At 44.4% G+C, this 45142-nt stretch carries 34 protein-coding genes and 1 pseudogene; 17 read left to right on the top strand and 18 right to left on the bottom strand.

Translation table 11 applies throughout. The annotated features are described in order from the left end of the window. The 10 genes from traF to AB6E51_RS20720 all read left to right on the top strand — a co-directional run. Window positions 1-681: type-F conjugative transfer system pilin assembly protein TraF (gene traF, locus AB6E51_RS20765; RefSeq protein WP_372140103.1), on the top strand; the 681-nt coding region annotated here is incomplete at its 5' end. Window positions 682-765: 84 nt separating this feature from the next. Next, window positions 766-1182: a type-F conjugative transfer system pilin assembly thiol-disulfide isomerase TrbB gene (trbB, locus tag AB6E51_RS20760; protein ID WP_016768055.1), complete on the top strand. Its 417-nt coding sequence runs from the start codon at window positions 766-768 to the stop codon at window positions 1180-1182. Then, on the top strand, window positions 1179-2585 hold the full coding sequence (locus tag AB6E51_RS20755; RefSeq protein ID WP_016790720.1) for a conjugal transfer protein TraH: 1407 nt from the start codon (window positions 1179-1181) through the stop codon (window positions 2583-2585). Before trbB ends, AB6E51_RS20755 begins: the two co-directional genes overlap by 4 nt. Window position 2586: 1 nt before the next feature. Continuing rightward, complete coding sequence (locus AB6E51_RS20750) at window positions 2587-5382, top strand: conjugal transfer protein TraG N-terminal domain-containing protein (protein ID WP_102530543.1); 2796 nt, start codon at window positions 2587-2589, stop codon at window positions 5380-5382. 78 nt (window positions 5383-5460) lie between these two features. Then, entirely contained in the window at window positions 5461-6015 is a 555-nt protein-coding gene (locus tag AB6E51_RS20745; protein WP_372140101.1) for a hypothetical protein, read from the top strand. A gap of 586 nt (window positions 6016-6601) precedes the next feature. After that, window positions 6602-7333: a hypothetical protein gene (locus AB6E51_RS20740; RefSeq protein WP_371708578.1), complete on the top strand. Its 732-nt coding sequence runs from the start codon at window positions 6602-6604 to the stop codon at window positions 7331-7333. Further along, window positions 7330-7902: a hypothetical protein gene (locus AB6E51_RS20735; RefSeq protein WP_371708579.1), complete on the top strand. Its 573-nt coding sequence runs from the start codon at window positions 7330-7332 to the stop codon at window positions 7900-7902. The genes AB6E51_RS20740 and AB6E51_RS20735 overlap by 4 nt, the downstream gene beginning before the upstream one ends. A gap of 17 nt (window positions 7903-7919) precedes the next feature. Next, window positions 7920-8993 carry an MBL fold metallo-hydrolase gene (locus AB6E51_RS20730; RefSeq protein WP_371708581.1) on the top strand — a complete coding sequence of 358 codons (1074 nt, stop codon included), beginning with the start codon at window positions 7920-7922 and terminating at the stop codon, window positions 8991-8993. A 245-nt stretch (window positions 8994-9238) separates the two neighbouring features. Beyond that, window positions 9239-9409, top strand: a complete 171-nt coding sequence (locus AB6E51_RS20725) for a YodC family protein (RefSeq protein ID WP_371708586.1) — start codon at window positions 9239-9241, stop codon at window positions 9407-9409. A gap of 4 nt (window positions 9410-9413) precedes the next feature. Then, on the top strand, window positions 9414-9680 hold the full coding sequence (locus AB6E51_RS20720; protein ID WP_371708587.1) for a DUF6953 family protein: 267 nt from the start codon (window positions 9414-9416) through the stop codon (window positions 9678-9680). Between the two features lie 40 nt (window positions 9681-9720). Here AB6E51_RS20720 and AB6E51_RS20715 read toward each other — a convergent pair. From AB6E51_RS20715 to AB6E51_RS20705, 3 genes and pseudogenes are all read right to left on the bottom strand, one after another. Further along, a pseudogene (locus AB6E51_RS20715) lies at window positions 9721-9797 on the bottom strand (regulator); the annotation flags it as partial. A 493-nt stretch (window positions 9798-10290) separates the two neighbouring features. Continuing rightward, window positions 10291-10698, bottom strand: a complete 408-nt coding sequence (locus tag AB6E51_RS20710; protein WP_372140099.1) for an H-NS family nucleoid-associated regulatory protein — start codon at window positions 10696-10698, stop codon at window positions 10291-10293. Window positions 10699-10877: 179 nt separating this feature from the next. Continuing rightward, window positions 10878-11474 (bottom strand): DUF2913 family protein, encoded by a 597-nt coding sequence (locus AB6E51_RS20705; RefSeq protein ID WP_280620587.1) that lies wholly within the window; start codon window positions 11472-11474, stop codon window positions 10878-10880. A gap of 149 nt (window positions 11475-11623) precedes the next feature. Between AB6E51_RS20705 and traD the strand changes: the two genes are divergently transcribed. Together traD and traI are read left to right on the top strand one after the other, a co-directional pair. Next, window positions 11624-13711, top strand: coding sequence for a type IV conjugative transfer system coupling protein TraD (gene traD, locus AB6E51_RS20700; RefSeq protein WP_102466532.1), 2088 nt, complete (start codon window positions 11624-11626; stop codon window positions 13709-13711). A 575-nt stretch (window positions 13712-14286) separates the two neighbouring features. Further along, on the top strand, window positions 14287-20064 hold the full coding sequence (traI, locus tag AB6E51_RS20695) for a conjugative transfer relaxase/helicase TraI (RefSeq protein WP_372140096.1): 5778 nt from the start codon (window positions 14287-14289) through the stop codon (window positions 20062-20064). An 18-nt stretch (window positions 20065-20082) separates the two neighbouring features. On the opposite strand, the gene AB6E51_RS20690 is transcribed toward traI, so the two are convergent. From AB6E51_RS20690 to AB6E51_RS20625, 14 genes are all read right to left on the bottom strand, one after another. Continuing rightward, a complete protein-coding gene (locus AB6E51_RS20690; protein ID WP_017085512.1) occupies window positions 20083-20442 on the bottom strand; it encodes a hypothetical protein in 360 nt (119 codons plus the stop codon). A 589-nt stretch (window positions 20443-21031) separates the two neighbouring features. Continuing rightward, window positions 21032-21475: a lytic transglycosylase domain-containing protein gene (locus AB6E51_RS20685; protein WP_029203027.1), complete on the bottom strand. Its 444-nt coding sequence runs from the start codon at window positions 21473-21475 to the stop codon at window positions 21032-21034. Between the two features lie 55 nt (window positions 21476-21530). Next, window positions 21531-21866, bottom strand: coding sequence for a hypothetical protein (locus AB6E51_RS20680; protein ID WP_016766862.1), 336 nt, complete (start codon window positions 21864-21866; stop codon window positions 21531-21533). 78 nt (window positions 21867-21944) lie between these two features. Continuing rightward, window positions 21945-22331, bottom strand: coding sequence for a hypothetical protein (locus AB6E51_RS20675; protein WP_016799661.1), 387 nt, complete (start codon window positions 22329-22331; stop codon window positions 21945-21947). 40 nt (window positions 22332-22371) lie between these two features. Next, window positions 22372-22755, bottom strand: coding sequence for a hypothetical protein (locus AB6E51_RS20670; protein WP_016799662.1), 384 nt, complete (start codon window positions 22753-22755; stop codon window positions 22372-22374). Between the two features lie 701 nt (window positions 22756-23456). Beyond that, window positions 23457-25154, bottom strand: a complete 1698-nt coding sequence (locus AB6E51_RS20665; protein ID WP_372140094.1) for a DUF3560 domain-containing protein — start codon at window positions 25152-25154, stop codon at window positions 23457-23459. A 721-nt stretch (window positions 25155-25875) separates the two neighbouring features. Beyond that, window positions 25876-26172 (bottom strand): hypothetical protein, encoded by a 297-nt coding sequence (locus tag AB6E51_RS20660; protein WP_016799663.1) that lies wholly within the window; start codon window positions 26170-26172, stop codon window positions 25876-25878. A 103-nt stretch (window positions 26173-26275) separates the two neighbouring features. Further along, window positions 26276-26761, bottom strand: a complete 486-nt coding sequence (radC, locus tag AB6E51_RS20655) for a DNA repair protein RadC (protein WP_016799664.1) — start codon at window positions 26759-26761, stop codon at window positions 26276-26278. Window positions 26762-26812: 51 nt separating this feature from the next. Continuing rightward, the gene (locus tag AB6E51_RS20650) at window positions 26813-27244 is read right to left on the bottom strand and encodes a hypothetical protein (RefSeq protein WP_017085169.1); all 432 of its coding nucleotides are present in this window, start codon (window positions 27242-27244) and stop codon (window positions 26813-26815) included. A 767-nt stretch (window positions 27245-28011) separates the two neighbouring features. Then, window positions 28012-29088, bottom strand: a complete 1077-nt coding sequence (locus AB6E51_RS20645; protein WP_016799666.1) for a ParB family protein — start codon at window positions 29086-29088, stop codon at window positions 28012-28014. Beyond that, window positions 29088-30287: a ParA family protein gene (locus tag AB6E51_RS20640; protein ID WP_076678497.1), complete on the bottom strand. Its 1200-nt coding sequence runs from the start codon at window positions 30285-30287 to the stop codon at window positions 29088-29090. The genes AB6E51_RS20645 and AB6E51_RS20640 overlap by 1 nt, the downstream gene beginning before the upstream one ends. A 375-nt stretch (window positions 30288-30662) precedes the next feature. After that, the gene (locus AB6E51_RS20635) at window positions 30663-31709 is read right to left on the bottom strand and encodes a replication initiation protein (protein ID WP_016799668.1); all 1047 of its coding nucleotides are present in this window, start codon (window positions 31707-31709) and stop codon (window positions 30663-30665) included. Window positions 31710-32123: 414 nt separating this feature from the next. Next, window positions 32124-32276: a DUF4113 domain-containing protein gene (locus tag AB6E51_RS20630; RefSeq protein WP_240697755.1), complete on the bottom strand. Its 153-nt coding sequence runs from the start codon at window positions 32274-32276 to the stop codon at window positions 32124-32126. 858 nt (window positions 32277-33134) lie between these two features. Further along, window positions 33135-34175 carry an IS110 family transposase gene (locus AB6E51_RS20625; protein WP_102333785.1) on the bottom strand — a complete coding sequence of 347 codons (1041 nt, stop codon included), beginning with the start codon at window positions 34173-34175 and terminating at the stop codon, window positions 33135-33137. Between the two features lie 308 nt (window positions 34176-34483). On the opposite strand from AB6E51_RS20625, the gene ltrA reads away from it, so the two are divergent. From ltrA to AB6E51_RS20605, 4 genes are all read left to right on the top strand, one after another. Continuing rightward, the gene (gene ltrA, locus AB6E51_RS20620; RefSeq protein ID WP_372140091.1) at window positions 34484-35956 is read left to right on the top strand and encodes a group II intron reverse transcriptase/maturase; all 1473 of its coding nucleotides are present in this window, start codon (window positions 34484-34486) and stop codon (window positions 35954-35956) included. A gap of 624 nt (window positions 35957-36580) precedes the next feature. Then, window positions 36581-36985, top strand: a complete 405-nt coding sequence (locus tag AB6E51_RS20615; RefSeq protein WP_017103705.1) for a DUF6088 family protein — start codon at window positions 36581-36583, stop codon at window positions 36983-36985. A 2-nt stretch (window positions 36986-36987) separates the two neighbouring features. Further along, on the top strand, window positions 36988-37923 hold the full coding sequence (locus tag AB6E51_RS20610; RefSeq protein ID WP_170960250.1) for a nucleotidyl transferase AbiEii/AbiGii toxin family protein: 936 nt from the start codon (window positions 36988-36990) through the stop codon (window positions 37921-37923). Window positions 37924-38387: 464 nt separating this feature from the next. Continuing rightward, on the top strand, window positions 38388-42653 hold the full coding sequence (locus tag AB6E51_RS20605; protein WP_372140089.1) for a hypothetical protein: 4266 nt from the start codon (window positions 38388-38390) through the stop codon (window positions 42651-42653). Between the two features lie 114 nt (window positions 42654-42767). On the opposite strand, the gene AB6E51_RS20600 is transcribed toward AB6E51_RS20605, so the two are convergent. Further along, window positions 42768-43016, bottom strand: coding sequence for a hypothetical protein (locus tag AB6E51_RS20600; RefSeq protein WP_372140087.1), 249 nt, complete (start codon window positions 43014-43016; stop codon window positions 42768-42770). Between the two features lie 50 nt (window positions 43017-43066). Here AB6E51_RS20600 and AB6E51_RS20595 point away from each other — a divergent pair. Next, window positions 43067-44616, top strand: a protein-coding gene (locus tag AB6E51_RS20595; RefSeq protein WP_372140085.1) for an IS3 family transposase whose coding sequence is annotated in 2 segments (ribosomal slippage) — window positions 43067-43535 and window positions 43535-44616 — 1551 coding nt in all. Because the reading frame shifts where the segments join, the coding sequence is not laid out codon by codon here. Window positions 44617-45142 lie beyond the last annotated feature (526 nt).

Below are 45142 nucleotides of genomic sequence, written 5' to 3'. Positions count from 1 at the left end.
TGGTATAACGAGCCCCATGCGGCCCCAACCTTAACCCCGCCGCCCCCAAAACCCCTTGAGCCCAATACCACCACGAGGATCATGAGCGCTACCGAACAGATGGACTGGTTTCATGAGACGTACAAGGAAGCGCTCAACGACGCCACCATCCATTCGAAAGACGAGGACAAGCTCAAGACGGTCATGCAACTTCACCAATACATTGGTGAGCGCACCAGTGAAACGGGCATGACGTTCAAAAAGGTATTACTCCAACACCCTGAGCTCTCTTACCTCAAAGATCGCCCGGCTGAATTTGCGGCGCGCGGCACCTATCACAAGCTCGAACGGGAGAAGAAAATCGACGCCGTGGCGCACATGCGCGACGAAGGTTGGGGTTTTTTCTTTGTGTATGACGGCCAAGACACTCTCAGTCAGCAATTGGCCCCGTCGCTGCAAGCCTTTTCCGATACGCATGGGATTGAGATTTTAGGATTATCGCGTGATAAGACCTTTGTCACCGGCATTCGAGATAACCGCAATAACGACAACAAAGTCGAGGTGCCTTATGCGCCTGCCCTGATTTTAGTCAACCCCAATACGGGTGAGATGAAGCCGCTTGCTTACGGGTTTATTTCACAAACCGCGTTGTTGGGCCGTTTCTACAACGTCGCCAATGACTATCAAACGCCCGATTTTTAGCGCGCCGAGTCTTGCCGCTTCAAATCTCTCCCCTGCTTTGCGCCTTCACGTCCTTAAATGACGGTAAACCAAGAGAACATCATCATGTTGATACGCACCCTTACTTTACTCTTTTTGCTGCTTTCGCCTTTCGCTACGGTGCAGGCTGCGCCCAATGACGATTACGCGATGGTGTTCTTCTTTCGCAGTGATTGCCCTTATTGCCACCGTTTTGCACCGAAACTCAAACGAGTGACCCATCGGCAACAACTGCAGACGTACGCCTTTTCGCTGGATGGCCAAGCCGTTCCTCATTACCCCGTCCCTATTCCGGCGACGCCCGCGGTGAGTCAGATGTTTTTTGACAATCCCCGCAACATCACGGTACCCGCGACGTTTTTGATAAACGTCAATTCTCAGAAGTTTGTGCGCGTGTCTATTGGCGATGTGTCGGAGGTGCAGTTAGAAACCAGCATTCGCCACATTTTAAGCGATGCCGACACCTTAGAGGCCATACGATGATCCGACCTCACCACACCCCACCAGGGCGAGCCCGTCTTATCGCTTTGATGCTCAGCGGGTTACTCACTGGCGCTTCCTACGCCGGCGGCGTCAATTCGTCGTTAGACGGTTTTTTTAATGGTCTCGGTTACAACGCCAATGTCACCCATCCCAATGCTTTCAAAGGCCAAGCCGCGAATTATTACAATGGCGGCTCTTTGTATGCTCGCACCCCCATAAAAAGTGCGCAGCTCATGAGCGTGCACTTGCCCGAGGTCTCAATGGGTTGTGGCGGGATTGACGCCTTCATGGGGGGATTTTCTCATATCAACGCCGACGGTCTCGTGCAATTTGGCAAAGCGGTGGTGCAAAACGCGGCGCCGTTTGCGGTCGACCTGGCGCTTCAAGTCTGGGCGCCGCAAATCAAACAAATTCGTGACAACCTGCAAAACATTGCCGATAAGTTTCTCAATCAGTCGATCAACTCTTGTGAAGCGGCGCAGGCGGGGGTCAGTGGATTGGCCGCCACCTTTGGCGGTCCGGCGGCGAAAAAGCACGTCTGCGCCACCATCGGCACCAAAGGCAACGTGTTTGATGATTGGGTCGGCGCGCAAGTGGAGTGTGGTGTGGGCGGTCAGTCGAACGCACAGGTCGCACGCGCTCGCGCGGATGGCAGCGCTGGGTTGGAAGACATCGCCAAGACCAGTCACAACATCGTTTGGTCAGCGGCGCTTAAAAATGGCTGGTTAGCCGGAGATAAAGCGCTGGCTGAATTTTTGATGAGCCTGTCAGGGACGTATATTTATGACGCAAACGGTCGCCCCAAATACTACGCCTCCTTGTTAGCGGACAACAATAACTTAGTGGACGCGATGCTCAAAGGGGGGAAGATTGAGTATTACAAGTGTGATAACACCGATGAGAAAGCCTGTTTGTCTCCGCAGAAAAAAGAGCTGACTTTAGCGCAAGACAAAGGGCTCGAAGTGCGTATTCGTCAAACGTTAGAAGCCTTATACATCAGTGTCGCCAATGATACGGGGCTCACCGACAATCAAAAAAGCTTTTTGGAGTACACCGACACGCCGGTGCTGGCGGTGTTCATCGGCTCAGTCAGAAGCAACCGTTACCCGAACTTTTCGGCGTACGCGCGCGTCATCTCGGTTGAGTTGCTGACCCGCTACCTCAGAAACATGCTGACGGTGGTGACCACGTCACTGAACCACACGCAAGTGGACAGCAAGGACATCGCTTTAATCATGTCAGACATCGACCGCGCTCGCGACTTCACCAATGGACTCTCAGACAAAGCGAAACGTGTGATATTGACCCAAGAGCAATTGACGCAGGCGTATAAAGAGAGCGACTCGGAAGCGATGAGCAAAATCAACAAACAATTGCTGCAGAACCTGTCCTTTGGAGGCTAATGTGACACTCGAATATTACACTTACACCCAAGGCGCGGCGATACAAAAGGCGCTCAATGCCATCGCCACTTTTTTTGTCAGCCAATCGTTCGCCTCAATGATGTCCATCTCTTTGATGATAGGCGCCGCGATGACCTACGCGTACTTTGTGGCGACACGTAACCCCAAACACATCTACATTTGGGCCATTGTGTTCGCCCTGGTGCCTTCGATGTTGATAAAACAAACCGTCACCATGCAAGTCATCGATAAGACCGAGCCAACGGCGGGGTATTCGGTGGCCAACGTGCCCTATCTCATTGCCCTGCCGACGTGGTTCTTTTCGACCATGATGGTCGGTACAGCCGACGCCATCGAGTCCATTTTTACCACCACCGACGATGAGCGTTACGGTCGCACCGGCATGATGTTTGGGTCCGAGTTGTATCAGCTGTCGCGTCAAAGTGATTTAAAAGACGTGGCGCTGCGCCGTTTATGGAATGACTTTTTCCAAAACTGCATTATTGGCGACATCCAAATCAATAAAAAGTACACCTGGAACGCACTCATGAACGCGCCGGACACGTTTGCTTTCTTAGATACCAAAAACATGAGCCCACTGCGCGGTGTGATACTCAACGACCTCAACCAAACCTTTAAAACCTGCGAAGAGGTGTACCCTGACATCAAGGCCCAATTCACCACCTCCGCGGCGATTGAGCTCGATTTGATTGCGACCTACCTGCACGGCGACAAAGCGTCGACCTATAAGGCGCACGTAAAAAATGCGATGTCGAACAGTTATCAGAAATTCATTGGTATCAGCAACAACGCGGTCGATGTCCTCAAGCACAACATGGCGATGAACGCGATGCGTTACAGCATCAACACCCTCGACCCGTCCGCCAGTGCGATGAATTACGCGTACACCTCGAACAAAATGCAGCAAACCTCGATGTGGGCGACCCTTGGCATGCAGGCCAGAGAGTTTATCCCGATGTTGCACACGATGCTCTTTACCCTGTTTAGCTGTTTAGGGTTCATGGTCGCGGCGGCGGCGCTCATTCCGGCGCTCACCAAGATGGTTCTGACCAACTACATCAAGACGTTCGCCTACCTCGCCACTTGGCCAGCCCTGTTTGCGATACTCAATGCGATCATGACGTGGACACTTGAGTCGCACTCAAGCGCGACCGCGAACCCAATGCGAGGACTCTCATTATCGAACAGCAATGCGATTGATGAGCTGCACATGCGCTACGGCTACATGGCCGGATTTTTGATGATGACCATTCCAGTGCTTGCGGGGAAAATATTGCAAGGGGGCGTGGCCGCGGCGCAAGCCATGAACTACCAACTGGCGGGGATGATCAACAGCACCAACGCCCGCGTCTCTGCGGCGTCTTCCACCGGTAACATGGACTTTGGTAATCTGCAAATGCAAAACCACAGCCTCAATAACACCTCAGCCAACAAGTTTGATGACAACATGCTGCTAAGAACCGGGATGAACACCGCTCAGCAACGGGATGGGTCAAGCATCACGAGCTTACAAAATGAAGATGGCCGCAGGCTGTATAACGCGCAGGAAGCGGAATCCAAACCCTTATGGCAAGCGCAAGCCTCGAACATGCTGCAAAACAGCGTCAACGACCAATATTCGGACGCAAAAACCGCGCAGACGCAGAATATGAACAGTTTCAACGATAGCTTCTCGAAAGGCTTCCAGCAAAGTGACCGCTGGAACGACAACTGGAGCAAAAACCGCTCTTATGGCGACGGTCAAACGATGTCGACCGAAGGGCAAATCAGTCAGTCGCATTCGAAAATGGACTCGGCGATTCAGAGTGTGTCTGAGACCATGGGCTGGACGCATGATCAAGCGCAGGCGTATGTGGCGGCGAAAAATGCCGGCGTTGAAGTGGGCACCCCGAAATTCTTTGGGACAAGCGCCAAAGCCGGTGCCAGTTGGAGTGAGGAGGATAGAGAGTCATTCAGTCACATGAACGCAGAGCAGAAACAAGCCCTAGCCCAAGCGACTTCGCAATACAGTGAAGGGGCGACGGAGATGCAGCGCGCAGGCCGCACACTCGATGCGAAAGAAAATCGCAGTGAAGCTGAGCAATACGCGCACGACTTTGCGATCAATGCGCAGCGCACTCAACAAACCGCGGCCGCGGTCAATGAATCGAACGCACAGGTCGACAGCCTAAGCCACATGCAATCGAGACTGAAAAACGACACGGTGAATTTCAGTGCCAGTGCCATCACCGGTTTCCAGCAATATTTAGAAGAAAATAGTCCTAAAGAAGTGGGCCGCTTGATGAACGCCAGTCAGCCGGAAGACATGCAAGATGTGAGAGAGTGGTTTGATAAATACACGCACAGCGCTGGTTTCCAGGAGCAATACGGCGTCAACACCTCAAAAACGTCACTCAATGAGCTCAAATCTTTGTATCAACCCAAGGACTTAGGGCAAACGCCAACGCTCCAACCAGAGCAAGCCGCCTTAATGAACACGGGCGCTGAACAATCGTTAGCCAAAACACAGGAGGTGGCCGCCGATATGTTTAAGGTCAATGAGAGTGGCGAGTTGTTTGTCGACAGCACCTACCATAACGTGAAAGGGAATGCTTTACTCTACGCGGGACATTTGCAAAATGAGGTGCAGACGGTCCCAACGCCGACCGTCGAAGGCAATCATGGAGTGCAAAAGAAAGTCGAGGCGGAAGTTGATACCACCCCCATTAAATCGACTGAAGTGGCCAATTATCCCGCTGCGGGCTATCCTCTCATGCCGCCTAAAGATAATGGTTAAAAACACAGCGCTGTATATTTAAACACATAGTAAATTGTGTTAATATGGTGCCTATATTGGTGAGGGTTGGAGTAATGTATGAAATGGATAATAGGCGGTTTAATCAGTGTGTTGGTGAGCCTACCGGCTATGGCGCAACCTTGGCACAAAAGCCCCGCGTTAGAGCAGCTTATCGTGAAACTGAACACCAGATACCAATCGGATGATCTACATTCATTAGATATAAAATTAATGGATCAGGTCGACAACTTGTCCTATTTCATCCGCTACCTTGACCAACCTGGCACCGAACAGCACGCTAAGCTCAAAGCGTTTTTATGGGGAGTGCAGGCCGCGCACATCGGCAGTATTAACCAACAAATCCAGACCAATGTGGTGCCGTGGTTTTGTCCAGCCGGCGGCAGTTTGAAAACGGTCAGTCACAACGCGAAAAATCCGACCGAGTTCATTGAGAACATTATCTGGTATGGGTTAGAGCAGGATTTGAAATTCAAGCCTAATCGATTCAATGCGTATGATGGCGCGGCTTCTTTTATGTCTTCGACAGCACTCATCGAGTACGGTCTACAAACTAAATACCCGTGTTACGACCAAGTGCCGCAATCGCACCGTTTGGTGGGCTTTAACTACTAGCCTCCTTAACGCCAACCACACTCTAAAAAGGCACGCCACACGGCGTGCCTTTTTCATGGGTGATAACAACGAAGATATTCTTCCCCCCGCCACTGGCACCCAAGTTAGGCGACTGACGAGGCGCCAAGCTTGCTTGATTACGCTTGGAGAAAACCAATGCAAGATACCGTCGTTGTCGATTCCAATAAAGATTGATCGTTTTTGCGCAATATCAGGACATGTGGAACGCAAGAGTTAGATCATCGGCTCTAAACGATTTATGCCCCAAAGTTGCTTAGACCTTTTACTCATTCGCATCCTGTTCATGAGTTTTTGCCCTACTAAAAGTTATCCACTCTTCTAATGCTGTTCGTTGTGAATCCCCGGGTTGTCTCTCGGAGGTAAATTTGACCTAACTATCAACACACATTGATAAACTCCAAAACTCAATAGCACTATCGATTATCAAGTGTTGAGATTGAGAACGACTGCAAGTTTTCACAACAAATAGTTATATACTGTACACATAAACAAATGAACATTGTGACTATATAAAGTAATATGCTCATACACTACATGTCATAGATATATAAATATAAGTGGATACATGTCAATAAAATACGAGATTCGTAACAAGTCACTTTCAGTTGTAATCGTAGGTGGTTTTAGCGCTATAAACCTGACGCCGGAAAGGTTACATAGATACGAAATTCTAAACGACGCCGACTTAGATTCTGCTGAAGTCGAGTTTTTGAGTGGCGGTCAATTATCGTTCAAACTACCGTGGGTTGTACTCAATGTAGTTCCAGTTGATGCTTCTATGAGTCGTATCGCTCTACAACTTACAGATATTGGCTCTCTGAAACAATTTTATGACCTAGTTAGATCTATTGTTAATATTTTTGATACATCTGCTGCATCTGCTCTAGGGATCAACTTCACAGCTGAAGTTGTCCATGATAAAACGAGTGAATGGCATAAATTTGGAGATTCAATTCTTCCAAAAACTGCTTGGAACTTAATATTCAACAACACCGAAAAACAAGTACATTGTGGTCTAACTGCGGCATCGGTCAGATTTGAGTCATTAATCAAATCAGTTGAACCACTAAAAGAAGAGAAAATAACTGAACTTAATATCAGTGTCCGTCCTCTTCTAAGGGACGCAAATAATGATGTACAGCTTAAAGTTAGTGAAATCCGATTAAACCATCACTTTCCAATCAATGAAGAAAGTGGAATGCTTATGGTAGAGGCAACTTTAGATACATACTTTAATGAACTATCAAAAAGCTTTGAGGAGCATATTGATAGAATAGTTTTGGAGCATTCAAAATGAGTAACCTAGCTAGTATTGTCTATGATGAGATGGATAACTTCTCAAGTATCTACGACTCGACATTAAAAAGTATTCCTAATATTGACAATACGTTATCAGAAGCTTTGCCAGATGCTGAACTTGGCGATGTCATGTGGACAGACTTTAATACGACAAAATGTCTTAAAGAGCTCAACCTCAACAAAACTGATGTAAAGCATCAATATGCTAGCGATTCGCAAGTAGACCTTGAACAAGAATTTTACTGCGTAATTTACGAAGTTGATTCTGAAGAAAAGCTTGTTTTTGCTAGAGTCTATGACACTGAAGAAAACGTTGAGGTCTTAGATATAGATGCACCATTTTCAAATTTCACAAAAGATGACCAAAAACTTATCCGTGAAAATGCAATATTTTATTGGCGAATTGGTACAAAAACAGTATCAGGATTGAACAAACACAATAAAGTTTCACGTAAAACGAGTAATTTCTCTGATTTCACAATGAGAAGACTTTACACATCTAAACGCTTCCACGCTCAACGAATTAAAGCTCAAATACAACGCTTTGATAGTGTTTTTGCTGACTAGAATTACTCGAGAATGAAGTGACAATAAAATTAAAAGTAGTTGTATTTGGACGTGGCACTGGCGAAAGTATTTTAGTTGAGTTGGAAGAAAATAAATGGATGGTGGTTGATTGTTTCAACAACCCAAAAACCAAAGAACCTGCACCAATTTCTTACCTTAAAAGTATCGGTTTGAACCCTGCAGATGTAATTTGTAAAGTTGTAATTACACATTTTCATCAAGATCATGTGAGTGGTATGTACAACCTGATCCGATCAATTTCTTCAGACGCTAAAATTTATCTTTCTCAGGCAATGACCGTAGATGAAGCAAAAACTTATTACTCAGAAATTGACATCTTAAACAATGACGAAACACTGTCTGGAATAAGTGAATTTTGTAAAATAATAAACCTGTTGAATGATAGTGGACGTAAAGTTGTTAAGTTAAAACAAGATTCAATGGTTTACATGTCAGATGACATAGCAATATCTGCGATATCTCCTTCAGAGTTTGATAACGAAATTGCTTCACAGGGTTTTGTGGCTTTAATTAATGAATCAAGACAACACCACAGCGTAAGCCAAGCAAAGAAAAAAACACCTAATAATTTTTGTGTTGCACTTTGTATGAAGTGTTTAGCTACAGGTGAAAGCATTGTTTTAGGTTCGGATTTAGAAATATGTGGTGATCCTCGCTCTGGTTGGGATTCTGCAATTAGCTCTGAAACAGGACCAAGTTCAAAATCAATTCGAGTTATGAAGATAGCTCACCATGGTTCGCATAACGGGTTTCACCAACCTACTTGGGATAACTTCACTAATGAGGGTGTGATCGCTGTTCTAACTACATTTGACAGACAAAAGCTACCTCGTGGAGACTTTGTGAAAAAGTATAAGCTGTATACAAATAGCTTGCTTTCTACAACAAAACCTAAAAGTAAACTTGAAATAGTGTTACCCAAATCGAGCCAAAAGAAAATTGAGTCTCAGAAAGGGTTTTCGGTGAATGTAAGAGGTGTTAGCCCAAAGTCGCAATTTGGATATGTAGAAACCTTTAAGCGAGAAAACACCTATGAATATAACCTTTATGGTGACGCTGTTAAATTATGAAATAAACTCCTTACGGAGCTTTTTTTACCTTTAGTTTTGAAAGTTATTTGATTTTTGGTTGAGTACGCCTATAGCGGCTCACTCTGTAATATTTGTTGCATCCACTCAGGCTGACTATCCGCAGTCTCTATTGTTGAATTTATCAAAAAACATTTAATTTTAGACACTTACTTGATATTCACGCCAATGACCACATATATGCTAGGTATATAAATTCTAATTCACTTATTGTAGAGAGGTTTACTATGAGTTTTAAAGTTGGTGATATTGTTAAACTAAAATCAGGTGGACCAGACATGGCAGTCAATGTTTTCAATCGAATAAACGGCTACAAGTGTCAGTGGTTCGCAGGTAAAAAGCTTGAACAAGGTTTTTTCCCTGCTGATTCTCTGGAGCTTGTCAAAAAGGAAAGTTGAATCAATGCAGGCTATTCAAGTAGCTCACTGGATGCAGTCGAAGCTCGAACAAGATACCTGCATATATCAAGATGATGTCGTAGACATGTTGGTAAAAAGCAATTTTGAAGAGCTTTTGAGAGAAAACTCTGATGGCAATCAAGTTCTAGCCAGACCTGTTTTAAATGAGTTTAAAAAACTAAATGAAAAAACAGTTGTATGGGTCTCTTCTGGAAAATACTGGCGATTTAGAGTTAAGGAAGATGAAGAATCTAGGACAGCGAGAGGCTAACGGTTTTCTTTCCAATGTTTGGGCTCTATAGAGCCCTTTTCCTCACAGTTTTAAAACACAGTTCAGCAACCTCGTCATTTGGCACTCTAACTCTCGAAAAATGTAATTCTTACTCATCTCGCTAGTTCTTCACAACTCACTTTGCCATACCTATAGTTATTGATGGTTTTCTAATTTAGCAAAGGTGCTAGCACGTTTTTGTCCAAAAACGTGTTTCAGATGATTGGCTTCAAGTGTGCTCACCAAGCGATTCTGCCGTATCTTAATTATCAAGTAACATGACGCTATAAGAGATGGCCTAAGAAACAGTCTTCAACATTCAGCCCTTAGAAATAAAGGGGTGGCGACTCACATTGGACTTTCCTCTGAAATAGGTACAGCCCCCCTATTCGTTGAAATGCTAGAAGCTCATTAATGGTATTTTATTCGTATTATGGTCATATTTCGGCGCTTTTTTTGGCGTCTCCGAGCCCTTTCATAAATACCGTCTCTGACTTCAGTAAGGTATCATTCTCGTCGAAATGTTGGGGCATTGTGGGCTTATCTCTCGTGATAAATAAGCCCAGCAGGCCTGGCTATGATAAGTAGGCCATTGCTTGAGTAAAAGAAACTAGCGCTTAATCAAAAAATCATCAATGGATTGACCCGCGTCTAATTTCGTTTGAATAGCCGCAGGTGTGCGACCTTGTCCTGTCCATGTTTTTTCAGTGCCGCTCTCATCAGTGTATTGGTATTTCGCGGGTCTTGGTTGACGAATTTTTTTTGTTTTTGGCTGTCCAGTGAGCGCGGCCAGTAAGTCCTCTACCCCTATTCCACTCTCTGACATTTGTTTTGCCATTTCAGCCACTTTGGCCTCTTTTTCTGCGCGCGCTTCACGTTCAACTTCTTCGCTTTCCTGGCGTTCCAGATACACGGTTGTTAATTTATCCAGTGCGTCTTCAAGCTGCTCAAAAGTTAATTCTCGAGAGAATGCTCGCAAAGTGCGAATGTTCAGTAACGTTTTAATCATTGGGTTCATGTTAAGCCTATTTATTGTTGAGTTTTTATATGACTAAGCGGCAGCATATATAATGCTTGTCGAAGTGTGTGTCAAAATTCATTTGAAAGTAGTGATGCTTTGTTAACTTGGTCTCATACAAAAGCTTAGATGGCACAGAGGGGGAGAAATAAAGAGGTCATTGTCCAACAACGCGCTTATCACTCACTTTTGGGGGAGGAAATGCGATGCAAGAGTAAGTGAATCACTTCATGCTCATCCACATGCTCGATTTCTACGCGATAGACACCTTGGGCTTGCACGGCCTCAATCAGCGCTTTGAGGCGCGTCGTTTTGACAGTCATCACCAAGGGTTTGATTTGGTTATTGTCTTTATCAAACCCTTCTTCAATTTCTGACTGGGTCATGTACAAGATCTCCTCCTCGCTCGCTTTGTCGGGATGGTCGAGTTCGGAAGGAAACTGGTGCTGCTCATTGAGGTCTGTCAGCATGAGATAGAGTTCATCCGCCTGTGACAATCGAGCCTGATACTCAAGGTTCAGTTGATTGACCGTCCACAACTTTTGCTCAAGATTGCCTCTGGTTTGGCGACCAATAGTGAGCATGGTTTTTAGGTCGTTTTTGCACACAGAGAATTGAGCCTGCTTTACTTTCGGTTTGAGGTATTTCACCAAGAAGGCATTGCGTTTCTTGACCGTCCAAAACCCGCCTTGCTGACTCATAGTGCAATAGAGCGTCAGCAGTGAATGGGTAACCAGCTCATCCAGAGCTAGGTAGTGTTTTAAATTTTGACTCATCAAAGCGCTCTGTTTATCCAATCAGTCGCACAGTGTATCAAATCCTCAATGAAAATCATGGCGTAAGCGCGGCCTTTCCTTTGAATGGCAGTGAATACGTTCATTTCACCACTTTACCTTCAACGCCAACTCTTAAATAAGGAGCGACGATGCGTACCCGTAAGAAAAGTAACCATTTTACCCGAGGTGGCCAAGTCACCTTCCATTCCATTCGAATGTTCTTTCAAGTCAACAACACCCTCATCAAGTTCATTGGTTTTGGGATGTTATTGGCTACCCTCGCACTAACACTGTGGCAAGCTCCGCGTCACGCCTTTTGGGGGGAGTTCTATTACTGGCGGAACATTTTATACGCTAAGTTCGGCAAACCATTAGACAGCTTGGTGACCACAGTGTGGGACGGTGAGCGCTACCAGTCCACGCTCGCGTCTCAGCTTGAAAATGTCGTGCTTCTCGATATTCACGCCGAGGTGTGGCGAAACTTCCAAGTCTATTATCTCGTCTCGATGTTGGTCGGATTCTTCATCTTTTATCTGCTGCAGCGTTTTTTCAAAGAGCAAGGCGAGAAACAGAGTGAAGACTTTCATGTGCGTGGTTTTCGCCTGGTTGAGCCACAAGTCTTAACCAAGATGCAAATCAAGCGCGCTAAAGTGAACCGTAAACGCGGTTATGGCGATGGCACCATTTCTAAATTTAAGATTGATGGCCATGCGCTGCTCAAACAATCGTTTGAGGTGCAACATCTGCTCATCGATGGCACCACAGGCGCGGGTAAATCAGTGATGATCCGCAAACTGGTGCGATGGATACGAGCGCGTGGCGACAAAGCCATCATTTACGACAAAGGGTGTGTGTTCACCAGTAAATTCTACCGCCCTGAGACCGACGTCATATTGAATCCGTTTGATGCTCGATGCGCGAATTGGGACGTGTGGTGCGACGCGAAAGACGCCCCCGACTTTGAGAACATGGCCGCGGCCCTCATCCCACAACACGGCGATGGCGATCCGTTTTGGGTTGACTCAGCGCGCACCATTTTTTCATCCACCGCCTTTCGCATGAGCCAGGACAATAAACCCGCGACGACCGCACGCCTATTGAGTTTAATTTTGACCAGTGAGCTTGAAGCGTTAGGTAATTTTCTTGAAGGCACCGAGGCGGCCGCCCTGGCATCGAAGGACATCAAGAAAACCGCGATTTCCATCAAATCGGTGTTGGCCACCTACATGAAAAGCATGCGTTTTTTAGACGGCCTTGATGATGAGCATCGAGACCAAGCGCTGCAGAAGAAGTTTTCTATTACAGACTGGGTGCAAGACGATAAGCAGACCGGCTTTTTGTTCTTATCGAGTAACGCGCAGCAGCATGCGTCACTTAGGCCGCTCATCTCCATGTGGTTGGCTATCGCGTCCAACGCCATTTTAGGATTAGAAGCCGATGAAGACCGCCGCATTTGGGTCTTGATGGATGAAATGCCCAGCCTTCACAAACTGCCAGAATTGGGTTCCATCATAGCCGAAGTGCGAAAATTTGGCGGGTGCTACTTAATTGGTATCCAATCGTACGCGCAGTTGGTGAAAACCTATGGCAAGAACGCCGCCGATGAGATGTTTGATTTGTTGAACACGCGCTTTTTCTTTCGTGCTCCTTCCGCACAAATGGCGCAAATCTCTTCCAAAGACTTGGGGGAGCAAGAAGTCGATATTTCTAAAGAAAACGTGTCGTACGGTGCGAACACGCTGCGTGATGGCGTGTCATTGGGCCATCAAACGGTCACAAGACCGGTGGTCTCGCCGAGTGAGATCCAAGCTTTGGATGATTTGCAGTGTTACCTACGCACGCCAGGCGTTGACCTCATCACCAAACTGGACTTGGAGTTCGATGTCATGAAAGACATCTGCCCATCATTCAACAAAAGAAGCGTGACATTGTCACAGCCTATGCAGGAGGCCTATGCCCAAGCCACCTACTACGAAAGCGTCGCACCGAGCCTTCACCTATCTAAAGAAGAGCAGCAACCCCTTCTCGACCTGCAACAAGCCAAGTTCGATTCAAAAGAAGAGATGCTCAACGAGGCAAGCCAAATGAAAGAAGCGATGCAAAGTGACACCGTGCAAGCGATGGTCGAGTCAAAGGCTCAAGACAATCACGAGTACCAGGAGCAAGCGCAACGCACCATTGAAGAGCAAGCCATCTCGCCGGAAATAGAGATGGAAGCGGGCGATATGGTTGAATAGCGCACCAAATAGTCGAGAGCCACACAAGACAGAAATAGGTCATTGCATCCCAAGTCTATTAGGTATTTTCATGTTACCGAGTTTGTCTAGATTCATCTTCGAGACCTTGGTCGTCTCGCTCTTATTTTCCGCACTTTGTCTTATGCAGATCACCGAGAGTCCATTTCAATGGACGCAACTTTTCATCGCGACCACGGGCTCTTTATTACTGTATGGTTTGAAGCGCCTCGTGGTGGTTTTTGTTAAAAAACGCCCCAACACGCCTCACTACATTGTACTCACCTCTACAGGATTCGCTTTACTCCTGAGCATCAGCATGGAGTACTCGTTATTTGGTTTATTGCATTCGATAGGCCTGACTTGCTTGTACTTGGCACTCATCGTGTCAAAAAGTGCACTGACTCAATCTTAGTTACTATTAAACATTTAGTTATAGTGCACTAGAAACGTACATAGAGCCTTATCATCACTATTCAAATCCTTGCAATGGCAAGGCTTTGTAATTCCGTCTCCCGTTATTACCACCGCTCAGTTTTGCTGCTAGCGGCGATTTGCGTTGCACAAGGAAAATACTCATGCTTTCTATTAGCCCATTGAAATCCGCTTCTGGCGCTGCCAAATATTACCTCACCGAAGAAACCCCCAAAGACCTACCTGACGTCTCTTTAGAAAAAGACGTGGGCGATAACTATTACCTCAAGGAAAAAGGCCAGGGAGAAAACACCTTCTGGCATGGCAAGCTGGCCATCGAAGCGGGACTGGCGGGAAAGCCCGTAGAGCAAGCCACCCTAGAGTCGGTGCTCTCTGGCAACCTGGGTGGTGAAACCATTAAAGGGAAACGAAATGATCATAAATCGGGCTTCGACCTGACCTTTTCTGCACCTAAAACCGTCAGCGTTCTTGCGCTTGTAAGTGGCGACCATCGACTTATTGAAGCGCACAATAACGCAGTGAAGTTCGCCTTAACAGAACTAGAAAAAGACGTGGCACAATTCACTACCATCAACAAAGAGGGAGCACGCGAGTTTCACAACACCGACTCGATGATATTCGCAGTCGTGCGCCATAAGACCAGCCGTGAAAACGACCCACAGGTCCACTCTCACGCGCTAGCCGCTAACATGACGCGCGATCAAGAAGGAAAACTTCGCACGCTTGCATCCAGCCTAAAACAAAAAGGGGGCGTGATTAACGGCACTGGCGAGCGCATTTACAACTTCCAAAAATACTACGGTATCTTGTACCAGAGCCAATTAGCTAAAGAGGCAGAAACACTCGGTTATTCCACGCGAGGCGTCGGCAACGGTCAGTTCGAAATCACCGGTGTCCCTCAGCCTATTCTTGATGCGTCATCCACTCGCAAACAACAAATTGACCAACGCACACTCGATTTAGGCTTTGACTCTCGCGCGGCGAAAGACGTAGCAAACCTCGATACTCGTAAAAGCAAAACCTACCAGAGCAGTGACAGCCTCAACAAACAGTGGCAAAGCACCGTAAAAGAGCAAGGGTATGACCCCGCAGAGCTTGTCACCATGGCGCAACAAGTGAAAGAAGCGCAAAACACCCCACCACTTGGTAAAACCAAAGCCGCCATCAGCAGAGCCATTGACCATCTAGGGCAATACAGCACCGCGTTACACCTAGAAAAAATCATTGAACTCACCGCCTCAGAGTTCACCAAAGGCGGCGTGCAACTCAACGCCCTTGATATCAAAAAAGTCGCGGATGAAATGATTAAACAAGGCGACTTGATAGGACTCAGTCAAAAAGGGCAATACACCACCAAAGGCTTAATTGATAACGAGAAAGCGCTTATCGACAGCACACAAGGACGGGCGCATCACATGCGTACACACGTTGAATCCAGCACGCTCAACAAGCTCGCTATCCCTGAAAGCCAGCAGCGCCTATTGACTGACCTGTACCACTCCACCAAACAGTTCCATGTGGTGAATGTACACGGCTCATCACAAAGCATTGCGCAGCAGCTACTCAATGTAGGCAATCACAGCGGTAAGCGTGTCCAATTGGTCTCCCAAAGCGTGAAAGCCAAGACAGAGGGCATGGAGAGCGTACAGCGTAAGAGTCAAACACTCAGCGCTTGGGTTGGTCAGCTCTTTTCACCAGAGCAGCGCCACACTACCCACAGCTTATTGCAAAGCGATACGCCGCTGACCAATAAAGACGTCTTGCTCATCGATGACGCCCATAAGATGAGTGCCAATGAGTTGTTGGCCCTCACCGATAAAGCCAAACAATCGAGCAGTAAAGTAGTGATGCTTAACCGCGTATCAAGCCGCCAGGGATTTAAAGCCAATAACGCTATCTCGCTGTATCAAAAAGGCAATGTGGAGAGTCATTCTTGGGTTAGCAAGCGAGCCAGCAACACCAACGTGAAACTGCATGACAATGATACCGATAGGATAGCGCGGGTGTACTCAGGCCTCCCCGATAAAGCCAACACGCAAGTGATTGCCACTTCCAGCGTCGAGCAGCGGCGGCTAACCGAAGCGATACGGGGCCAACTGAAAAATACCGGCGCCCTCGCCAGACACGAAACCACCCTATTCACTCAAACCCCTCACCACCTCTCCAAAGCGCAACAACCCCTCGTTCAACACTACAAACCAGGCATGACACTCGCCCATTGGGAGAAAAACAAACCTCAGAGTTTTGTCATCGCCAGTATCGATAAAGAGAGCAACACCATGACCGCACTCAGCAAACGCGATGGACAGTCACACACCTTTGACCCGTCCAGTCGCGCCTTTAAGCACATGAAGATGCAAATCAATAAACCGCAAAGTCTCAACATCGCCCAAGGCGAACGCCTTCGAACGTTAGGCAAACACTTCCCTGCTGGTTTGGACGCGAACCAAAGCTACCTTGTCACTCACCTTGACAAAGAAAGCCTCACGCTTGAGAGCAAAGGGGAAACGCAGCGCGTCAACTTAGAGAGCCTAAAAGACGCGCCGCTGCAATACGACTACGTTCACGGCGCCCACCATATTGAGCCAAAAGCCCATACCTTGCTGTCAGGCAAAGCATTTACCCTATCTAAGCCCCTGATAAGCGACCTGACTGAAAAAACAGAGCGCCTTGATATCTTCACCGACAAACCAGACAAAGCCCAAAGCGCACTTGAGAAAGAGCAGGTCTCCCCGTCAGCCATTGAGCGTGTACTGCAGACGCAAAACGTCAACGACCGCTACCTAAACGACGCCACCCAAGATTTGCTAAAGCAGGATGTCAGTCAGGCACTGTCAGCACTAGCCAAAGCGCAAAACGCCCCACTCATCGAAAAAGCGGTCAGCTTTGCCCTGAACCACCTCTCAGAGCGAGAAGCGGCTTTTAGCCAAAAAGCCTTAGTAGTGGAAGCGGTGCGTTACGCCTTTGAAGAAGCCGGAGGCTCTATTACCAAAGAGCAGGTTGAAACAGAGCTGAATAAACGCAGCAACACCCTCTCTGCAGAGTACAGTGACGGCACACGCTGGACGACGCAAGCCGCGCTGGAGACTGAAAAGCGCATCTTACAAAACATCGATGATGGTAAAGGCCAACATCAACCTTTTGCAACGCCTAAGCAGGTGCAAGACTTTCTCGATACCAAGCCTCGCTTAACCCAAGGGCAAAAGGACGCCATCACCCTTATCTCAACCACCAAGGACAGCTTTGTGGCCATCCAAGGGTTAGCCGGTACAGGTAAGTCCACCATGCTTGAATCCAATATTGAACTTATCCAGTTAGTCAAAGAAGCCAGCCAGCAGCCAGAGCAAAGCGTCATCGGTCTTGCGCCCACTCACGCAGCGGTAGCAGAGCTCGAAAGCAAAGGCGTGAAAGCGCAAACCCTGGAAAGCTTGCTCTCTGACATCCGACAAGGCAATCGAGAAGCCAGTGACTATCAACACACCTTGTTCTTTCTCGATGAAAGCTCCATGGTCAGCAACAAGCAAGCCGATGAGTTCACAAAGCTGGTCAATGACAGTCAGTCCAAAACAGCCAAATTGGGCGATAAAGAGCAGCTTTTATCACTCAGTGCCGGTAAACCCTTTGAGCTGGCCATAAGCCAAGGCCGCATCGATACCGCTTACATGACCGATATGGTACGTCCACAAAATGACACCCTGCACAATGCACAGCAAAACACCATTGATAAACAGCCACTCAGCGCCCTAGATAAACTCCAGCAGCAAGCCCCTGATACTCAAAGCAACAGTCAACATGTCATTTCCACGTTGGATGAAAACGACAAAGACCGACGCAGAGCGCAGCTCACCGCCACAGAGAAGCTGCCCTACATGGTCGCCAAAGACTATTTAGAGCGCACCCCCGAAACGCGAGACAACACACTGATTATCGCGTACACCAACCAGGAGCGAGACACCATCACCGAACACATCCGTGTCGGTTTGATGAAACAGAGTGAGTTAGGCAAAGAGAACGTCGTCGCAACCCGGCTACGCTCAATCGGCGCCACGGGTGAAGAGCTCACTACCATGATGCCGTATCAAAAAGGCTTGATATTGAGCACCAGACCCGGTGAGTACGCGACAATCACTCACGTTGACTCAGAGCATGGCGTGGTGACACTTCAAGACGCAGCGACAGGTAAGACTAGGCCATTCTTACCGCGCAACCGTGACCACCGCTTCACCACCCTGTTCTCTACGTCAGAAAAACCACTCTCAACGGGCGATAAAATCATCACCCGTTTTACCGATAAAGAGCGCAGTATCAAAGCCAACGTGGAGTACCGCATCACGCAAGCGACTACAGACCGTGTTATCGCTCAATCTAAGACAGGACAAACACTCAACCTTAACCCTAATGCGCTTAAAGACGGGCACTGGGACTACGCTTACAGTCGAACCGCAGACATGGCGCAAGGGTCCACCTATCAACACGTCATTAGCGCGATACAAAGCAAAGGCGCACTGACCAACTTAAGACGCGCCGGTATCGATGTGACTCGTGCCAGTCAGCACATTCGGCTCTATACCGACAACACAAAACAATTGGTCAAAAGCTGGCTTTCTAAAGAGAGCCATAAAGCCAGTGCGATAGAAACCCTCAACCAAATTCCACCCAAAGACACCACCTACTTTAACCGTAATGCACTCCCTCATGAGGACGTCCGGTTCCAAAATAAAAGCGGTGACTTTGACTACAACACATTTAGGGAGCACATCAATACGCAGCTACCAAAATACACCGAAAGCCTCGCCATTCAGTTATTAGGCCAGCCGAATCAATCCAAATCAGACCGGGATTATTTAACCTTTGGTATTGGAAAATCGGCCATTAAAGTCACCTTAACTGGAGAGCATCGCGGGTATTTCAAAGACTACACCACAGGCGAAAAAGGCGCATTGATTAACCTAATTATGAGTCATAAGGAAATGAATTATAAAGCCGCAATGAATGAAGCGCACAAGATGCTCAATGAGCCGGATAAATATCAATTAGAGGAAAACAGTAAACACGACAAATTACTGAGCACCACCCCAAGGCATATTGCGCAGTTTGAAGAACGGGCTAAAGATTATATCAATCAAAGCTTACCGATGGATAACACGTTGGCCCAAACGTACTTAAACAAGCTCGGTGTCAATAACATTGAAAATAACCAGGTTAAGTTCCACCCAGCGGTCTATTCATCCGAAGATAGATCTCTTCATCCTGCGATGTTAACCAACATCCACAATAAAGAAGGTGAAACTAAAGCCATTGAAGTGACCTATTTAGACACTCAAGGAAATAAAGACACCTCCCTAGATATTAACCCAAGAACCCTAGGCACAAAGTCCAAACAATTAACCCAATTCCATCAAGGAGAGAATTTAAACACCACCATCATCAGTACCTCGATTGAGAACTCTTTCTTAATTCGAGACCAAACCCAAGGACAGATTGATATTATCAACGTCAATCATAAGAACGATATTCAAAACATCTCTACCGATGAACTGAGACAGAACATCATTATTGTATTAAATCACGGCAACCACGATTTAAACCCGAACAACATTGAAAAAATCGTCGAGAACTTTAATGGTCGAGACATTCAATTCATGTCAGATGATAATCTTAAAGAGGACATTAAATCGTGTATTGATAAACTAGAGCGAGATAAAAGCGCACATAGCCTTGAATTAAGTGAGACGTACACTTCTCATCAAGAGAGCGAATTAGACACCCTCAACTATAATGAGAAAAAAGAAACCGACAGCCAATCACTCGACCACTTTGAGCCAAAAGAATATTCACCTCAACAAGAGATGGCATTGAATCACTCAGAGAAAGAGAGCCATTGGGAAGACAGAGAAATCGACAGAGAGTTAGAGCGATAATATAAGGGTAGCCAGTGGCTACCCTTTTTTTTCGCCTTCAAGATACTCGTCGACGCTTTTATCAACCAAAGCGGTGTTGGATTTTCTTTGCTCAATCGAATCCGCTTTGTTCTTATAATAACTCTCACCATCAAAGCTATGCGCCAAATTTAAATTTAGCACGCCTTGTACCTGCCTAACTCTACGATACGTTTCTTCCATCAACTCACGGTTCGACGGCCGCTCATCGTCACTGTCATTCAGTTTGATGCGCAACGCTAAGGTAAAAAGCTGACGAGTTGCCTCGGCATCACTTAACTTTTCTCTGTCTCTGAATTTCTTAAAATCTTGCTCTAGCTTCCCTCGAAGGGAGCTTTGTAAAGGGTAAGAACGTGACATAATTTAGCTTTTTCTCCTCAATGAATGTCAATGAAGCCCACCTTTAAGCCCCAATGAAATCCAATAAATTCTCAATGTAAACCCATTGTACTTAGTTTCAAAAAAACCGCTACAACCTTACTGCTAAAGGGTTAAATGACAATTCAATTAAATCCCATTGAATTTAGATTAAAATCACCACAATCCCTTACACAGAAAGGCGTCAATGATAATTCAATGTGATTACATATTTTTACACTGGGATTTTAGCGGCTAATTAGTTGAGATTTTGAAAATTTTTTCACGCTCTACTTTGCCTTCAATACCAACTGTAAGCCATTGTTTTTATTGTCTTTATATTTCTCACAGACAACCATTCACATTGAAATCAATGTGCCGTGGTGTGTGGTCACCAACTCAACTAACCAACAACTCAGAACGAATGATCTGAGTTCCTTAATCAAACGACGGGAAAAACTGACAGCGAAAGACAAAAGCCGACCAGGTGGCGAATGAATCTGACGAACGAGGGATGCGGGGGATCTGGAAATTGAAGGAAGAAAGCGAGAGGAAAAGCTGAAGGCTTTGCACCGTTATGGTGCGAGGCCTTTTATTGAACGTTCATCTTAAAATAAACCGATTGGACTTTTTGGATGTATATTTTTCTGGCGTTCTCGGTGCGTTTGGAAAAACCCGCATTATACGCGCCGACGCTGTTCCAGTTATAACCATGACTAGAAAAATTAGAACTTAATACCCACGCGCCAAGATGAACATTAAAGCAAGGATGATAGATATTTGTTTCATTCACATTAAATTTGGATAGTCTAACAAACCAATGGGAATTGATTTGCATCAATCCAAAGTCACGACTAACCACCTCACCGACTCTATTTTTATTTTCATTGTACGCGTTCGGCTTTAGGCTACTTTCTACCGTGGCAATGGATTTTAAAAGCTGTGGATCGACATTATAAAATCGCCCTGCCTCATCAAAGCAAAAAGCCCAACTGAAACACGGCGATAACAACGAAAGATAAAGTAATGGTTTCATCATAAAAAAGAGCCCTAATAATAGGACTCTCATTTTATGCCATCCCATTGAGATATCAATATTCACAAGGTAATAAAATTGTGGTCACGCTGCGGTCACGTTCAGTTATTATCCAAACCGATTGATCACAAATCGTATAATTCGATATCACTCTCTCGCCTGTTTTGGTTGCTTCGTCATTGGTGATTTTATCTTCAATGCAAGTCTCTCCCCAATCTCCACTTTGGTGACGCTGCAAATAAATCGACAAGTTAGCACCGACATTATTATCTAATAACTGCTCAATACCTTGCGTATAGACTACTTTACCCAACGAAAACGGCACGGCCGTACAAACGTAACATTTTGCTTTCGTTTCTTCTCTATCTTGTGTAGCATTCAGAATGTTCATTCGAATATTCACCATAATTGACTTGAACATGCCTTGATATTTGATGGAACAAATATCAAGGCGCTTTAATTTTCACGTTTAATAAACGTCTTCCGTTTTACGAATGTGATTAAACACTTCATAAATCTCATCGTATGAAATGCCATAGCCTTCGAGCTTTTCCACACAATCACAAATATCATTTGTGTAGAAACATTCGTGATTAAATAACTCACGGCGAATGATCGCCTTTTTCCCGTTCTCTTTGATATCTTCGGCGATCCCTTCTTGAGCGATGGAATCTAAACGAGTCATTAATTGCTTGGCATTATCAACTGGGCAAATTAACCCCATACCTAGTGATGCGTATTTCACGCCCTCTTTTTTTGCCTCATCGAACTGTTGATTAGAAAAAGCAAAGAACGCCCCAGCATCATTAAAAGCCTGAGTTTGTTTGTCTTGAATATAGTGTGAGAGATATTTCATTATTTAAGTCTCCATTTTATAACTAAGGGGTATCAAGTCTTTATACTTCGATATATTGATGGCTATCTGTCACCCATCCCATGACGACAGCACGACTATTCAGCCCTACCTTATTTGTTTCAGTAATCACATGACCTCTCGCGATGCCTTGCCCCCAGTACGGCTTATTGAGTTCTGTTTCTGGGAATAAAACCGTCAGTTCTAGCCAAACACTGGAATGCCTGGCTCTTGCTTTTACATGAGCTGCAATCACGACAATATTTTCCACAGATGTTGCTCCTGATAGGGCAACATCACGACTTGGCTCTACTAGTTGCAGACGCTTAGAGATATCATTTTTTGGTGAGCTTTCGTGCTCCAGCGGCGAAACGCTGGTCACTGAATTTGAATTAGAGAGAGTTAGGTTTGAATTTTGTTGCGCCATGAGGATTTTCCTTTTGTTTGAGTATCACTTTTCGGAGCCGCTTGGCTGTCCGCTCTCTCACCATCGTTCTGCTTTGCAAGGGCGCGCAGCGTTCATCTACCCTTGCAAAGCAGGTTGTGGGGAGAGACGGTTAACAGCCTGCGAGTCCGTAAATGATGCGAGTGAAAGGAAATCGGCGCATAAGAAAACAAGCCTTACTCGAACTTATTCAAAGGCAGGGAAAGCAACGAGGAGGAACGACGAGGCGCAACGAACGCAGTGAGAGGAGTGCGTTCAGGATTGCAGCGATATCCTTTTAGATAGGGACTGTAGAGAGGCACATTCTGGAGCGGCACGCAGTGACTCACCAGGGTGATGCCACTCTTAGGCCATAGATGAAAGATACAAGCGAAAAGCCTTGCCCCGTAGGGGTAACGCCCAATCCAAGCCCTTATTACGACGCTGTGCTTCAAATCCGCTTTAAACGATCATCATAAAAAACTCGTCAATTGAGCCCTATCAGCCACGCAACCACAAATTGACATCAATACACTGCAATACAATCAAGCATCGAGTCAATGGGCCTACAGTCCTCCTGAGAGCCAGCTTGACGACCGCTTGCGGTCGAGCCTTTGGCTCAACGTCTTTTAGCGCGACCACAGCGTTCAAGGAAATCACAAAGGAAACTAATGCCTCCAGGCTAAGAGGCATCTCATTCGGTTTTAATCGAATAAAGTAATGAGTCTTTTTGTCACAAAGACCGCGTTGGGCGTCAGTTTACGCACCCACGCTTTAGAGTATCGTGACCATTTAAAACCGTTACTTTTTAATTTTTTGCGCACCTCTTCGGCTGGAATACCGTCAAATGAAAACTTAATGCGGCCCTCTTCTTCGTACAGCTCCCAAGCCGTCCCCATTGCCTCGCCGTTACCCTGTAATGGCGCTTCGTTGTGCAACGCTTCCAAGTGCTCTAAACGCTTTCTAGTTGTTCGGATATTGGCATTACTATTCTGTAGTGCGTATGCATCAAAGCCAAACTTTCCAAAAAACTCACACGGGCGTAATAATTTTTTTGCTCTTTCTTCTGTCTGTCCGTGTGTATTAACCAAATATTCGATCTTGTCTTCCTCGGTCATATGACTAGAGCGAACGATCTTATTAACGGCTTTCATGAGTTCATGACTTTTAATCAAACCCTCGAGCTTTTTCTTCAATTTTTCAACCGCTTCTGGGTCGTCTGACGCGATACCGGCAGAGCCTACACTATCAGCGCGACGGCTCAGATATTCCGCTTTATCCTGAGCCTCTACGCTTTTACGCATGTTGGTATTGATGCTCTCCGCGTGTTTACGGTGCTTCGCTTCTGAATGGTGACCAACCAGGATTGGCTGACCGAACGGTAACATTTTCCCTAATGTACTCGCGGTATTAAATCGCTCATTAGAGACCGCTGCCGCTTTAGCGGCGCGCTCTTCTAATCTATCGCGCTTCGCTTCTTGTCGCTCTTGATAGTCTCCCAGCGCTACCACTTTTCGGGTGTTATCTTGTGGTGGCGGTGTTGGCTTTTTCTCATCACTGTTAAGCGGGGAAAGATAACCGTCAATCAATGCCTTTGTCACTTGCTCAAACGTAAAGCGCACTTTAGACAAGCCCATCAATTTTGTATCAGTCACAGCAGCGTAATAGTGGTTCAGCGTTGGGTGATCCGCATCAATATCATGTCTAAATCGCTCCAAGTCACCATTATCAAACTCGATATACATCATCGTCTTGGTGTAACCGTTATTGCGGCCCACTTCCATAGCTTCTTGACTTGCTTTTTTGTTGTAATCATCAAGGGTGTACGCATTGCCATCAGATAATAAATTGGATTCACTCCAATCAATAATCACTTGCTTCACAACGGCGGTCTTTTCCAGGTGTACGTATTGGTCGAACGGGGCAAGCTGCACCGGCTCTTTCACTTCTTCGGTGCCCTCCACTTCTGAGCATTCCCCCTCAATAATCGTGCTTTGCGGTTCCTCTCCATCCAAAGAGAATGTCATCACCACATCATTAGAAAAATGATAGATACAATCACAGACCTGCACTTTCACTAGAGCGCCTTCACGGATGGTTAATAAAATAACCATGTCGCTGTAGTTCTTTTCGTACCAATCCCAAAATTCGGATTTATCCATCGTGACAGGCTCATTACTTCTAAAGCAATCATCCATCCCCATTGACTGAGTTTTTAAGATCAACGTGTCAGCATATTCCAACAGCTTCGTAATTTTAGCCTTCGCATTTTTACGCAACTTATGACCAGAGAAGCGCTTCAAAAATTCATTCTTGGATGAGCCTGACGGCTCAAACGGGGATACGTTTGTCGCGGATTGAACGTTAGAAGCTGTTGATGGATTAAGGATTGAGTCTGTCATAAGTTTTTCCTTTGATTAATTTTTCATTCCCGTTGTCGCCTGACTGCTCGACCCAAAATCACGGTTCATCAAAACAAGGGCGCGAAGCGTTCATATACCCTTGTTTTGGGGGTTCTGATTTGGGACGTTAAGCAGGAAGACCGCGACACGGTAATGAGAAATCAAAGGAAAAAAGACAGGCGAAAAACAAAATCCATCTTACAGATTCTTTCGTTCAGTCAGTGAAAGGAGTGAGGAGGCACGACGAGCGGCAACGAGGAAGAATGACGAGGCGCAGGCGTTCAGGATTGCAGCGATATCCTTTTAGATAGGGACTGTAGAGAGGCACATCCTAGGGCGGCACGCAGTGACTCACCAGGGTGAAGCCACTCTTAGGCCATAGATGAAAGATACAAGCGGAGAGCCTTGCCCGAAGGGTAACGCCCAATCGAAGCCCTTACCATGACACTGTGCTTCAAATCAGTTTTAAACCGTCATAATAAAAAAGCCGCCTATCAAGCCCTATAAGGCAAAAATCAACAAAGCGACACCATGACAAAGCAATATAATCAAGCATAGAGCAAATGGGCGTACTGTGGTACTGAGAGCCGTTTTGACGACCGCTTGCGGTCGAGCCTTTGGCTCAACCTCTTTTAGCGCAGAAACCCAAGCGTACACAGCAATCACGAGGTAAAAAAAATGCCTCTAGGATAAGAGGCATTTCAGAAAACATATTTGAACATTAAACGTTGATATGACTGCCAACCCAAAACGCGGCACCGGCTACCGTCGCAATCATCGTGAAGGCTGTTGCAATAATGAGGTTTTTAAGGGAACTCACTTCATTACGAACCGTATCGATTTTATCTGAAAGCTCATTGCGAACCGTGTCGATTTTATCTGAAAGCTCATGACGAACCGCTTCGATCTTCTGATCGAGTTCTTTACGCGTATCATTTAACTGCTCTTGAGTGGCAGCATGAGCGGTTAGGTTGATCAGCTCTTCAACGCTTAATGTGACTTTGCTTGATTCAGACATAATAGAAACCTTATTTAGTTGTCTTTAGTTTACTGCATTACGTTACCGAAGTCATTCACGCCAGAATAGGCGTGAATGAGAAACATTTTTCACCAACTAATGGCTATATCCAACCACGCTCCGCAAACGACACCACATCTTCAAAAGACACAACGAAGTGATCGAGTACTCGAATATCAACCAAGGCTAACGCGTCGGTCAGTCGTCGAGTAATACGTCGATCGGCTTGGCTGGGTGTGGCATCACCGCTGGGATGATTATGATAAAAAATGACTGCACTTGCATTTGTGGCCAGTGACTCCTTGACCACTTCACGCGGGTAAACGGATGCGGCGTCAATGGTGCCGTTAAACATCTCTTTTGTGCGTAAAACTCGATGCTGACTATCAAGAAAGATCACCCCAAACACTTCGCTTTCATTGGAGGCGAGTGAAGTCTGACAAAATGACTTCACCAATTCAGGGGAGTTGAGTGGCGTCTGCTCTGACACAAACAACTTAGATTTTAAAATGCTCGCGGCATGGTTCAAGATATCTTTTTCTTCTACAGAGAAAAGGCTGTGATTAGAGTAGTTAGCAAGTACAGACATAATAGATCCCTTTTAATATTTAAAGTCGTGATGGGCGGCGCTCAGTCCGTGTTATTGGCCATACAAGCTAGTCAGAAGGTCTTTCGCTATTTCTTGATGCTTAGCGGTCGTTTCAACGTTTCTCTCTTCTTTTTTCGCGTAGGCATAATCTTCTCGCATCTGTTTCACAGTCGTCACTCGGTCACATACGCTAATGCTCACCCCTTTTCCTTTCTGGCTTTCCTCCAAGATCAAAGAATCGGTATAACCAAACTCCTTAAGTAAAATCTCATGCACTTTGACCGCTCGAACAGTCGAATTAAAGTCAGTGGAATTTACCCAGATAAGTCCTTTTGAAACCGTAGCTGAAACAGTCGAACGAACTGCACGTTCAACGATCGGACTAGAGATATCATTTTTTGGTGAGCTTTCGTGCCCAGCGGCGAAACGCTGGTCGCTGAACATCGATTTAGAGAGAGTTGGGCTTGAGTGTCGTTGTGCCATGAGGAGTTTCCTTTATGTTTGAGTATCACTTTTATGGAGCCGCTTGGCTGTCCCTACCTCAAACAGGGTTCTTCTCTGCAGGGGCGCGAAGCGTTCATTTACCCTTGCAGAGAAGGTTCTGATTGAGGAGGGTTAACAGCCTGCGAGCCCCATCAAATGATGCGAGTCGAAAGGGGAGTCGGCACATAAGACAACAAGCCCTTACTCGAACTTAATGGATGTCAGTGAAAGGAGTGAGGAGGTACGACGAACTGAAATGAGGAAGAATGACGAGGCGCAGGCGTTCAGGATTGCAGCGATATCCTTTTAGATAGGGGCTGTAGAGAGGCACATTCTGGGGCGGCACGCAGTGACTTTCCAGGGTGATGCCACTCTTAGGTCATAGGTGAAAGATACAAGCGAAAAGCCTTGCCCGAAGGGTAACGCCCAGAGCAATAGCACCAGAACATTTTATTTTCAGTAATAAGTTAAGAAGGAATAAGGAATAAGGAATAAGGAATAAGGAATAAGGAATAAGGAATAAGGAATAGTCTAACAATGAGATTTATTTAAATATATTTCATTTCATCGTCAGTAAATTACTTGAATGGAAATTCTCATTTCTACTTTGTCGAATGTGATTTTGCCGGCTTACTCATGCCTCTCATCATCTTAACGACATTAACTATATCTTCATTAAGTAGAGCAGCAATCAAGTAGTAGATACTATAGACAAACACGTCATAACAAAACTCGACGCCAGCTAAAAAGCTGCCGTCGAGTTTTTCCTATTTTTTACTGAGTACAGCTTGAATCGCTTCATCTAATTGAGTCTGAACCTCTTTCGACAATCGACCAAACTCATATGAGAAGTTACGTCCCTTCACTTTCTTGCGGGCGAACATTCCTTTGCTGTCGAACTGGGCGAGGGGAGTTATTTCGACTTTAGCGGCCTCTGCTCCTTGCTTGGCTTCTACAATTTTCAACTCATATTTTATGGCAGTAATAATCGCATCTTTCTGGTCCTTTACTGAATATTCAGCCTGAATATTGACAAGTTTTTTGTCTATGACATTCAGAAAATGCATTAACGCTTCGTTGTCTTCGCAGACCTTCATCACTTTAGCTAGCAAACTATAATCGGGGTGAGATAGGGCATTTGAATCAGGAAATACTTGCACGAGTCTTTCATCAATACATGCCGCTTTGATGGCTTTACTGACACCCGCCTGGCTTAACCCGACACGCTGTGCAATCTCAGCTTGAGTTATCTCACTATCGGCTTTTTTAATTGTGAGACACTGTAAACCAATCTCACGTAAGTTATGCTCTTTCGCAGTTTGTAGTTGCTTGGCTAACGCTTTGGCATCTGCCGTTGAAATATCATCTTGAGTGACAAGAATGCGGAAGCTTGTGATCTTTCCTTCTTGAAGTAAGAACCATGCTCGGCGTCGAGAGCCATCAAGTACATCAATAAGGCCATCGACTTCACGACCAACCGCAGGGTAAAACTGCTGGAACTCTAGAGAGTTTAAATCTTCTAATGACTCTCTTGTTAGCAAAGACTGATCACGTCCGTTCACATCGAAAGTAACCACAGTGCTCAGCTTTACCTGTTCATAAGTCAGGGTTACTTCATTGAAAGTCGCAGTGCTTCCAGATGAAAGTTGCCACACCATTTTCTGACCGACCGACTCTATACCGAACTTTTGCTGTAGATACTCGGCTGCATTATGGCCACTTTTCTCTAATTCTGTATTGAGTTGTGCTGTTAGGGTTTCTAAGTTTGCTTTAGCCGCTGATTGCTGTGCTTGAGCAGAGCCAGGAGTATTGCCTAAAGGGCTACCGCCGCGTTTTTTTGCCATTATTTGTTCTCCTGTACACGCCAAACGTTGAGAATATCGCGCAAGATCTGACTTGTAACTTCATAGCTATTTTGCTGCGCGCTTTGGAAGGTAGCTTTACTTTTCGGGTATTCACTTTTCGACATATCAAATACCGTCGAGAGTAAGGAAGAGGACTGACGAACCGCTTCACTATGTTTGAACTCTTTTGAGTACAGGTAGGGAGATAAGTGGTCGTACAGATTGTTCATAAGTTCTGTGGTCGTTGAGCTATCACGATGGTTAGTCAGTAATATTTTCATGAAGTCATAGCCTTCATGGTTAGCGTTCTCTAACAATGCCCATACTTGAGGAATGTAACTGAAGTAAGAGCAGGTAGCATCAATATCATTTTCGGTAATCGATAACGGGAACACCACATTGGTTGCAGCAAAATACGCGTTAAAGGTCGCATATCCAAGTGAGGGTGGGGTGTCGATAATGATGATATCGAACTCATCTTTCACGCTCTCGATGATATCTTTAAGTAAAGAGTACGGCGACGCTAAAGTTTGGCTAAAAACTTTTTCATGAAACCAACCTTCCATTGCCCTGTCACTTTGCGCAGCAGGTAAGATACGTAGGTTTGGAATAGTAGTTTCAAGGAACGCTTCAGAGATGACTTGCTCAACAGTTTCGCCTTCATCAAGGTCGAATGTTTGCATAATCAGATCACCAACAGACAAGTTACCTTCTTGATCCGATTCAGGTGCATAGTACATCGATAGCGTAGCTTGACCATCCATGTCAATTAAGCCGACACGGTATTCTTGATGGAACTCGGTTGCTAAACCTGAAGCGATAGTTGCGGCAGAAACGGTTTTTCCGACACCACCTTTTTGGTTTTGGATAACCATTACTTGTGTCTTTTGCTTCTCACTGCGTACAAACTTAGGGTCTTTACGTAAATTATCAGGTAGCAAATCCCGAACCTTGTACATTTCAGCAATATCAATCGACCATTGAGATTCAGCATGACGTCGAGGGTCTATATCTGCAGCAGTAACGTAACGGTCAAGCGTTTTAGCATCAATATTAAGGTAAGTGGATGCTTCAGCTCGGGTAAAGTTACGAAGTTCTTTACGGTGATTGGCTAATAAACGTTGGTTACGACGTTGAATATAAGCATCGGCACCCGTTTTAAGCGCTTGAAATGTCGTAGTAGTGTGTTGGTTATCCATTTCCGTCTCCATGTAGGAATTAGAAATAGTATATACCTCATTTTTTGAGGTTGGTAGTAAAAATCAAGGGATTATCTATTTTTATCACTTTTTACTATTACATTAGACGCTAATAACTTGACCTTCATTGAAGGCCAATTATTTTTCAGTGAAAGAAGCAAGTTTAGTCGTATAAAACTAATGTCGGTGGACAATAGTTATTAGAGCTATTCTGCCGCTTAACGTCACTCCCTGCTCATTTTGAGAAAGCCGAAAAACAGATTAATTCGCAATGACTTAATCTGACAATACAATGGGAATTTAGAGGCCAATAGGATTGAAGGTAACAATTTTTTAGTGTTTGGGCCTAAAGACTAAAAACCTGTTACCTGAAGATTATGTATCTATAAGCTCCATCCGATGATAGAAGATGGAATCAAACTGCATATCTGTCGGCATAACAATGATCCCCATTCTAACACTTTCGATAGCCAACTTATGGTGTGCACTAAGTTCTCCGTTAACTGGATAAGAAAGCACTATATTAAATGCCTCCTTCGCTAACGAAAGCATTGGGTTATCTGGAGCAGGCTCAGCTGCTAGTTTAGCACGCTCTTGAGCTTCGCCTTTGTTGTCACTTTTTTGTTTCCACTCAAATAGAAACTCAAGTGCAACGATACTTTTACCACGATATCGGGATTTATAACCATAAGACCCAGTTTTCTCATCAACAGAAAATGAAAGCTCTTTTTTCACCTCTTCATTTGATGAAAGCTCTTCAATTGGCTTACGTATACATCGCTCGAGGAAGACCTTGTTGTTACTGTAACTTGACTTAGTTAATTTACCCTTTTCATCGAGCAAGCCAAATAATCCATGCAACTGCTCAATAGACTGCTCATGCAACTTCATACCAGGCTTCTTAAAACGAGATAAAATACTATACAAACGCTTTGAATGTTCTGATTTTAAACTTCGAAAGGAGAGATGGTTTATCTGAGCATGACCTGCAGACTGTGCAAGGTACGCATCCATGAGTTCAGCGTTCGGCACCATGATTAATGCGCCTTTCTTATAAGCGACTCGACTAAACAGTGGCATGAAATCAAACTCTTGTTCAGAGTCATTCATAAGACCTACCTTTCGGGAAGAAAGACGTTTCGCCATGGGTTTGAGAGTTGGATAAAGTTGCTTTGCTGATAGACCAAACCACTCTTTTAACACTTCAGATTGAAAAGTGTATTCGGGAGCGTAAACATGCCGACCTTCTTGGTACGCAATCCAATGATCTTCATGTAAGCGAGACAAGAACAATGCAAAAGTATCATGCTCACGTGCTGTTAGGCCAAGTTGACTAAATACAAGAGCATGACTTTTCTTAAAAAAGTCATTTGGCAGTTCTTTATAATCTTCCGTTGTGATTAGCTGGCGATGATCCGTCATAGTAATTAGCATCAGGTAACAGGTTTTTAGTGTTAAATAAGGATAAGACTAAAATACAGTAACCTCAAGAAGAAAAAACAGGCTCATGTCACTAAAAATCTGTGACCTAAAGACTAAAATAACGATCCGAGACACTAAATTTTAGTTACCAACAGACTAATAAAAAGATCCTTCAGACTAAAAATAAGATCAAACAGACTAATAAAATGTTACCTTTATGACTCTATCCTTTTGAATTTAATAGATTAATAGGTCCTTATATAATCTATATACTTTATAGACCATATAGAGGTTATATACTGTTATAGAGAATGTGGATAATGTGGATAATGTGGATAAAAGTAAGCTAAGTATTTCAAAGTAAATACAAAAAGCTTGAAATCCAATACAACACTCATTAGGAAGCTTTATCGGTCAACATTGGATCTTAGGCAGATCTTTAAGTTTTTTCGTATATTGAGGCGATAAAAATTGACGACTCATTTGCCAATGTTGTGTTGTTCCTTGAGCAGCTAGAAAAACGGCATCACGACCGAATTTAGTATTGACTGCATCCAAAGCTTGCATCAGTGCTGGGTTTGCAGGGGATGAAAATAAATCTGTCGTTGTCTATCCGATACAAGCCCAATGGCACCGACACCTATTTTATAATATTAAACACCCACACGATATAATCGTTCAGCCATTAACGATATCGCCGACGTTAACTTAGTCGTGTCACTTGTCGGGTATTCAAACTGTAAAGTCTCTTTAAAACGTTGAGGAACTGCATCAAAAGGAGATGTATTGGCGAATGCTATGCCCAAAATCTTCTCAGATTGAATTTTTACTCGTGGCACTTTCTAACTCAGAAGTGCCCGTGCGACCTGAAGTCGTATGAAGCGTTGTTCACCACGACAAGAGTGAACCATCTGTATCACCAGATGACCCTAGGATCCTGAATAAAGCAGCGGATCTGACAATGTAACGAAACTTAGCCGTTAGGCTGAGTGGGAACAAAATCGTGAGAGGATGTTCCTCCTGAAAACCACAATTCGGGTAAGTGCTAGGGAGTCAATATGATGAACGTATGTGAATCCATTAAAGGTGCGTTATATGATGAAGCAGCGGAAGTGGTTATTACGCTGTGGCCAAAACGGCAACGAGAGTCGGAAAGGAGTTGGGCATTGGCCTTTCGTGATCAAAGTACTCTCCGCACTTATATGGACTCCTCGTTTTAATCAATGCCTTTTAAAATAGAACGATAGTTGCGCACTTATATACGGGCTCTTATTGGAGAGCTACTCCTGCCCTTTGATGTGTTCGCTCCAATGGTCCGAGTCTATAGCGCAGTATCTAAGTACTTTTGTGCGGATCTGAATTCCATTGGTTGTATTATCGCTTTATTTTATGCAAGTCATTGAATTAAAATTTGATTGACACTACTTATGCTTGAATCGCCAATGGGTGATACTCACTATCACTTTTTATGAGTGCAACGGCGGTTCTAACCGTCTTATTTGCCAGAGCAATAGCAGCTATTTTCTTACCACGTCGCTCTATCATAGATTTTAACCACCGTTCTTTTTCTGTTGTTGGTGCTCGAAGTGTAACTTTGTACACTATAGACATTGCTCCTTGATACAAGAGGCTTCTCAAACGCTTATCTGCGCAACTTTTAGAAATATGCCCTATACGCTCTTTACCGCCAGTAGAGTGTTGTTTAGGCGTTAATCCTATACAAGCAGACGCATCTCGACTTCGAACAAATTCTTTACCATTACCTAAACGTACCATTAGACCTAATGCTACGATTGGCCCAACTCCTTCTAGTTTACTAAGCTTTTTACAGATTTTATTTTGACTGACATGCTCTGTAATTAAACCGTCGTAGTATTCTATTTGTTCTGTATACATAGCTAATAAATCAGATTGAGATGCGAGTACTTGGCGTAAACAATCTGGTAACCCATTTTCTGCATCTTCTAATATTTCTGGGATCCGTTTTGCTAAAGGAGTTATTCCTTTGGGCAAAACGATGCCAAATTCCATTAAGAACCCACGCATTTGATTACTAAGTGCTGTTCGTTGGGCTATCTGTAATGCCCGAGCACGATCCAAACACTGTAGTCCTTGCTCTTCTTCAGACATCTGACTGCAACTAGATATATGAGGAAGTAGAGCGGCAACTCCTATCGCATAAGCATCATTCTTATCCGTTTTCTGTTTGAGTTGTAGACCTTTAACTGCACGAGGTGGGATGACTTTAACTTCATAATTATTTTTCTTCGCTAAGCGAGCCCAGTAATGAGCACCACCACAAGCCTCCATGACCACTAAAGAAAACTTCTTCTTTCCAGTTAGCAGTCTGATCAAACTAGTACGGCTGATAGCTTTGTTCATGAGAACTTCACCATTGATTCTCATATAGCAAACTTGAAATGAGTTTTTCGCTAGGTCGATGGCAAGTATTAGATTCTCTTCCATATCTGAGCTCCACTATTTTTACAGGTGTATTTATAACGTAGTCCCCGAGGGGAGAGGAGTCCATACATCTAGAGTGGGCATCTAAGTTGACATTTTACGTAACATACGAAACAGGGTAAGCCTGTATCGCTCCCTATGGGAAAGCCCTTGTGGCCGATAGCGATGCGGGTAAAGAAGGTCGGAGAAAGCGAAGGCTGCATTGTAACGATGCAGATACAGACTCGTGTCTGGTCACGAAAGTGAGCCCACTTCCGACTGGTCTTTCGTTGCGAGAAAGTTTGAAGAACTTTATTTAAGGAGAAACGCAAATGATGGTTTCTAAAGAGATCAGTGCCTCTCCTGACAGCGCTCAATGGCAGTCTATCGACTGGAAACCTATTGAATCGCATGTATTAAAGCTTCAGATGCGTATCGCAAAGGCAACTAGAGAAGGTAAACACGGTAAAGCGAAAGCCTTGCAGTGGATACTAACCCATTCTCGCTCAGCCAAGCTTCTTGCAGTAAGGCGAGTATCTCAAAATAAAGGTAGTAAAACGCCTGGAATAGATGGTGTCATCTGGAACACAGATGCACGCCGCATAAAAGCAGTCAATCAATTGAGTCGAAAGGCGTACAAAGCCCAACCGCTCAAGCGTATCTACATCCCCAAAAAGAACGGCAAGCTCAGACCATTGGGAATTCCATGCATGATAGACAGAGCGCAACAAGCCCTCCATCTTCTTGCATTAGAGCCTATATCGGAAACGCTTGCTGACCCCAATAGTTATGGATTTAGGCCAAATCGCAGTACTGCCGATGCAGTTGGGCAGTGTTTCAAATGTTTGGCATTAAAGAAATCAGCTAAATGGGTACTTGAAGGGGATATTAAAGCTTGTTTCGACAAGATCGGCCATCAATGGCTTCTTGATAACATCGTTATTGATAAGAGAATGTTGGAACAATGGCTAAAATCTGGCTTTATGGACAAAGGTCTGTTTTATCGCACCGATGAGGGAACACCGCAAGGTGGGATAATATCACCAACCTTGATGCTAATGACTCTTGCTGGACTTGAGCAGCATATTAAGTCTACGGCCCTCAAAAAGGGTAGTAGAGCCAATTTCATTGGATACGCCGACGATTTCGTCGTCACCTGCGCTTCAAAGGAAGTGTTGGAGAACGATATCAAACCGTTGATCGCTGAATTTTTAGCGGAAAGAGGCTTAACATTATCCGAAGAGAAAACGCACATTACACACATCGATAACGGCTTTAACTTTCTAGGGTTCAATCACAGAAAGTACAAAGGGAAATTGCTCATTAAACCGAGTAAATCTAACACATTGCTGTTCTTGAGTAATCTGCGCGAACTCATCAAAAAGCATGCAACAACCTCTGTAAACGATCTTATCAAACTGATAAATTCGAAATTAAGGGGTTGGGCTAATTATTATCGCCATTGCGTGGCTAAACAGGTATTCGGATATGTAGGTCATAAGCTATTTCTTGCATTATGGTACTGGGCAGTGAGGCGTCATCCGACAAAATCCAAAACTTGGGTGGCCCTTAAATACTTCGTCAACCGAAAAGGCCAATGGCATTTTCATGGTTGGCAGAAGATCATGGATATGGATTGCCAGTTCAATCTCTTCCAAATAGCCAAAGTACCGATCGAGAGACATGTAAAAATCCGAAGTGCAGCGACACCATATGACCCTCAACACCAAGAATACTTGGCTAAGAGAAAGTCAAAAAGGCAAGCTCGCAACTCTTGGAAGGAGCCTACTCTCGCTGCTTTATAAGTTGCTGGGTATCAAACGATGCCTTCGTGAAGGCTTGAGCCTAGTGCAGTGAAAGTTGCACGCTGGGTTCTTAGGGGGACGGCACTTGGTAACAAGTGTCGTCTACCCGACCATTTCGTGTTATGGCTGATGTTCGCAACATTTTCAGAAGCTACTTTTTGGCTCAATTTATTTCATGCCTTTAATGTAAAGTTAAGTACACAATAATTAGTGGCGTTTTAAGTAAAGGCAGCAGTAGAAGCTCGATCCGTGAGCGTACAACCAACCAATACAAAAGTGTTGCTCACTGATTGTTTTAAAACCTTACGAACGAGGTTACAGGTCAAAAAAGGCCCAAGACTAATAATTCCTCTCCCTGTCAGTGAGTGCACATGAGCTTCATTCGGTAGTCACGCGCTATATAGCCATTTACTCCAATATAAAGGTTAGATTTAGAGTTAGGTCGCTTATAAATCCTAAAGCAGGTCGTTAATTTGTAAGTGGAAAAAATCAAATAAAAACATAATCATAAGTTGATGATAAAAATATTCACGTCGTATTTTCTCTTAAATGGATGCCGTAAATATTTCAAATAACGATGGGCTCAAGTATACTAAGATCAAGCACTATGTAGGAGGGTGAATTATGACAGCAACTGACCGTATTTATCAAAAGATAAAACGCTCTCGCCGCTATGTGTTCGAACGTAAAGATTTCGACAACTATGCGAGCTATGACCAAATTGGTCGTGTCTTGAAAAAACTTGTGGATAAAGGTGTACTGATGAAAATCGGATATGGCTTATACACCAAGTCAACGATCAACAGCCTAACTAATAAACCGATGCCAATGAACCCCGGTGGTACTGACGCAATCATGCGTGAGGTCCTAAAATTGCGCGGTGTAGACTTTGAGATGGATGCCATGTCATTGAAGAGCATCAATGGACAGTCCACTCAAATACCAGCGTCTATCAGATACACGTGGGATTCTAAGCATTTCAACCGCAGCCTTAAGGTTGGTAATAGAGTATTGAATAATCGACAATGAGCATACCAAAACTAAAAAAGCAGTTTCTTGAAGTCTCTGATGCCCTCGACTTAGGTAACCCATCGATCACAGAAAAGGACTATTGGGTGGTGTCACTGCTTGCCATGTTGGAAAACGTGGAAAGTGAGCACCGCCGGCTCGTTTTTTCAGGTGGAACAGCTTTGGCCAAGTCCAACATTAAGATCCTGCGTATGTCTGAAGACGTCGACATAAAATTGATTCCAACTCAGGAATTTCTCGACAAAGGCACAGGTGCGAAGAAAAGAGCTCGTAAGGCGTTAGTCGAACACCTCATTGCGAGGTTAGTTGAGCACCCTTATCTGAATTACAGTGATAAAACGGTACGCGATGAGTATCGCTATGTCGAAATCGAAATAGAGTACCCGCAACAATACCATCAAGCACCGTGTCTACGACCTTATATCAAACTTGAGCTCATCGAAACCATTGAACTTCAAGGCGTTGAATCTCGCTCTATTTCATCGCTGGTAGCACAGAGCTACACGCAACCTGCCGAAGTAAGCGCTATGTCGTGTATTTCCATTGATTCGACGTTGGTTGAAAAAGTGCTTTCCATGTTACGCCGCACCATGTCAGTCAAGCGTGATCCAAAGCGTAAGGATGACGAAACATTGGTTCGTCACATCTACGATGTTCACTGCATTAGCGCAGAGCATACGATTGATATGGACGTGTTAAAGCCGATGTTTGATACCGTGTTGGAAGAAGACAAGGAGCGATATGGAAATCAACATCAGGAGTTTGTCGACGATCCACGTAATGAGTTAAAGCTGGGATTAGAAGAGCTAGAAGCCAACGAGGAGTTTCGTAAACGTTTTGACGCGTTTGTGGCCCCAATGGTGTACAACACAGAACCACATGACTTTGATACCTGTTTTGCCTCATTCAAAGGTATTTCAGAGCAGCTTATTAGCTAACCTTCCGATGCCTACTGCTGCTTTTTGGCTACACTCCCAGTTGTAGGGGCACTATGCTGAAAAAGTCTAAGTTGGTTACCTCCTCTATCTCATTAACCACATAGCTCTAAAGATGTGGTTGATGAGCTTACTAAGCTAATTGATAGTTTCCCCAAATTTAAGTTATCCGAAGAAGGCGCTTGCGAGCGAATACTCCAGCTCATTTCTGTCCAGAACCTTCACAGATGGCACTTCGTAACTCGGAAGTGCCCCATTGTCAGTTACGGTGTCTGTTTTCCCACATGAGTAATTCTAATCTTAAAATGTGAATTCAGTTTATATTCAATTATGCTGAATAATTAGGTCTTCTGTTATTATACAATTGATTATTAATCATTTTTTAGCTTGGAATGGCTGTTTGCGGGTTAAGCTCATACGAAAATATCCATCCCCCTCTGTAAATAGTCTCTTTGATAGGAACACATATGGAAAAGCACATCCCATTAAACAGGCAGTTTTCACCTGTGCCCAAAAGTCATGAGGATGCAGAAAAAGACGAAATTTCTTTTAGTTGGGGGTATGGTAAACCTAATTCATGGGATGATTTAGACTGTGAGTTTCGTTGTGTCATTTTAGCTGAGGCAGGTGCAGGAAAGACTGAGGAGTTTCGACAACGTGCAAGAATACTCCAGGCCCAAGGGAAAGCAGCTTTCTTCATTCGTATCGAAGATATCGATAGAGATTTTTATGAGGCCTTCGATGTTGGTGAAGAAAGCCAATTTCAGTTATGGCTGAATTCGACCAGCGAGGCATGGTTCTTCTTAGACTCTGTCGATGAAGCAAGGCTCGCAAGCCCGAGAGCCTTCGAAAAAGCTATTCGACAATTTGCGAAAGGTATAAAGAAATGCGCGCACAGAGCGCATATATATGTTTCCAGTCGCCCTTATAGCTGGCGACCTAAAGAAGATCGAAGGTTAATGGATGAGTGGCTCTTTCTTCCATCTTCATCGGAAGTAGATAAAGTCGAAGAAAATGAGGCAGTCAAAGCACAGAGTTCACTAAAAGTTTATACTCTGCGTCACTTGGATGAAGAGAGAGTTCGCCGCTTTTGTATGACTCGTTCAGCAAAGGATATTGACCGTTTAATCAATGAAATTGCGCGAACCAACCTTTGGAGTCTAGCAGAACGGCCATTTGATCTTGACGGTATTCTAGCAAAGTGGGCTGAGGGAAGTGAATTAGGTGGTCGCCTAGATCTTCTTCGCCATAACATTATTAAACGGCTTCGTGATGAGCATAACGTTGATCGTGCCCAGCTTCAGCCTGTCAATGGAGAGAAGTTAAGAGAAGGTGCACAACGATTGGCTGCCGCTGTTGTACTTACTGGCCAAGCTGGCATTAATGTTCCCGATTCAGCACCTGTCAAACCAGGTATCAATGCAGAAACCGTGCTTTTCGATTGGGATCCAAGTGAAGTCAGTGCGTTACTGGAACGTGGGATCTTTAATGACGTTATATACGGAGCTGTACGTTTTAGACACAGAGATGTGCGTGAACTACTTGCGGCTGAGTGGTTTGATAGACTATTGAAGCTCGGTAATAGTCGTTATTTAATCGAAACTTTGTTTTTCCGCGAGCAATACGGTGAGAAAATTATTACTCCGCTGCTACGTCCAATTTTGCCATGGCTTATTTTGTTTGATTCAGAAATTAGATTCAAAGCGCTAAATATTAACCCCGATATTGCCGTTGAGGGTGGCGACCCATCAAGATTACCACTTCAGGAAAGAGCGAATATTCTAGCAGACATTGTCCAGCGGATTTCTTCGAATAAAGATGACCACTCAGCTCGAGATAATAATGCTATTGCTAGGATTGCTAACACTGACCTTTCGGAAAATACACTACGGCTTATTGAAAGATACAGCGATAACGACGATGTAATCTTCTTCCTTGGCAGGTTGGTATGGCAAGGTGAAATGTCTTCCTGTGTTTTCTCTTTGGTTCACATTGCAGAAAATAGTTCGCGAGATATCTACGCAAGAATTGCTTCAACACGTGCTGTGATGACTTGTGGTTCATTCGAGCAAAAACAAAATCTATGGCTAAAACTAAATGAAAATGATGCTCAGATTCCAAGAGAATTGCTTTTAGAGTTGGTAGAGGAAGCTGACACCAACAGTCATAGTATTGAGCAGTTGTTGATATCGCTGGGTAAATTACCGGCTTATGAACGGTTTGAAAATAGTGCTCTGCGTGGTGCGCTTCATTCATATGTAGAGAAAATGTGCCTAGAGTCGCTCCCTAAACTAGTTGAGGGCTTGGACTCTTATCTAGAAAGACAGCCATTTGTTGAACGTAAGGAATGCCACGTTTCAGAAGAGTATGCATGGTTGTTAGATATCGCTATGCATGCGATAGAAAGATTGATTAAAGCACGCCACGATGCAGCTCTCGGTAATAAATCGCAATCTATTTTGTTGAAAGTTCCAGCTCTACGTTTTTGGCGTGGAGATGATTGCACTGAGCATAAGGACGAATTGAAGACGCTTGTACCTAGTTGGCCCGAGCTTAATGATTCGCTTTATTGGAACAGTATCCAACATGCTCGAAATATTGAGATTTCAAATTCAGACAAAAAGGTAACGGATGATTGGGCTGTTTCATGGCTTGGTCATTTTTGGCATTTTGATACGACTAGTCTCCCGAGACTTCTCAATTACATGCACATCCGCTCTTTGGAAGATGATAGTCTGGTTGCGCTTAGTACCGCCTTTCGAGTCTACTTGCAAACTGACAGATCAGAGAACATTCTCGCTTTATTAAGAGATGCCGTGGCTGATGAACCTGTTCTACGAGAGCGGTTGAACACATTGCTCGAACCGCCTGTATCAAAAGAGATGCAAAAATACGAAAAAAACGCAGCCGAGCGCCAGCGTAAACTTACTGAAAAAAAAGAGCGAAAAAAGCTAGACAGAGAAAGATGGATAGCAGACTTACGAGCAAACCCAGAAAGAATTCATAATTCTCCGAACCTTGAGCCAGGTGAATATTCCTGGGATCAATACTGGCTGATGGTGGAGCTACAAGAACTTAACCAGGGAACTAGCCGCTGGGGTTACACTGATTGGCAGGCATTGATACCTGAATTTGGGGAGGCTGTTGCTCAGGGGTATCGTAAAGCTGCGATCAAACATTGGTCGCAATACAAACCACCACTGCGTTCAGAGGGGTGGGAGGAAAACAATACGCCATACTCTCTTATTTTTGCGATGGCTGGATTGGAAATTGATGCCGCTGAATCTTTTGATTTCCCCCTGAATCTAAGCGAAGAAAACGTTCGGCATTCATTACGCTATATTTTTTGGGAATTAAACGGTTACCCCACATGGTTGGAACGGATGCACAAAGCCTTTCCACAATTGGTCAAAAAAGTGGTCATTAAAGAATTGGTTTGGGAACTCGAAAAGACAGAGTCGACTAGGGTATTACATGATTTAACATATCATGCACCTTGGCTACACCCTTATATAGCTTCTGTTATTCTCAACTGGATTGACATTAACCCTGGTCACCGTAGATCTATCAGAGAGTACTGTCTGAAAATTTTAGTCAATGGAGAGATAGAACCTGAGAAACTATCAGCTCTGGCTATCAAGCAACTTTCTAATACGAGCAATCCAGATGACATATCTTGGTGGTATGCACTCCGTGTAGATTGTTACCCAGAGAAAGGCATCTTAGAAGTTGAACAATGGTTATCAGAACTAGATGACGATACAGCAAAGCGTGCAGCGCAGATTTTTATAACAGCATTGATGGGGGGGCGAAGTTCGCGTTATACAAACCCCAATATTGGTTGTTTCCGTACAGCAGAACATTTGAAATCACTTTATTCCCTGATGCATAGCTACGTTAAAGTAGAAGATGACATCGACCGAACTAGTGGGAAAGTGTTCTCTCCAGAGCTACGGGATGACGCACAAGATGCACGTGATAGACTGTTTAACCTTCTATCAGAAATACCAGGTAAAGAAAGCTATACAGCAATCAAGCAGCTAATCCATGATCACCCTAATCCAGATTATCGCCCTTGGATGGCAAAGCAAGCGTATAAGCATGCTGAAAAAGACGGTGATCTCGAACCTTGGTCTGAGCAGCAAGTAAGAGAGTTCGCCAAGTCGCAATGTATTAAGCCGACAACGCATCGTCAGCTTTTTGATTTGGCTGTCCATCGGCTGCATGAGTTGAAGAACTGGTTAGAGCGAGGTAATGATAGTCCTTGGCTTACTTGGCAGCGTGCAGAGGGGGAAACAGAGATGCGAACGTTAATCGCAGGTTGGTTAAGACAGCGTTGTGACAACAAGTATACGATCGCAGAAGAGCCTGAACTTGCAAATGGCCAACGTATGGATATCTGGCTGCACAATACCAATGTCCTTTCACCTGTACCTATCGAATTGAAACTACTAGATAAAGAGTGGAGCGGACCGGACCTTTGTGAGCGACTACGCAATCAGTTGGCAGGAGATTATCTTCGAGAAGAAAGTGCCGGATGTGGCGTGTTTCTACTGGTCTCACAAAACGTGACCAAAAAATGGCTGTTCAATGGGAGTCTAGTCGGGTTGGATGAACTCGCAGCTGCACTTAAATGTTACTGGTTAGAGATTTCACATGAATATTCAGGCATAGATGCTATAGAAGTGATAGTAATCGATTTGGCGAAGAGGGCTCTGTTCTCTGATAAATAGACGAAATCACTTTTGCTCAAGCAAATTAAAATTACTTTTCTTTATGCAACTCGATGATATTAGAGCTAAAACTCCAACTTACTTTTGTCCAAAAATGAGTTTCAGAAGCATCGTTTAATCAAGCCAAGTGAGTACCTTATCAAACCCCTTTGGCGTTATATTGATGTACCAATCTAGCTCCACTTTTTTGCGCATAACCAGTTCACACTCTTCAAGAGCTTTACATGAAACTCGGAAGTTGTTCGGGTGAATATCTCTCCCAAGCACTTGATTGACGGCCAGGTTGATGACGGTTGACTTACCTTCTTTTACTCCTTTAATGAACGCCTTGGCTGCATATTTCGGAGCATTCCGATCAGTCATTTCCCCCCTGTGTCAGCATAGTTGTCGTCTAGATTTTTAAGGAGATAACTATGCCAGCTAATCCAGTTCCAATTGATGTGAAAACAAAAGGTCAAACTTGGTTGTTACCACCATATAATTGGTCTCATCGAAGAATTGCTAAAGAATTAGATGTGAGTCCTTCCGTGGTATCTAAGTGGAGAAATGAACTTGTTGAAAGTGGCCTATTGTCTACAGAGCCGACGTTAGAAAATACTACTATTGATTATTCAGCGGAGCAGAGATTTTTCATAGTGATTGAAACTGCAACAATGTCTGAACGCGAGTTAGCTGAATACTGTAGGTCTAAAGGGTTATTTGTCGATGACGTTAAAGCCTGGCGAGCACTATCTATCAAGGCGCAGAGCGCAACATCGACTTCAATGTCACACAAAGAAAATAAGCAACTACGTGAGGAACGCAGAAAGGTAAAAGCGTTGGAGAAGGAGTTGGCACGTAAAGAGAAAGCACTTGCTGAAACGGCTGCGCTACTGGTTTTGCGGGAAAAGTTCAATGCCCTCTGGGAAATCAACGAGGAAGACTGATTCCTATCTCAGAGCGGCTTAAAATAGTCACACTTGTTGATGAAGCTGTACGTAAAGGGGCAACAAAGACAAAGGCTTGTTCCACCGTTGGGTTATCAATACGAACGTTCCAGCGTTGGACACGGAACTCTGCCGAAATCACAAGTGATATGCGTCAGCATCCTCGGCAGCACGAACCTCATAATAAGCTATCAGAAGCCGAAAGGCAGCAGATATTAGATATCTGCAATACACCAGAGTATGCCGATTTACCTCCGAATATCATCGTTCCAATGTTGGCTGATGAAGGCATTTACATTGCCTCAGAGTCCACATTTTATCGTGTATTAAAAGCAAACAACCAGCTAGGTAAGCGAACTCGTAATCAAGCTGGCACAAGTCCTTCTCGACCAAAGGTTCAAAAAGCCTGCAAACCAAATCAGGTATGGAGCTGGGATATCAGTTATCTGCCATCGAAAATACGAGGGAAGCACTATTACCTCTATTTGATAATGGATATCTTCAGTAGAAAAGTAGTAGGTGCAGAAGTGTATGATCAGGAGCTAGGCGAATATGCAGCGGAGTTACTCCAAAGAACAACATGGCGGGAAAAGTGTGTGCAAGGCAACATTACTTTGCACTCTGACAACGGTGCTCCTATGAGAAGTTACACCATGCTTGCAAAGATGTATGACCTTGGGGTTGCAAGCTCTTACTCTAGGCCAAGAGTGAGCAATGACAACCCATACTCTGAGTCGTTGTTCAAAACAATAAAGTATTGTCCTTCATGGCCAATGGATGGGTTTTCTTCCATTGAAGACGCTCGGTGTTGGGTTGGTAATTTTGTTGATTGGTATAACAATGAGCATAAACACAGTGGCATAAAGTATGTAACACCTCAGCAGAGGCATTGCGGCGAGGATAATGAAATTCTCCGACAGCGTATGCAAGTCTACCGACGTGCTCAATTGACTCATCCAGGCAGATGGAGTCGGCAAACGAGAGACTGGAGTTATATCGATGAGGTGTACTTGAACCCTGAAAAGTGTGCAGCGTAATCATTCACGTTACTAAATTGTAAAAAAGACGACAACTTGCTTGAAAAATAGCGGAAACGAGCGATCGCAATCACCGAAATACGCAAATTGTTGCAATGATTTTAAAATTTCACCTTGATTGTGTGATCATCTCTTCTTTTATTGAACCTTAAATGGTCGAGTACATAAAAACACCCTACTCTGTTTTTTATGAAATATTAAATAATTGAGAGGGATTTATTATGATGATGGATATATGCGAGCTGCTTGGGATTTGTTTGTCCGTTTTATAGCGTTGCTTATTTAACGTAACGACACTTAGTACGCACCTAACATAAACCAATACTTTTGCTAGTGTGATGTTACTCATCGCACTAGCTCTTCACAAGTAAATTTGCCATACCTGTAGTTATTGATGATTTTCTAATTTAGCAAAAGCACTGGCAAGGTTTTGTCCAGAACCTTCACAGATGGCACTTCGTAACTCGGAAGTGCCCCATTGTGTGTTCACTTCGATGAGTGAACTACATCGGCAATCTATTTTTAC

Source organism: Vibrio sp. 10N.247.311.47 (assembly GCF_041467535.1).
GTDB lineage: Bacteria > Pseudomonadota > Gammaproteobacteria > Enterobacterales > Vibrionaceae > Vibrio > Vibrio crassostreae_C.
Note: the sequence above shows the minus strand (reverse complement) of the source record. Positions and strands in the feature narration are given on the sequence as shown.

Bases quoted from the DNA above. Each gene is read 5' to 3' on its own strand.
- trbB (WP_016768055.1), top strand. From the start codon at position 766: ATGTTGATACGCACCCTTACTTTACTCTTTTTGCTGCTTTCGCCTTTC.
- AB6E51_RS20755 (WP_016790720.1), top strand. From the start codon at position 1,179: ATGATCCGACCTCACCACACCCCACCAGGGCGAGCCCGTCTTATCGCT.
- AB6E51_RS20745 (WP_372140101.1), top strand. From the start codon at position 5,461: ATGAAATGGATAATAGGCGGTTTAATCAGTGTGTTGGTGAGCCTACCG.
- AB6E51_RS20740 (WP_371708578.1), top strand. From the start codon at position 6,602: ATGTCAATAAAATACGAGATTCGTAACAAGTCACTTTCAGTTGTAATC.
- AB6E51_RS20735 (WP_371708579.1), top strand. From the start codon at position 7,330: ATGAGTAACCTAGCTAGTATTGTCTATGATGAGATGGATAACTTCTCA.
- AB6E51_RS20725 (WP_371708586.1), top strand. From the start codon at position 9,239: ATGAGTTTTAAAGTTGGTGATATTGTTAAACTAAAATCAGGTGGACCA.
- AB6E51_RS20720 (WP_371708587.1), top strand. From the start codon at position 9,414: ATGCAGGCTATTCAAGTAGCTCACTGGATGCAGTCGAAGCTCGAACAA.
- AB6E51_RS20710 (WP_372140099.1), bottom strand. From the start codon at position 10,698: ATGAACCCAATGATTAAAACGTTACTGAACATTCGCACTTTGCGAGCA.
- AB6E51_RS20705 (WP_280620587.1), bottom strand. From the start codon at position 11,474: ATGAGTCAAAATTTAAAACACTACCTAGCTCTGGATGAGCTGGTTACC.
- traD (WP_102466532.1), top strand. From the start codon at position 11,624: ATGCGTACCCGTAAGAAAAGTAACCATTTTACCCGAGGTGGCCAAGTC.
- traI (WP_372140096.1), top strand. From the start codon at position 14,287: ATGCTTTCTATTAGCCCATTGAAATCCGCTTCTGGCGCTGCCAAATAT.
- AB6E51_RS20690 (WP_017085512.1), bottom strand. From the start codon at position 20,442: ATGTCACGTTCTTACCCTTTACAAAGCTCCCTTCGAGGGAAGCTAGAG.
- AB6E51_RS20685 (WP_029203027.1), bottom strand. From the start codon at position 21,475: ATGAAACCATTACTTTATCTTTCGTTGTTATCGCCGTGTTTCAGTTGG.
- AB6E51_RS20680 (WP_016766862.1), bottom strand. From the start codon at position 21,866: ATGAACATTCTGAATGCTACACAAGATAGAGAAGAAACGAAAGCAAAA.
- AB6E51_RS20675 (WP_016799661.1), bottom strand. From the start codon at position 22,331: ATGAAATATCTCTCACACTATATTCAAGACAAACAAACTCAGGCTTTT.
- AB6E51_RS20670 (WP_016799662.1), bottom strand. From the start codon at position 22,755: ATGGCGCAACAAAATTCAAACCTAACTCTCTCTAATTCAAATTCAGTG.
- AB6E51_RS20665 (WP_372140094.1), bottom strand. From the start codon at position 25,154: ATGACAGACTCAATCCTTAATCCATCAACAGCTTCTAACGTTCAATCC.
- AB6E51_RS20660 (WP_016799663.1), bottom strand. From the start codon at position 26,172: ATGTCTGAATCAAGCAAAGTCACATTAAGCGTTGAAGAGCTGATCAAC.
- radC (WP_016799664.1), bottom strand. From the start codon at position 26,761: ATGTCTGTACTTGCTAACTACTCTAATCACAGCCTTTTCTCTGTAGAA.
- AB6E51_RS20650 (WP_017085169.1), bottom strand. From the start codon at position 27,244: ATGGCACAACGACACTCAAGCCCAACTCTCTCTAAATCGATGTTCAGC.
- AB6E51_RS20645 (WP_016799666.1), bottom strand. From the start codon at position 29,088: ATGGCAAAAAAACGCGGCGGTAGCCCTTTAGGCAATACTCCTGGCTCT.
- AB6E51_RS20640 (WP_076678497.1), bottom strand. From the start codon at position 30,287: ATGGATAACCAACACACTACTACGACATTTCAAGCGCTTAAAACGGGT.
- AB6E51_RS20635 (WP_016799668.1), bottom strand. From the start codon at position 31,709: ATGACGGATCATCGCCAGCTAATCACAACGGAAGATTATAAAGAACTG.
- AB6E51_RS20630 (WP_240697755.1), bottom strand. From the start codon at position 32,276: ATGCAAGCTTTGGATGCAGTCAATACTAAATTCGGTCGTGATGCCGTT.
- AB6E51_RS20625 (WP_102333785.1), bottom strand. From the start codon at position 34,175: ATGGAAGAGAATCTAATACTTGCCATCGACCTAGCGAAAAACTCATTT.
- ltrA (WP_372140091.1), top strand. From the start codon at position 34,484: ATGATGGTTTCTAAAGAGATCAGTGCCTCTCCTGACAGCGCTCAATGG.
- AB6E51_RS20615 (WP_017103705.1), top strand. From the start codon at position 36,581: ATGACAGCAACTGACCGTATTTATCAAAAGATAAAACGCTCTCGCCGC.
- AB6E51_RS20605 (WP_372140089.1), top strand. From the start codon at position 38,388: ATGGAAAAGCACATCCCATTAAACAGGCAGTTTTCACCTGTGCCCAAA.
- AB6E51_RS20600 (WP_372140087.1), bottom strand. From the start codon at position 43,016: ATGACTGATCGGAATGCTCCGAAATATGCAGCCAAGGCGTTCATTAAA.